Origin of the sequence: Vibrio sp. McD22-P3, from assembly GCF_021568915.1 — a bacterium.
Classification (GTDB): domain Bacteria; phylum Pseudomonadota; class Gammaproteobacteria; order Enterobacterales; family Vibrionaceae; genus Vibrio; species Vibrio mediterranei.
Window position 1 is genome coordinate 57,672 of record NZ_JAKGTN010000016.1, and the last position, 57,671, is coordinate 115,342.

Sequence of the window (57,671 nt, forward strand, 5' to 3'; positions counted from 1 at the left end):
TCCAAGTGGCCGGCCGCGCAGGCCGAGCGAGTAAACCCGGTGAAGTTCTGCTGCAAACGCACCACCCCGACCACCCTCTGCTGCAATCACTACTGCATAAAGACTATCGTCATTTTGCAGAAACCGTGATTGAAGAGCGTAAATTGGCTATGCTGCCACCGTTTAGCTTCCTAACTTTGATTCGTGCCGAAGCTAACAACAGCAATGACGTTGAGGCGTTTTTGCGTCAAGTGAGACATTCACTTGAGGCGCATCCGTTATTTGATCATCATTCGATGGTGTTAGGTCCTACACCAGCACCTATTGCTAAGCGAGCAGGGAAAGCAAGATGGCAGCTAATGCTTCAAGTACCCACGCGTCCATTGATGCAGAAAATCGTCACCAGCGCTAAACCCGTCATCGCGCAACTGCCACTCACAAAGAAAGTTCGCTGGTCGATGGATATCGAGCCACAAGATCTCAGTTAAACGGTAAGAATTGATTAATTTCAAAACTATAACTAGCTCTAGTTGTGATAAGCTTCACAATTGCAATGCAAAATATGTTAATCAGCCCGTAACTTTCCGTAGATAAATGAATAATATTTATTAATAGTTCATCATTAAAGCAAACGTTTCATTCGCGCTATTTATTAGATAAATGAAACATTTAACCAAGTTATAACCCGTTAGATTGCATAATAAAATACAATAAGTCGCAGTCTAATTAGTCACACTGAAAATAAGAGGACTCACGTTTATGGCGACAATGAAGGATGTTGCCCAGCTTGCAGGCGTCTCAACGGCTACAGTATCAAGAGCATTGATGAATCCCGAGAAGGTCTCATCATCTACTCGAAAGCGAGTCGAAGATGCCGTTCTCGAAGCTGGCTATTCTCCTAACTCTCTGGCGCGTAACCTACGTAGGAATGAATCCAAGACGATCGTTACCATAGTGCCAGACATCTGTGACCCGTACTTTTCGGAGATCATTCGTGGTATCGAAGATGCAGCAATGGAACATGGGTATTTGGTTCTACTAGGAGATAGCGGACAATCGAAAAAGCGTGAAACCTCGTTTGTAAACTTGGTCTTCACTAAGCAAGCAGATGGCATGCTTTTACTCGGCACCGACTTGCCTTTTGATATCAGTAAGCCAGAACAGAAAAACTTACCTCCCATCGTTATGGCCTGTGAGTTTGCCCCTGAACTTGAGCTCCCTACCGTTCATATCGACAACCTGACCTCAGCCTTTGAAGCAGTAAACTATTTGTCGCAATTGGGTCATAAGCGTATCGCCCAGATTTCAGGACCTGACACCGCATTTTTATGCCGCTTTAGACAGCAAGGTTACCAGCAAGCGTTGCGAAGAGCCGGACTGCAAATGAATCCTGCGTACACGGTGAAAGGTGACTTTACCTTTGAAGCAGGTGCGCGTTTAATTCGCAGCCTACTTGCCCTGCCGGAGCCTCCAACAGCCATTTTCTGTCATAACGACATCATGGCCATTGGCGCGATGCAAGAAGCGAAGAAACTGGGGCTGCGAGTTCCTCAAGATCTTTCCGTAGTTGGTTTCGATGACATTCAGTTCGCTCAGTATTGCGATCCTCCGCTTACCACAGTCTCACAACCTCGTTATGAGATTGGCCGCCAAGCCATGTACATGATGTTAGAAGTACTGAAAGGCGCCGATGTTCGAGCGGGATCGAGGTTACTTGATACTGAACTTGTGATCCGCGACAGTGCTGCTCCTCCAAGAATCCTATAGTTAGCACGATACTGACTTGCAACTTGACCTTGTGGTATTTACCATGAGGTCAGTTATTTAATTCAATTTAGAACCTATCTTCGTGGCAAACCGAGACTATGTAAGGCGTGGCAAAGGCACCAGTCGCCGACCAGCAAAAAAGAAACCTTCCGGCAAAAAACCATGGCGCAGTGGGCTATTGGCGATCGTGCTCGCGGGCGTTTTTGGCTATGGTCTTTACACATTAAGTAATGACCCAGAGCCACCAAAGCCGACACCAGCAACGACAAAGCCAGTCACCAAACCAAAGCCTAAACCAGCTAAGCCAATTCCACCTCCGCCAGAAGAGAAGTGGGACTATGTCGATACCCTGCCGCAACGCGAAGTTGAAGTAAAAGCGAAAGAGCAAGTGGTTTCGAAGATTCCGTACATCATGCAGTGTGGCGCCTATAAAACCATGGCTCAAGCCGAAGCACGTAAGCTTGATATTGCCTTCCAAGGGCTCTCAAGTACGATTCGCAAGAAAGAAGGCAGCAGTTGGTTCCGAGTGGTTTTAGGCCCTTACCCACTCAAACGTGACGCTGAGCGAGATAAACACAAACTGCAACGCGCCAAAATAGAGCCGTGTGCGATTTGGAAGGATTCGCAGTAGCTTACTCCTAAATGCGACATTTCCTGCCCCCTGTAAAAGCAGGGGGCTATTTCCGCAACGCAACAAGCCTCTAGAAGATTCCTGTATGCGCAGGTGAACAACCAGCGGAATAACAAAACCTATAAAAAAAATTCTCCCTCAGGATAACTCCACTTCCCCTTGAAATCCCTTTTCTTCGTCCACATATCCCTTTCATAACCGAATTGAAACCAATATGAGGCAAACGTCGTGACTACTATTGTATCTGTACGCCGAAATAACAAAGTCGTGATCGCTGGTGATGGACAAGTATCCCTAGGCAACACTGTAATGAAAGGGAACGCTCGCAAGGTTCGTAGACTTTATAATAACCAAGTATTGGCAGGCTTCGCTGGCGGTACGGCTGACGCGTTTACTCTTTTTGAGCGCTTTGAAAGCAAGCTGCAAATGCACCAAGGCCACCTAACTAAGGCCGCAGTCGAACTGGCGAAAGATTGGCGTAGTGATCGTGCGCTGCGTAAACTGGAAGCGTTATTGGCCGTGGCTGATGAAACTGCATCACTGATCATCACTGGTAACGGCGATGTTGTTCAGCCAGAAAACGACCTTATCGCTATTGGCTCAGGCGGCAACTTTGCTCAAGCAGCAGCAACAGCATTACTTGAAAATACCGATTTAGATGCACGTGAAATCGCAGAGAAATCCCTGAAAATCGCTGGCGATATCTGTGTCTTCACCAACCATTATCACACTGTTGAAGAACTAGAAAGCGACGCGAAATAACGTCCAAAAAACAAAATAGTGTCTGAATTTTTGTAAGGAATTAATTATGTCTGAGATGACTCCACGCGAGATTGTTCACGAACTAAACCGCCATATTATCGGTCAAGATAAAGCAAAACGTTCAGTGGCGATTGCACTACGTAACCGCTGGCGTCGTATGCAGCTTGAAGAGAGCTTGCGTGCGGAAGTATCACCGAAAAACATTCTAATGATCGGCCCAACGGGCGTCGGTAAAACCGAAATCGCTCGCCGTCTAGCTAAGCTTGCTAACGCACCGTTCATCAAAGTAGAAGCAACTAAGTTCACCGAAGTGGGCTATGTGGGCAAAGAAGTTGAAACCATTATTCGCGACCTTACTGACGTCGCGATTAAGATGACACATCAACAAGCGATGGAAAAAGTCACCTTCCGCGCTGAAGAGCAAGCCGAAGAGCGCATTCTTGATGCCCTACTTCCACCAGCTCGTGACGCTTGGGGCCAAAACGAACAGCAAGATGAGAGCTCTTCTAACACTCGTCAGGTTTTCCGCAAGAAACTGCGCGAAGGTAAACTAGACGACAAAGAGATCGACATCGAAACAGCAGCTCCACAAATGGGCGTTGAAATCATGGCGCCTCCTGGTATGGAAGAAATGACCAACCAGCTGCAAAGCATGTTCCAAAACCTGGGTGGCGATACGAAGAAAAAGCGCAAGCTGAAAATTAAAGATGCCTTCAAAGCACTCACTGAAGAAGAAGCCGCTAAACTGGTAAATCAAGAAGAACTTAAAGAGCAAGCTATCTATAACGTTGAGAACAACGGTATAGTGTTTATCGATGAGATCGACAAAATCTGTAAGCGTGGCGAAGCCTCAGGCCCTGATGTATCTCGTGAAGGCGTACAGCGTGATCTACTGCCTCTGATCGAAGGCAGTACAGTATCAACTAAACATGGCATGGTTAAAACTGATCATATCTTGTTTATCACATCCGGTGCATTCCAAGTGGCGAAGCCATCGGACTTGATCCCTGAGCTGCAAGGTCGTCTGCCAATTCGCGTAGAGCTGGAAGCACTGAGCAGCGATGACTTCAAACGAATCCTAACCGAGCCAAAAGCATCACTAACTGAACAATACATTGCTCTAATGAAGACTGAAGAAGTTGATGTCGAGTTCACTGAAGACGGTATTCAACAAATCGCCGATGCAGCATGGACAGTCAACGAAACTACTGAAAATATCGGTGCTCGTCGTCTACATACTGTTATGGAGCGTTTGATGGATGAGATCTCATTTGATGCAACAGATAAACCTGGTTCAAAGCTGACAATTGATTCAGGCTACGTAAAATCGAAGCTTGGTGAATTTGTAGAAGACGAAGATTTAAGTCGCTTTATTCTGTAGATTTAAGCAATCTTAAGTTTGATGAGGTGTCATCTCCAAAAAGGCGGTGACACCTTTTTTTGTGCTACATTTCCCGTATACTAAAACGAACTGAAATTAGAATGCTTGGCTATGAATCAATCTGTTCGTATTTGGCTCGATGCAGCCAGACCTAAAACACTACCACTCGCTTTAGTCTCCATTATCACAGGCAGTGCACTCGCTTTCTCTACTGGCAACATGTCTTGGAGTGTCGCTTTACTTGCTCTGCTTACCGCGACCCTGCTGCAGATTCTCTCTAACCTAGCCAATGATTACGGTGATGCCGTCAAAGGCACCGACAACGACAACCGTTTAGGTCCAATGCGTGCAATACAGTCAGGCGAAGTGTCACAGCAAGAGATGAAGAAAGCCATCGTGCTGAATATCATTCTGACTGTGATTGCAGGACTAGGTTTAGTCTTTCATGCGCTGGATTCAATGCAAAATATTTTGGCGTTTATCGGACTCGGTGTCTTAGCTATCGTTGCTGCCATTGCCTATACTGTCGGTAATAAGCCCTACGGCTACGTAGGATTAGGCGACATTTCAGTATTCATCTTCTTTGGCCTGCTTGGTGTCTCAGGTACCTACTTTTTACACACTGGCCATATCGACTCTCTACTCTTCTTACCGGCTGTCGGCTGTGGATTACTCGCGGTTGCCGTACTTAACGTCAACAACATGCGTGACATTGAAAATGATAGCGCCTGCGGTAAGCGTACTGTCGCGGTGAGACTGGGTGAGCACAACGCTAAGGTTTACCACTTCACACTGTTATTATGCGCAGTCATCGCCTTTGCGGCTTATCTCGTTCTGCAACAATCACCTTTGTGGATCAGCCTGCCATTTGTCATCAGTCTTATTGTTGTCATCAAACACGGTAGAGCGGTTTGGCACGCAACACAGCCTGCGCAAATTGCCCCTATGATGCCGATTGTGGTGAAGTGTTCATTAGTCACTAATATCCTGTTTTCAGGAGTGGTTATAGCTCAAACTCTGATGACTTAATTGAGCCTTGTCATTGCATTGACCTATTCACCCGATATACTCGATTTATACCTTTTGTAAACTGCAAAGAAGAGTCGCCATGGAATACAGTACTTCAGCCCTATGTGATATCTACCTAGACCAGGTAGACGTTGTTGAGCCAATGTTTAGTAACTTTGGTGGCCGAGCCTCATTTGCAGGTCAAATCACTTCGGTAAAATGTTTTGAAGACAACGGCGTTATCCGCGAAATTTTAGAGCAAGATGGTGTAGGTCGAATTCTACTTATCGATGGTGGTGGTTCACTGCGTAAAGCTCTTATCGATGCAGAGATCGCTCAGCTGGCAGAAGATAACGAATGGGAAGGCATCATCGTTTACGGCTGCGTGCGCGAAGTTGATGAACTGGAAGACATGAACCTTGGTATCCAAGCCCTTGCTTCTATTCCTGTGGGTGCAGCTCAATCCAATGTTGGTGAAGTAGATGTGCCAGTTAACTTTGGCGGAGTGACCTTCTTACCGGAAGATTATGTGTATGCCGATAATACTGGGGTGATTCTTTCTCAAGAGCCGCTTGATGTGAATTTTGAGGATGAAGAAGTGGCAGAATAGCCGTCATTGCAATTTTCATAATTTCACTCGCTAAAGTAGGATCTCTGCCTGAGCAGGGATGACGACAAGGTTTCTTTACGCCCAACAGTGGTAAATAACGGACATAAAAAAACGAGAACTCTAGGTTCTCGTTTTTTTATTCAAAGCAGTAACAATTAGTCATTACCAAATAAGTCGCGCGTATACACTTTGTCTGCGACATCAGCTAACTCAGGCAACATGCGATTCGAGATAATCAAATCGGCTTCTTGCTTAAACGCATCGACATCTTGAATCACGCGAGAGTGGAAGAAGTGCTCTTCTTTCAGCACTGGCTCATAAACAATGACTTCAATACCTTTCGCTTTCAGACGCTTCATAATGCCCTGAATACTTGACGCTCGAAAATTATCTGAACCTGACTTCATGATAAGACGATACACGCCAACAACCTTAGGCTCACGCTTCAAGATAGATTCCGCAATAAAGTCTTTACGAGTACGGTTAGCATCAACGATTGCACCAATGATGTTATTTGGCACTTCTTGGTAATTAGCAAGCAGCTGCTTAGTATCTTTTGGTAAACAGTAACCACCATAGCCAAAAGATGGGTTGCAGTAGTGGCCACCTATACGTGGATCCAGCGCAACTCCTTCGATGATTTGGCGAGTATCCAATCCAAGCGCTTCAGCATAAGAATCTAACTCATTGAAGTATGCAACGCGCATTGCAAGGTAGGTGTTTGAGAACAGTTTCACCGCTTCAGCTTCAGTTGAATCAGTGAATAGCACATCAATATTCTCTTTTTGAGCCCCTTCCACCAATAGATCAGCGAACACTTTTGCCCGTTCACTGCGCTCACCGATAATAATGCGAGACGGATTCAGGTTGTCATAAAGGGCACTACCTTCACGTAAAAACTCTGGAGAGAAGAACACGTTCTCAGTACCCAACTCTTCACGAACACGCGCACTGTAACCAACAGGTACGGTAGACTTGATAACAATGACCGCATCAGGGTTAATCGCCATCACATCTTTAATCACCGCTTCAACAGAGCTGGTATTAAAGTAGTTGGTTTGTGGGTCATAATCTGTCGGAGTAGAAACAATCACATAGTCCGCACCAGAATACGCTAACTCTTTGTCCAGAGTAGCCGTAAAGTTTAAATCATCACGCTTCAAAAACGCTTCAATTTCACTATCAACAATCGGCGATTGCCCATTGCACAGCATGTCCACTTTTTCTGCGTTAATATCAACCGCTACTACCTCATGATTCTGAGCTAGCAACATCGCATTTGATAGGCCGACATAGCCTGTTCCTGCAACCGCTATTTTCATAGTTTCATCTTACAAATTGATTATCATTTTAGCTGGTTATCTAAGGCGTCATAATTTATGTGGACACACTTAGTCAAATCACCAGTTTCTCTAGCCTTGTATTATTGACAGCGAGCGCTAAGCAATCAAGTAACACTTTGTCTCACTTGTTATTTAGGTGCGCTTGGCTAACGTATACGATCTCCAGCGCCCTTACCAATGGCTGTCGCGATAATTAGCCTAAAGTACTGAGATAGTGAGTGGTTGCTTATCATTCTCGCATCTACTTGCGCTAACTTTTTCGGCTCAGACATATCGATGCCATTTACCTGAGCCAACCCAGTAATGCCTGGCAGTACTTTATCCACACCTAACTCGCGTCTCTCTTCAATGAGTTCTTCTTGATTAAACAAACAAGGCCTAGGGCCTACAAAACTCATTTCACCTCTAAGAACATTAACCAGTTGAGGCAACTCATCAAGCTTAGTTTTTCGAAGAACAGACCCCAACTTAGTGACCGATTGAGCATCTACCATATGCGTCGCTACCGATTGTGTTGATACCACCATCGTTCGGAATTTGTACAAGGTAAAAGCTTTTCCTTCTTTACCAACTCGCGTCTGGCTGAATATCGGAGAATCACTATCCATTCGGCCAACAAGATAGACAACAAGCATCACTGGCCATAAGAGACATAGCCCTGTTATTGCAAATACAAAATCTAAAAGTCGTGTTAAAGGGGTGTTCATTGCGCTTCGCTATCCTTTACTAATTTTAATATACCTTGCTTAAAAGAGTATGGAGGGGTCCAGTTCAAAGTCTGCTTTGCATGGCTGATGTCAAACTGAAGGTTACCAAACATTCGTTCAGCAATATTCTTCTTCCCTAGTACTTTAAGCAAACCACCTAGAATAGAGGTGGGAATAGGGAGCAGCTTGATACGATTTTCATAGGCATTCGCTAACTCTTTTATCAGCTCAGTGGTAGAGACATCATCATCATCCGAGACCAAAAATGTCTGATTGGCTGCTGAAGGGTGCTCAAGACAACAACAAATAATATCAATCAAATTTTCAAGGGAGATAAGGCTCCGCTGATTATCGATGGCTCCGAATGGCAAAGGTAGAGCAGTTTGACTCAATTTCATTAAAGCAGCAAAGTTCGCTTTGACTCCGGATCCATAGACCAAAGGTGGGCGTATGATAACAATTTCCATACCGGTATCTTCCGCAAGTCCTGCTAGCGCAACCTCTGCTTCATACTTACTAATCGCGTATGGGTCAATAGGAGACTTGACAACAAACTCCGTCATCGGGTGTCCTAGCTCACTGCGTTCGCCATTCACTTTAGCAGTGCTGATGAATATGAATCGCTTTACACCTGCGGCTGCGGCTTGTTGAGCCAGTCTAATTGTCGCATGTGTGTTCACTTCCCTATATTCGTTTATCGGACTCTGAGCCGTATCATTCAGAATATGTGCACGAGCAGCGCAATGAACAAGCACTTCTACTTGTTGTTCACGTAAAGCTTTCGCTACTTCAAACGAGGTTGATAGATCAATTTCGATTGTATCGTTAGCACAACCCTTTCGTATCATTGGTACTGGAGTATACTTAGGAGATTGCTTTAACGTCCCCACCAGAGCTTTACCCAGAAAGCCAGAAGCTCCAGTAACCGCGATGTTATTCACACTAATTACGCTCATTGTCTACTTTGCTGTGTATTATGCCTCAAAACCACAAAATTGCTTAGCTAAGTCCTCATTCTCGTGAACTTAACTGCCTTTGTGAACCACTTCGTACTTCTATCTAGCGCCCTAGCCGCTATCATCTAGCTAGTTTAACCAACAGCAGGTAGAATATAGGAAAACATCATAAAAAATTCGTCAACAGCTAGGTTTATCATGCTATTTCACACGCCTTTCGATTTTCTTCTCTCTGCGGACAGAAAATTAAAGCGAACAATAACAATAACATACGATATTATTGCCATTGCACTATCTTTGTATTTGGCGATCGCATTACGCCTCAACGTGTATATTTTTGAGTTACATGTTCCCGAAGTTCTGAGCCTTGTAAGTACTATCGTTGTTACCATCGTCTGCTTTATAAACTTAGGCATGTACCGTGCGGTATTACGCTATATGATGTTACCGGCTCTAAGTACCATTTTCTTTGCTGTTTTTCTCTCAGCAATGACTCTCGCCCTCTCTGGTTTCTTTTTTCACACCTTTATTCCAAGAAGTGTTCCTTTTATCTATGCTGGCTTAGCTATTTTGATTCTTGGCGGACCAAGGGTACTCATTCGTTCTGTCTACTATCAAGTCTACAAACGTAAAAAGCCCAACGTCTTCATCTATGGCGCAGGGGCCGCTGGCCGAGATCTTGCGAGCGCACTAATCCAAGGTACTGAATTTCACCCAGTAGCTCTTCTTGATGATGACCCAGAAAAAGTTGGGCAGATATTTTACGGTGTACGTGTTTACCACAGCTCTGAATTTGATGATTTAAAGGGTTTATATAGTCCAGTAAAAGTATTATTAGCTGTAAATAATATAGGGAAAGGCGAGCGCTTAAGATTACTCGAAAAGGTATCGCACTGGCCGGTAGAGATATTATCCGTTCCATCGGTGGAAGATATAGCAATGGGGAAAGCAGACTCGACGGAGGTCAAGGATTTGGATATCGCAGACCTGCTTGGTCGTGAAGCGGTTGAACCTGACATGACACTTATGGCAAAGAACATTGAAGAAGCCAATGTCATGGTAACAGGAGCTGGAGGCTCAATTGGCTCGGAGCTTTGCCGCCAAATTCTTCGCCTGAAACCTCGTTCATTGGTTTTATTTGAGCTTAACGAATATAACTTGTATAAGATTGATCAAGAGCTAAATAATATCAAGGAACGTTTAAACCTCGATGTAGCTATTATTTCAGTATTAGGGTCAGTCCAACGCCAGAATCGTTTAGAAAAGACCATGTTAGCCAACAAGGTAAATACCGTTTTTCATGCAGCTGCCTATAAACATGTACCACTTGTCGAGAGCAATATTGTTGAGGGGGTGCGTAACAACGTATTTGGTACCCTATACTGCGCGCAAGCGGCAATTAACTGTCAGGTACAAAATTTTACGCTGATCTCAACTGATAAAGCGGTCAGACCAACAAATGTCATGGGGGCAACTAAACGCATGGCGGAATTGGTCCTTCAAGCGCTGGCAGACAAACAGCATAACACCACTTTTACCATGGTCCGCTTTGGAAATGTACTGGGCTCATCAGGGTCGGTTGTACCATTGTTTAAACAGCAAATCCGTCAAGGGGGCCCTGTAACAGTAACCCACCCTGATATTATTCGTTACTTTATGTTGATACCAGAGGCCGCTCAGTTGGTCATTCAAGCAGGAGCTATGGGTCACAATGGGCAAGTTTTTGTCTTAGATATGGGAGAGCCTGTGAGAATCCTGGATCTTGCCAAAAGAATGATTCACTTGATGGGGATGAGAGAGCACATTGATGAATGTGGTCAGGAGGGTGACATCACGATTAAGTTTACAGGTTTGCGTCCCGGAGAGAAGCTCTATGAGGAGCTGTTGATTGGTGACAATGTGGAAGGGAGTGGGCACAACAAAATTATGACAGCCAAAGAAGAAAAGTTAACCTGGGCACTGATGGAACCTCTCTTATCCGAACTTGATAGCTGCTGTCATAATTTTGATGAAGAGTGTATTACCCGACTGTTGCTGGATGCTCCAACTGGGTATCAACCCCAAAAGCTACTATAGACTGAGTAACTCTTTGTAGACTTTATGAGTTCTTTCAAACACCATCTCCTGAGAGAACTCATTTTCAACCTTTGCTCTACCACAAATACCAAACTCAATCAGCTTGTTTCTATCCAAAAGTAATGTTTGTAGATTGTCTGCAAGAGAGACCTCATCTCGTGGTTCAGCGAGTAAGCCATTACTCTCATGCGTTACAATTTCCCTGCAACCTTGAACATCCGTTGTGATAATGGCTCTCTGACAAGAAGCTGCTTCAATCAAGATTCTTGGTACTCCCTCACCATACGTTGTCGGCAGGCAAACAATATCATTTTCTCCAATTAATCTTGGCATATCTTGCACATTACCGAGCCAATTGATCACTCCTTCACTAGCCCACTGCTCAATCTGGTACAGCGGTATCGCGGAAGATACATCGTTATCTACTATCCCCGCAACATTGAGGGTAAAGTCAACACCTCGCTTTGCTAAAATGTTTTTAGCATCGATCAAACAGTGAAGTCCTTTGTCCTTAAGAAGACGAGCCGCAAAAAGCACGCTCTTATTCATTGGTGGAGAGGAAGGCGCAAAGCGAGTTAAGTCGATACCCGCTCCCTTAATTACTGTGCCATTAGAATGCTTGAGAATACCAACTTCCGTAAAGTGTTGATAGTCGTCGCCATTCTCAAAAATAAAGCGTGATTTTTGGCTTGAAATCAGTTTTAGTAGAACTGTTACAAATCTTCTCAAGAGAACAAACTTTAATGAGGTTGAACTGAAAACAGCACCTAAACCTGTGACGCTGTAAATGATAGGTTTATCAAAAAAGAGTCGATTAAGCAAACCACCATATACATTTGGCTTGATCGTCACGCAATGGATTAAGTCTGGATTGATTGATTCGATTAATCCCTTGAGTTTAAGAATACTTCTCAGCTCTCTGAGTAAGTTGATACTCTTACGCCTAACTGAGAGCTCATGACACACAAAGCCCCGAGATAACAACTCATCCATTGTAGTCTTGTCAGTAAAGTTACTGACTATGTGAATACTGTAACCTAGAGATTGAAAATACTCTGCTCTTTCTAGCCAATGTAATCGGAAATACCAATCAACGTTGATGACGTATACCAGTGTCTTACTCATATTTACCACTTTTACCAGTTAGACCATGCAGTATACCTTTCAAAATGTATTTGAATTGTTCCAATCTAGGAGAAAGGAACAGTGAAAAAATCACAGCCTGAATGCTGGATTTAACCAGTGTGTGCCATTTCCAACAGCTAGGTATATAAGCCCGTTTTAGTAACTGATAGAAGTTCCTGTAAAAATAGTAGTGCCGCAATGGTGAGTGTGTCGTTATACTCCGTCCAAATATTTTCAACGGAGCATCACCAATCTTGTGGTGCATCTTGGCTTCAAAAGAAGCAACGCAATGCCACCCCTTCGACTTAGCACGGAAGCCCCACTCTATATCAACACAATCGATAAACAATTCATCTTCCATATAGCCAATAGTTTCGAGTGCCTTAACAGAAAACAAACAACCAGAAGCTATAAGAAAATCACAGACAGCAAAGCTCTTGCCTTCTTTTCGATAAACTTCTGGTTCGATTTTTTCTACCTTATCCTGTTGTGTGCTAATAAAAATACTATCTGAACAACTGTCCTGATCGATATGCACCGGTCCAACAGCTGCTACGTTGAAACTCTGCTTACTAGCGAGTGTGCGAGTGCATAATAAATGGTGTACCATATCATGCGCAGGGATACTGTCCTGATCGAAGAAAATAAAATCTTCGTGTCCACGAAGCTTAGCTTCGGACAGACCGATATTTTGTGCCTTCGCAATCCCCATGTTCTCTGATAATCGTACTAAGACTACACTTTCGCATGGAGGAGAATATAAGAGATTAGTTGAATTATTGTCTATTATAAAAATAGAGGGAACTTGATTACGAAGGTTGTTTACCAAACACGACAATTGAGCTATTGACGGGTTATAGGTAACGATTATTGCTGCTACGCCATTTCTCAAATCTTCTTTCATCGCATTAAGCCTGCTGGTCATTTTTACTTTTCGTTGTCTAATAAGTTAAGAAATTATATATTCTCAAGGTGAAGATTCCGAAATATGAACTTACCCCCAGACTCTGGTAGATCGAATCTTATCTGCTCTCTATGCACATTCGGTGAAAAAACAATCTCAAAAGTATTGTAGCCTTCCTTTAGTTCTAATCGAATACTATTAGATTCTTTAAACTGTCGAAAATCATTGGTTTGGTAAAAGATTTGTAATTGGCCAGAAGTAGATGACTCTAAAGCAACATGAAGTTTAAACCCTTCGTGCTCTAAAAAACTAGGTTCAAAAATAAAGAAACCATCACCTTTAGAGGATTCGACCTGTAACGAACCATCAAATAGAGAAAATAAGTCGATAAATGAGCTTAGAGTGCTTTTTGTTAGGTTCTCATCGACGAGGTCATAACTCGGGTTTACCGTTGAAACGTGAAAATCCGTATTCCAAGGTATTGTATACCCTCCAGAGTAAAAACCGCGCTCTACGACCTGATAAATCAACACATCGGGCTTCTCTGAATGGATCAAACCTAGAAGTTCGTTTCCTACTAAGTTGTTGTAATGGACCTGAATCGTCTTATTGAAAGTGTTTTGAAAGTAGATGGAGTTAGCGTCACCGAAGGAGTCGCGTAGATAAAGCAACTTTTTGTTGTTTAGAGCTAGAGGGTTCTCTGTATAAAATGCCTGTTGGTTGACATGAGTTTCACCGTTAGTAACTAAACCACATTCATATTTCGTTTGCGTACTTGTGTCATACTTACATCGTTTCAGCTCGCTTACAATGTCCAAAGGATTAGGCTCTATGTCTTGAACAAGATTGCCAATCTTTAGAAACTGAGCCAAGTCGCCGCCAGCCTTTTCAGTCTCCAAAAATTCCATTTCAGTAATATGCTGTAATTCGACATCAAATAACTTATTCAGAGTCCCTATCGTTTCTTGATAGCCAATATAGGCGCCATATCTATTCCAATGAGTATCGGTTTTATAGAATGTTAAGTGTTCCGAGCCTTCTCTTAGAACGTCTTTCAAATAGACGACATCAAGCATTCTTTTGGAAGCAGTGCGCATAAATTTATCCACTGGTTTATCGTCTGAGATCTTCAACCAATCAGGGAGGTAATTAGGGTAAACACTATACTTATCAGGGGCAATTATAAATATATTTGCGATACCAATTTCATTTAGATAGGCTTGCTTCACAGATAGTTCGTCTATCAAAGTCGATATCTCATTGTCCTTTACAATATAACCTTGATGCAACTCTGTAACTCTATCATAGTTGTTCCCTAGGAAAATAAAACCTTCCTTGCCGACTAAAGCTACATTATTATCCAAACTTAACTCTTGATTAAACAAGTAGTGATTAATTTCACCTTCTAAAGAATCTAGGCTATACAGCCTTTTGATATTATACTCCCTCCAACTGCTTTCTGATAGAGAATAAAATATATTAATCGATGGAACAACCAAAGCCGTGAGCAAAGCAGAGACTAAGAATATAGTGATTTTATTTTTCATAGAATCAGAAATTAAAATAAAGGAATACTGAGGATGAAGATGCTAACATGCTAGAAACTGACAACCCAAAGATAAAACCGAAAAACACGACATATCTTATCTTTTGAACATTAGATTCTAAAACAAGGTTGTGACTATTTTTCAAAATTAACGTAAGTAGCATAGTCAAGAGCACTGCTGGAATTGCCATATAGCTAACTGAAGATTGAACAAATGGGAACGAGTAGCTCGTATTTAAGAGCATCCCCAAAACATTTACGAGTTCACTATCGATTTGTAAATACCCCTTAGATCCAAGCATAATACAAATAAATTCGTATGCAATGTTTAGATCTGGAGCTCTAAATACTACCCATGCGATGTTGACAAAATTAAAAGTAACGAACCAAGCTACTAGATTTGGCAAGCGTAACCCACAGGACGACCATCCTCGATGAATCACCATAGCTATACCGTGTAGAGCACCCCAAATAATAAATGTCGTTCCTGCACCATGCCAAACACCACTAACTAGCGCTGTGAGGAACAAGTTTCGATAAACCTTATACTTAGAGCATCGACTACCACCTAGTGGTATATAGACGTAGTGTCTTAGCCAACGGGACAATGTAATGTGCCATCGACGCCAAAAATCTTGGATAGATAATGCTTTGTATGGTGAATTAAAGTTAATAGGCAAGCGGATATTGAATAGTAATGCGCTGCCAATTGCCATATCCGCATACCCTGAAAAATCATAATATAACTGAAATGTATAACTTAAACTTGCAACCTAGGCGTCTATAAAATGTAAGTTCGCTACACTAGAAAAACCTTGATCCGCCCAAATTGCGAATTGATCTGCTACGACAACTTTTTTGAACAGCCCAATAGAAAAGAAACCTCCCCCTAATAAAATGTTCTTAGGCTGAATCTTCTTTGAACCTTTGACTTTAAATTGGGGGATGACTTCCTTGTGGTGTACAATTGGTCCAGCTATAAGTTGCGGAAAGAAAACCACAAATAAGCTATAAGATATAAAATCATAGTCCTTTCCTTCACCTTTGTAACAATCAATCAGATAGGAAACCTGTTGGAATGTAAAAAAGCTAATAGCAAGAGGAAGGATTAGTTTCTCGAAATCAATATTTGTGCCTACCAGTTGGTTTGCTGACTCGACGAGGAAATACGAATATTTAAAATAACCCAGCACAAGTAAATTGACAAAAACCCCTATTTGCATCAATCTCTTCGCTGTAGAAAACGACAAAGGTGACGTGCGGAGTCTATTAATATAAATCCCAGAGAAAAAATTAAACACCAAGGATAGCACTATTAATGGCAAATAACTCAACTCCCAGTAACTATAAAAATATAGAGAGGCAGAAACCAGCCATAATTTAGCGAACCTAGAGAGATACAAATAGTTCAGGGAATAATAAACCAACAAAACAATTGGCAAAAAGAAAAATATGAACTGAATAGAATTAAATAACATATTCTGCTACCGTTATTATTCCCTGGAACTGGATATGTGAATTTTATACGTATTTGGATACCCCTCTGGGAGGTCAAACCGAAGTCCTTTCTCTGGTACACTGTTGTCTACGCTTAAATAAATATCGTTTACTCCTTTTGTGATCTCAAACAATAGACTGTTAGCCTCTGAGAACTCTTTATTTGAATTGCCTCGATAGTAAAGTTGCGCGACGCCATCAACGGCTGAATCTAGTCTTATTGAAATCAAGTTTCTTTCGTAACGATTATTTCTGACACTCCAATCTCGTATAATTAAAGTTGAGGGGTCGTTGCCGGTAGTTCTCAATTGATAGGTGCCGGAACGCTCGGCATCTACTTCGATACTATTCAAACTTAATATTTCTAGAGTTTGCTTTTTTATACCTTCAGGAACGTTCGACACTTTAGTTACCGGCGGACTAAGACTCTTTAAAGGCCAAAAGTCATAGCGTACTGGTTCCTTGCAATCACCGGATAATATCTCCTTGTCGAGTGCTTTAGTTAAATCTATAGTCCAACCCTTGGGCGGAATATCTATGATACTAGTACCTTCTTTAGAAAAATCATTACAAATCACTTCATTCCATGGAGCCACACTATTGAAACTCATTCTTGGCTTGTTTAATTCAATGCGACTATAGCTAGTTAGAACAACTGGGGAAATCATTACAACTAACGCTACGACTTTACTCACATGCTTTAAATCGCTCTTCTCTATGGTGTAACACAAAGTCAGAAAGAATAGCATGTTTAATCCAGTGAAATATCGGTCAGGGAACGTTGAACCATAATCATTGAATAGGCTTGACAGGCCGATTCTCATAAAAACTGTAGCAATCCAGTAAATAAAAAAACCAAGCCATAGATTAAGCAATATATAAAAACTTGCCTTATCACCATTAGATGAATAAGTACTATTAATCGACCTTACAAGCAATGTGATAACTGCCAGAAAAATACCGACAACTATAAAATCATTTAGATGCTTATAGAAAGAAAATACTATGGGATAGAGCAATGTTCTTGCAATAGAGAACTCGATGAGCGATTCAACTCGCAAAGGTAGGTCGGCTCCCCCCTCACTTGTAAAAGTTGAGGCGGACAGTTTGAGCACGCAGAATACAACACTTAACAAAAGCAACAATGAACAAGTAATATAGTATTTTTTTGCGTTGCTACGAAAGCTATAGAAAAACAATAGTACCGCTGTTGCTACACTAATACCCATCCCGACTGGGAATGTTAAGCTGGATAAAGTAGCAAATAGCACTACAAATATAACGTAGAGATTGTTTTTCCTCCCATCGAACAACGAAGTCAGAAGCACTATTTGAAAGAATGGAAATACAAACCCTAAGTTTAATACCCTTCCGTATATTTCATTGCTATTCCAACCCACGGGTAGAAACAAGATAAATAAAATTACGCCTACTACTGCTAGTACTGAGAGTTTTTTGTGAAAAACCTTATAAGTACACACAACGAGCAATGAAAGAAAGGCATTAGATAGAATGAAGTACATTAAGGGTAGATACCCTAAGTCTCCACCAAACAAGATACTTACTAGAAAATGACCTATCTTATAAAATACAACAAATCCAAGAATAGGGAAAACCCGGGTTTCGAATGCAGTGTCATAAAAACCGGCAGTAAGCATCTTTATTGTCCAGACACCATCCTCTGCATATAGAGTAGGGTATGTGACCGGATCCATATTCCGGAAACATAGGACCATAAAACTCAATCCAAATAAAATAAGACTTAAGTATCTCGAAGCGAGAAGCATATGAAATTTAGTTTTTATATTCATTATTTAAATTTGCTAATTTAGAAGAAACTAAGTAATTTAGTGCAAGATTGAATGGCGTGTAAAACACTTTAACGGCCAGAGCAGTTGAAACCAAGCTTATTTCATACTGACTACCAACAAGTAATTCATTAAGATAGACAGAGGTGAGCTGAATTAATAGAGAAAAAAGTGCGACAATGCCAATTGTATACATTATATATATTAGGTAACCGTAGAATGAAGCTCTATTTACATTGACTCTATAGACAAACGCTCTGGCACTCCAATATACAAATGTGGCAGCTATATTAGCGCTTATAAAATTTGCGATACCGGGCTCAACAAGTAGGTAAACTAGAAAGGTCATAAACACTAAGTCTATGACCCAACCTATTGCTGCTAACGATACAAAACCAAAGATCCTGCTACTCACTATCAACCACTATTACAGTCGCTCCAGTAGATCTGGCAGACTGAATACCTATTTCAGAGTCTTCGAGTATAAGGCACTCTTGTAGCTCAACACCTAGTTTTTCTGCTGCAATCAGATAAGGGATTGGTGAAGGTTTTGGCTGGTCGACATCATCACCAGAGATAACTACATCAAAAAGGTCCCCTATTCGGTGATAACTAATCAGTGATTCCGTCGCACTCCTAGATGCGGTTGTAACGAGAGCTATAGAGTTATCTCTCTTTAGAGCTCGTACCATTTCAACAATGTTTTGCTTCAACCTAGTTTCATGTAGTAATTCTCGATAAATTACTTTTTTTCTCTCTGCAACAGCTAACATTTGTTGTTCTGTGATTGAAGGTAATATCTTCGGAAGGAATGCCTTCCATGACATACCGTTGTACTTTCTTCTAAACTCATCCGAATCTATGTAAAGACCGAATTCAGACAAAGATCTACTGTACGCTGTCGCATTCGCGTATTCAGTATCTATGAGAGTCCCGTCCATATCACAGAGTATTGCTTTTAACATCAGTTGAAATCCTTCATGAATTTGTCGACTAAAAGTAGCATACATGCAGTGAAAGCTATACCTACTTGCTCGTCCTTTCTAAACTTATAAGGAATCAAGCGCATATAGTGAATAATTTCGTGCAATCTAACTTCTTTCAAGAATTGTCTACTGTAATTGGTTTCCAACCACGCATCATACTTCTCGCTGAGAGCAGCATATTGTGATGAACGGTAAAAACTAACGGATAAAGAATCACCCTGATATTGACAGTCTATGGAACGATTCAAAGATTCATACCCTAGATGCAGAGACTGCATTAGCTTTGCATAATCAATTAGTGGAGACTCAAATAAGTTCCCGACGTTAGGATCTATAATAAACCATCCTTTCTCTGCTTCTGGATCGATAATCACGTTCTCAATTGTCAAATCACCATGTATAGTCGTTGTAATTTTGTGTTCAAACTCACTCACAACCTCACTACTGTTAATCCAGTTTTCAATTATATCTAAGTCAATTTTTTGCGAATTAACGATAACATATTGATTTTCGAAGATCTCGCTAGCAAGAGACTTAATGTTATTGAAGTTATCGACCAATTTTTCCTCGATATACTTATTTATCTCTTCACTTGTTGCGTGACCATTTTGTTTTAGATCATGGAAGTAGCCAATGTTTTCAACAACTTGCTGAAGAACGTTCCAGGACTGTTCAGTGTCAACAGTATGAATATACTCATAAAAATCGACTGAAGTAGTACTATAAGGCATATCGTACACGTAACAATCAGTGCTGCTCTTTTCATCAGAAACAGAAGCGAGTGGGAGATCACCCTGATGGGTTGTTAGCCAGCTTTTTTGGGCCAGGAGTTTTTCTTTACCTCTCGAGGAAGCGAACTTACGAACGTATAGGTTTCCCGAATTTTCGATTAAGGTAGTCAAAGCATCAGATCCGCCGTGAAATATTCGATGTAGAACAACTTTATCGCCCATCCCAAATTTATCAAACTCGGAGATAATCCCTACTTCGTTTCTAAAGCTACGAAGTAGGAACAGTTTGAACTGTTCTTTACTTGCAAAATAGTCTTTTTTATTTGGCATTTGCATGCTTGGGTTAGCAAACCAACTAATGACTCTTTTAGGCTGATAACTAAACTTATTTTTTATTAGGACGTAGCCTGATATAAAAATAACAGGACATAAAAAGTAAATGGAGATAACGACAGCATCCGCTACACTAACGTTATTAACAATGACCTCCAAAGTAGAGCTCAAAGGTGAATTAAACAAAGAGGATACTAGCACCGCAATTGGTGCGTCTAGTGAAAGAGACAAAAAGAGGTAGCTACAGGCATATAGAAGCCACATCATGAGTGTGTTTACTGTAAAGCTTAGTAAATTTCCTCGCACTCGCAAGTAGCTTTCTCCCAATGCCCAAAAGAAATGCCTTAAATTATAAGATATTTCATCATTAAAGATTGATGAGATGTAGTTTGATATATACTTGACTCTTCCTTTTGTTGCAATCAACACACAGAATGTAATTCCAAGTAGAGACACAACAATACCGAGGAGATTATTGCTTTCAAGGTTGATACTATTACCAACAATTAATACTAGGAACGGGCTAGCTAAAACGGACCACAATAAAATATCGATAAGTCTCTCAAAAACCACAGAAGCGAGACTAACCGACAGATCTCTCTTACCCAAAAAAGAATAGGAACAAGCCCTAACTAGTTCCCCTAACTTAAATGGGACGAAAAAATTAATAACATAACCTAGTGAAAGTGATGCAAATTGTACAGATCTCAATGAGTCACTTTCGCTTGGGAGAATATTATTCCATCTACGAACCCGAACGGAGTGACCTACAATCAATAGGAGAACCGCTAAAGAAAAATAAAAGAAATTCATTTAGACCTCTTTATTCCCAATTGATGTATGGTAAGTTTCTTTTGGCTAAAGTAAGTTCTTCTGGTGTCCCAAAAGACAGATGGCTTTCGAGTTGTTTGCCCTTGATTAACATACCATCTTGAGCCATAAAGTTGTATAGCCCACTAATAAAAGTCTCGTTGTATGTACACTTTTCTTTATACTCTTCAAAGTATGATTCGATGATTTGCTTATTTCTGAACATATACAGCCCGGCGATTGCTAATTCACTGATCACTTCTTTCTCGGCAGTGAACTCAAGTAGACCACTGTCTTTGTTATATTTTGCGTACGAATACGCCGGCGAATCAGCTTTGAAGTGACAAAGATAACCATCGACTTTACCTGACGATAGTCTGCTCACAATCTCAGGTAAACCTTTAATTTCAAAAGCATGGTCGCAGTCGTTTATTAAGATAGGCTCTTGATTATCACATGACTTCAGTCCTGCCATTGCAGAATCCAATGCTCCATCACTTAGCTCGTCTAAGATTACAAATTTTGCATCGGGAAAATAGCCAAGTACTTTCTTGTCAATATCAAAGGTCTCTACGTGTTCTCTCAATACCACACAAGTTAGCGACGAAATTTTAATCTCTCTGGCTACAGATTGAATCGACCACCAAAAGAATGGCTTACCGTGAAGATCTTCAAGTGGTTTAGGAAACTTGTAACCAGCCTTGGAAAAGCGGCTACCAAGGCCAGCCATTGGTACTACCAAGTTAATCATATTTTTCTCCGGAATACTTTTCGATGAAGTAAATAGAATCGAAGTCGATTACATTATTTTTACACACCAAGCCTTTTTCCTTTCTAAAAAAGTACTCTTTCGCAATCTTTAGAGTTTTCTTTGCCTGGCTAAACAATTTCACATTAGATATTTGATCATCTTCTCTCCATGTTATTGGAAAGAATTTCATACTATGATTTTTATTGATTGAGTACAAAACCATGTAGCAATTAAATGTAAGATCGTTTGAAAACATTTCTATTTTCTTGTCATTAATCGCTGACACTTTATATATGTTTAATCCAGAGCCCAAATCAGTTATTTTTTTCCCTGCTGCTACAGAGAAAATGACATTAAACACGTAATTGCCGAAGATTCTAAATTTTGAATACCCTGCAAGTTTTGACTGAGGGTCGAATCGACTTCCTAAACAGCAGTCATATTCGTTATGCTCTTGATTTTCCAGGATATTTACAAGGTCATTAATTTGACCTTGATCGTCACCGTGTAGAACTGCAATGTGTGACGCATTTATCTTTATTGCATGTCTAAATGCAAGCTTATGGGTCCCTCCCAGGCCGACATTTTGACTGTTTTTCACTACTCGAATATTGTTAATCTTAGAAGCTCTAACCATATTGATAGCGGAGTCTATTGTTCCATCGCTACTGCCATTATCAATAATCATTATCTCGTAAAAATACTCGAAGTGATTATTTGTTTCGAGTTGTTTAATAACCCTTGTGATTTGTTTCTCGCAATTATAGCAAGGAACAAAAAGTACTATTTTATCCAATGTCTTTCCCCTTAGTATCACTTATTAATATATTAGCGACTTGCTTGACAAAAGGAAATTCGCTACTTTCGTTAGTAAAGACGTCATTTCGAATTTCACACCTACTTTTTTCATCATGAGCATCGCATGCATTTGCTATTGATAATGATATATCTTGGGGGTCAAGAGTCACTGGAGTGTCTAAATTCGAAACCAATTTGGTCAAATCCTTGTTCTCATAGTTATTTGTGACGACTCTGACTCCAAATGCTGCCATTTCAAGAGGTGGATAACTTGGATGTGGGGATAACATCAATGATACACCGACAGAGGTTTCTTCAAGCACTTTTGAATACTCTTCAAGCGATAATTTACCCAACGGCTTTGCCATTACTCCCCTGCCAAGATCAATAGGCTCATGATCTTCACCCGCAGATAGCACTTCCCAGTCAGAAGCATTTGGATTATTTTCAACCCACAGTCTTAGTGATTGAATAATCAGTGGGAATAAATTTCTTTCGACGGAAGGACGCCCATAGAATAGAATCCGCTTAAGTTTCTTAGGATTATGAGATTTCTCGGCTTTCGCTTTAAGAACAGGATTCAATACTGGATCGAAATGGTATGCAACTTCATGATTATAGCCTTTTTGACTAAAGTATTCACTTAATAGCTTTGTATTAAAAATTGCAATAGTTTTTGATTGTTTTCTATAGGTTGCGTCAGCTAGCGCGTATCTTGCCGACCATGCATAAAATCCTGGTTCATAATCTTGAATGAAGTACACTTGTTTGCGCTGTAAATTCAGTGAAAATTGTTTTTCCTGCCAGTCCAACATTCGGAATGCGTTTATTGCGGTCCACCAAGCTGTAGATACAAAATAGTCATTTTCTCTAATGAAAAGTTGTTTGCCGATTCTATTTCCAGCAACAACAATTACATTATCACTTATATCTTTTTCTCCAATATCTTTAACCTTCCAACTTGAGTAGTATTGCTTGTCTTTAAGCTGAGTTGAAGTCTCATCAGTAACAATGATCCTAGCGGAAGGGAAGTATTCAATTAACTCTTCATAAAACCTTAAAGCAGTTGATATGCCACCAAAAACATGTTGTTCAGATAACGCTGGAACCAGCAGGTTGATTCGAGCTTCCTTTATTTCGCTAGCTTCCATTCGAAATGGTGTAGCCTCTGGAATATCGGTAAGATCTTGTCGACCCTGCTCTTTGGTTGCACGATTATATGCGTTTTTTGCTTTATCGTAGACGTATCTATTTTTTAATAGATGGTTTATCAGCCAATTAATCATGTTTTTACCACTGGATTTGTCGACATTAGATTTAGGTTTGCATTATAGAACGGATCAATTGTCTTAGTTCGATATGGTTCATATTTGATTCTTGATAACTCAAAATCTACATCAGGTACAGTACTGCTTCGACTTTTAGACTCTAAATGATATAACTGTACTGTAGATAGATATACATTAAAGTAACCATGGTTATGGGCACGAAGGCATAATTCTACGTCGCTCCCACAAATTACAAAATTTACGTCAAACCCACCGAGTTCTTCATACTTGGCCCTAGTAATAGCCTGACATGCCCCTGTTACCGCCAATACATTTCTGGTCAATATTGGTGAAACAAACGGTCCAACTTTATGGACCGGATCTTCGCCTTTAAACACATGATCGGCCCATTGGTTCATCCCAACAACTATACCTGCATGTTGAATCGTTCCATCTTCATAGAGAAGTTGTGGTCCCACAATACCGACATCAGGTAATTGTGCCCAAGAAATTAACGATTCAAGCCAGTTTTCTGAGATAACAACAGTATCGTTGTTTAAAAAGACAAAGGCATCGCCAGTAGCGACCGACACACCTACTTGATTCACCCTAGACCAGTTAAAATCACTATTGTCTTCAACAATTTTGCAGTGTTCCATTTTACCTATTTTGGCCAGATATTCTTTCGTCTCGCTCTCGACTGAACCATTATCCACAATGATTATTTCGTAATTTTTCCAAGTCGTTTTACTTTCGATGCTTTCCACTAACTCTATCAGCAATTCCACTTTGTCTTTAATAGGTATTATTATTGAGACTTTAGTAGCCCTTTCTAGAGTAAACTTTGGCTGATAAGTAAACAAATTATCTCCATCTTCGACTTCCGAATACAGATTTCCATACTTTTCCGCTAGATGTTTTGCTAAAGCTTTCTTACCAGCTTCATGTGCATAAGGTTTACTGTTTGCATTACTTGCAGTCGATTGTTCGTGCTCTCTCCAGTGGTAAAGAACTCTGGGTATATGCGAAACAGACTTGGTTAGACCGCTAGCTTTTAGCAATAAGTCATAATCCTGAGCACCTTCTGCGCCGACAGAAAAGCCGCCTACTCGCTCAAACAGTGATTTCGAAATACAAACAAGATGTCCAATATAGTTCTGGCTATACAGCAGGGCGGGAGACCAATCTGGTTTGAAAAAAGGTTCGATTCGATCACCACTAGAGCTCAAATGATCTTCGTCTGAGTATATTAATTCGCTTTCTGGATTCGTTATAATTTCATTTGCCATAAAAAGCAGTGCATCATGATGAAGCAAATCATCATGATCTAATAGCACTAAGTGACTACCCGATGCTAAATTGGCTGCATCATTACTCGTGTTTGAGATATGACCGTTCGTTTTTCTGTACGCTACTTTAATATTAGCGTATTTTTCACTATAGTAATCAAGTGTAGTCTTAATATGAGTTTTGTTGGATGCATCGTCGCAAATACACAACTCCCAGTTAGAATAACTTTGGGCTATTACTGACTCGATACACTCTACTAGGTGCTTTTCCCCGACATTATAGACGGGAAGTATAACCGAGATTAAAGGTTGGTTTACGTTCTTGAGATTATCAACAGCCTCTCTTTGGGACCTAAGAGATACTTCCGGTTCGCGAACTAAGTACTCTTTGTATAACTCAACGGGAGAGCTTCCTTTGCAATAATAAAGATCTTTTATCTTTCTTGAACAATATTTAACTAGCCCTTCTTTCTTTATCCCTGCATAAAGCGCTTTAGTAATATCACCTAATGTTCTTTTCCGTAATAATTTTATTATCGGAATAACTTTATTAATCAACACTAAATGAAAACATCGAAGTGGGTAAGTTAACCTCCAACTACTAGACGTTATTAGATTTTGATTTTCTTCTGCTAGAGACTTTGCTAGATGATAAAAACGAGACTCAGAGTTTAGCAAGTCGATTTCTATCTCTAATTTTAAACTTTTGTTTGCCAACTTATCGCCATTATTACATATATCAATAATCGCACTAGGATCGCCTCCTTCGCTCGCGGATATTAGTAGGCCTTTCGTTGTCAAAAGTGTTTCTGTTTTTTCATTTCCAGGTAATACGTCGGCAAGGTTTACGATATTAAGTATTTCGTCGCTTTCACTTTTTAGTACTATTGATTTTATTATACTATATGAATCCTCATCCAATGGATCAAATCTAAGTTCTTCAAATATAACTTCACTTGGAATATAGTATGTCAATTTTGATGGTACAAGACTATAAGGTGTAAGTAGGAATGAGCTATTACTTTCCTCGTAGCCTTTATCAATCGTTTTAAAGTACAGGGTCGACTTAAATGATGGAGAACTTTGACTTTTATTTGAATTATTACTTACTGGATTTTCAATATCCTTCAACCCACAACACATGACAAATTGGTAGACATCGACATCGGGAAAATTAGCTAGTAGCTTTTCCTGGTGCTGTGCGTTATGAATATTGAATAGATCTTTAAACTCTGAAAAAGAACTAGGTACAATTACGTCTTGGGTTTGATAAATATAGTAGCCAGATGACTCGACCAAGTCTTTTATTGTCTTCCTTGTGAAAAACTTCACATGAGTCTTATCAAGAATCCCTGTATCCTGGTAATTAAATTCCCCTTGCGCGAGGCTAGCGATTACACCTTGATATCCAACGTTAGGGACTGAGATGATTATTTTACCATCATCTTTCAAGAGTTTTTTAAATACGGACAGCACTTTCTCGGGGGTTAGTAAGTGCTCTAGAACATCGGCGAATATTACGTAGTCATATGTAGGACCTTGATCGAATTGTTTTTCCAACAAGTTAAGATCGAGAACTGTAACGTTCCTGTAGTACTTTTTAGCAACTTCTGCGGCATCCTTATCATATTCGATACCATCAACTACGCAATGTTTGGTTTCGATCAGGTGTTTTCCTAGTGCACCTTCATAACAACCCACATCAAGCACTCTAGAGTGTTCATTTACCATGGAAGACACTAAGTGAAGTGAGTCATTTTGGTTGGCAATACCTTCTCGACTATATTTGTTTACTGCTTGCATCAACTTGAGCCCTTGTCATTTTGTGACCAATGGTGTTCAATATAAAATATACCTTCACCCTTATAGTCGTTGTATACTTGGAGCTTTACTGCCTCTGTTTTATAGTCGAACCCAATCAAACTTTTTTGCCCCATTAATCCAATATCAAAACCATAACTTCCAGGAAGGAGAGGAAGTTTTTCGATTACATAGTCTATTCTGTGTATTCCTTTATTATTGGCAATTTCCATATTATCTAGATCTGTATTAATCCCAAAAAGATATTTTCTATCCGAGGAATATAAAGCCACACCGGCAAGCAACCCGTCGACAACTTCGTCATTAACTTCGTACTCGATTGTAACTATAAGCTTCGAACCTGTTTTCAGAGAATAAGAGTTTAATGTCGTGTTCAATATTTTGGCTGGTGATGATGCGATACTTTTCTCGTCGTTTACATCTGCATCAACAGAGTCTACCTGACACATATAATCATTATACTTATCACAAACTTCGTTAGAGCTTCCTTGTTCTCTAATAACTCCGCCATCAATCCAAATCGCTTTATTGCAAAACCTTTTTACTTGTTCTGGTGAATGAGACACGAATAATATTGTAGTGCCTTTAGACTTCAACTCATTCATTCTCTCCAAGCATTTCAATTGAAACCTAATGTCTCCAACAGCCAACGCTTCATCAATTATTAATACATCAGGCTCAACGTTCGCTGCTATCGCAAATGCTAGTCGGACATACATTCCAGACGAGTATGTTTTTATTGGTTGATGGAGGAAGTCGCCTATATCGGCAAACTCTACAATAGACCGATAGCTCTCATTAATCTCATCTTTCGAAAGCCCCAAGATGCTTGCATTCATATAAATGTTGTCATGACCACTAAACTCCGGATTAAACCCGGCACCTAATTCGAGTAATGCGGCCACACGCCCATGTATAGATATATCTCCATTGGTAGGTATAAGAGTACCTGCCAAAATCTGTAGTAATGTTGATTTGCCAGCACCGTTGCGACCGATCACTCCTACAGAATCACCTTTATCAATGCTGTAGTTAATGTCTTTGAGAGCCCAATGCTCAGTGTAATAACTTTTTTGTTCTAAACCTATGATAGAACGAATCTTATTGCTTAGTGGACCAACAAGGCGATTTCTAGGGCTATCGTAAATTTGATAACACTTACTTAATTTAGTAAGTGTAATTGCTTTATTATATGACATCTGCGAAACCTGCTCTCAGTGTTTTAAAACACTTGTCACCAATCAATAGCGCAATTAGAGATAATACATAGGCAATCGATAAATGTGACCAATTTGGAAGTTCACCGAAGATGGTGAGATTTCTTGTCTCTTCAATAAAATATGCTAATGGATTTAGCATTAAGAGTGGCTGCAGAGACTCAGGTAATGCACTAAGTGGGAAAAACAAAGGCGAAGTAAACATCAAGACAGTTGTCAAAACTCCGGTTACTTGACTTAGGTCTCTAAAATACACACCTACCGAAGATAGCACTAACATTAATCCAACTAAGGATATGCAGAAAGGGATCCACACTAAAGGAAGGAGAAGGATCGTCATATGTAACTCATCCATCAATACTAATGATGAGGCCATTAAAATAAGAAGACTCACTCCGCTATGAAATAGAGCACTAAAAAGAATCGTCCACGGAAGAATCTCTAATGGAAAGACGATCTTTGTTACGTAATTAGCATTAGCGGTAATCAAAGTTGTTGCTCGATTAAAACATTCAGAAAACACGTTGAACACGATCATGCCTGAAAATAGCACGACCGCGAAATTAACTTGATTATTGCTAGCGCCTTTCACTCCCCATTTAGCCTCAAATACAACTGAAAATACAAAAGTATACACCACGAGCATCATCAGGGGGTTGAACAACGACCACCCTAAGCCAAAGGCTGAACCCTTGTAGCGACTTAGAATATCACGTTTTGACATCTGTATAAGTAACGTGCTGTTGCTAACTAGGGTTTTAAATATTTGATTCATACAAATAGTAACTCCGACTATTTCATTGTTACAGAAGAATAGCTTCTTGTAGTTGCTTCCCAAGCTTATCTTTTTCCGACAACAATGGAGCCTCTTGTACTAATGGCCACGCTATATTAATGGTATTGTCATTCCAAACAATCGACTCTTCCTTTTCTGGATTATAATAATCAGTACACTTGTAAACAAACTCTGCTTCATCACTCGTCACATAGAAGCCATGAGCAAAACCTTCAGGTACCCACAACATTCGCTTGTTTTCGGCCGAAAGTGTAACTCCGACCCATTGACCAAATGTTGCAGAGCCCTTTCTAACATCAACAGCCACATCAAAAACTTCGCCCGATACAACTCGAACTAGCTTACCTTGAGTGTTTTCCGTCTGGTAATGTAGACCTCTTAGAATACCTTTCTTCGATTTAGAGTGGTTGTCTTGAACAAAAGTAGTTGGCTTACCACCAGTAACAAACTCTTCAAATTTCTTTTGCTGCCATGTTTCCATAAAGAAACCACGCTCATCACCAAACACTTGAGGTTCAATGATTTTTACTTCTGGGATTTTGGTATCAATTACTTTCATTACTTATATTCCGCAATATTGTTCAGAGCATGCTTCCAATCACTTGGAGTAATTCCAAATACAGACTTTACTTTACTACAATCTAGTCGTGAGTTTGCTGGGCGAGGTGCTGGCAGTGGATACTGATCCGCAGTAATTTCGTTTACAGCAGGTACATTTTCGAGTACGCCATGTTTTTTAGCTTCTGAAAAGATTTCACTGGCAAACTCAAACCAACTGACATGAGGAGAACCAGAGAAGTGATAGATACCTGATGGGTCATTCTCACGCGTTTCAAATTTGTCCATCATCTCAATAAGGGCATCCGCTATGTCACCTGCGTAGGTAGGACCACCAAACTGATCACCAATAATTCCAAGCTCTGGTCTATCAGCACCCAGTCTCAACATTGTCTTAACGAAGTTGTTCCCATGTTCGCCAAATACCCAAGCAGTGCGTAAGATAGCGTACTTAGAACAATGCTCCTGAACAGCCTGCTCACCCGCTAGTTTACTCTTACCGTAGATCCCTTGAGGATCTGTCTGATCATCTTCTAAATAAGGCTCAGATTTAATGCCATCAAAAACATAGTCCGTTGATATGTGCAGTAACAGTGCATTGATACTCTCTGCAGCCATCGCTAGGTACTTAGGACCATCGCGATTAATGGCGTAACTGAGGTCGATGTCACTCTCCGCTTTATCAACCGCGGTATGAGCAGCAGCATTAATGATTACCTCCGGAGCTATGTCAGCAATCAATGCATTGACTTGCTCTAAGTCAGTGATGTCGAGCACATCCCGATCGTGGGCAACAACTTCAATGTCAGAACGTTTACTCAAACGCTCAACTAGGCAGTAGCCAACTTGTCCTTGGCAACCTGTAATCAGTACTTTCATTGCTTATTCACTCTCTTGCGTTTATCCGCCACCAATCTCGTCAAATACTGACCATATTCGTTCTTGAGCATTGGTTTCGCTATTGCACTAAGTTCATCATCAGAAAGCCAATCGTTTTGCCATGCGATTTCCTCAAGACAAGCAACTTTCAGGCCCTGAACGTGCTCAACAGTTTGAACAAAAGAAGAAGCTTCATGTAGGCTTTCATGCGTTCCGGTATCAAGCCAAGCAAATCCGCGGCCTAGCAGTTCAACATTCAAAGAGCCATCGTTTAAGTACATCTCATTCAGCGTAGTGATCTCGAGTTCCCCACGCTCAGATGGTTTGACTTGCTTCGCCATCTCAACGACACGGTTGTCATAGAAATATAGCCCTGTGACTGCATAATCAGATTTAGGTTCGACCGGTTTTTCCTCGATCGATACCGCTTTCATTTCTGAATCGAACTCGACTACACCGAAACGCTCTGGATCTTTGACTTTGTAGCCAAATACCGTAGCAAGCCCCTGTTCTGTTAAGCTTCGAGCATTGTGCAACTGTTTACTGAAGGCCTGTCCGTAAAATATGTTGTCACCCAATACAAGACAAACTGAATCATCGCCGATGAACTCTTCACCGATAATAAATGCTTGAGCAAGACCATCTGGACTTGGTTGAATGGCGTACTCCAAATTAATACCGTAATCACTGCCATCACCAAGAAGTCGCTGGAAGCCAGCCTGGTCTTCGGGTGTTGTGATGATCAAGATATCTCGAATACCTGCAAGCATCAGTGTAGAGATCGGGTAATAAACCATTGGCTTATCATAGATTGGAAGTAGCTGTTTCGACGTACCACGAGTCAAAGGATATAGGCGGGTACCTGACCCACCAGCTAAGACAATACCTTTCATATTACTTCTCTGCTCCCAAGCGCTCTAGACTGTATGAGCCATCCAGTACACGGCTCCACCAAGGTTTGTTACTCAAGTACCACTCGACCGTTTTGCGAATACCTGATTCGAAAGTTTCTTCAGGCTTCCAGCCTAATTCACGTTCAATCTTCGACGCATCAATGGCATAACGCACATCGTGTCCTGGGCGGTCTGTCACGTAAGTGATAAGCTCTTGATAAGCGTTAACACCCGCAGGTTTATTTGGAACCAACTCTTCTAGCAGAGAGCAAATAGTCTTAACAACTTCGATATTCGCCTTCTCGTTGTGACCACCAATATTGTAGGTCTCACCTACCTCACCCTCTGTAACCACTTTGTACAGTGCTCTAGCGTGATCTTCTACAAACAACCAGTCACGGATCTGCATACCGTCGCCGTATACAGGAAGTGGTTTTCCGTCCAAGGCATTTAAAATCATCAAAGGAATAAGCTTTTCTGGGAAGTGATACGGACCGTAGTTATTTGAACAGTTCGTGACGATTGTAGGAAGGCCATAAGTTCGCAACCATGCTCGAACTAAATGATCGCTCGACGCTTTTGAAGCCGAGTAAGGAGAAGAAGGTTCATATGATGTCTCTTCTGTAAACAGGTCATCGGTACCTTCTAGATCGCCGTAGACTTCATCAGTCGAGATGTGATGAAAGCGAAACGCCTTCTTTAGGTCTTGATCCAAGGTGTTCCAGTAAGCACGAGACGCTTCTAACAACGTGTAGGTGCCTACAATGTTGGTTTCAATAAATGCCGCTGGGCCATCGATAGAACGGTCCACGTGGGACTCCGCTGCCAAATGCATTACTGCGTCAGGCTTATGCTCAGAGAATACGCGATCCAGCGCGGCACGATCGCAAATATCAACCTTCTCAAAGGCATAGCGCTCATTGGATTGGATTTTTTCTAGCGACTCTAGATTACCAGCGTAAGTTAAAGAGTCGACGTTCACAACTTCATCCGAAGTGTCATTGATAATATGACGAACGACCGCAGAGCCGATAAATCCAGCGCCACCAGTAACGAGTAGTTTCATCAAATATTCCTTAAAATTGAATACGCTACCGCCCTTGAGTCAAGCCCTCAAAAGCTAAGCCTTTATGTTATGAGATGAGTCCTTATGACGTAGCACCATAAAGATAATTTGCGAAGATTATATAGGAAACCAATTTGATTCGCGACCGCTCAAACATTACAACAAAGATAAGAAAACCAAATTCAGATAAACACCATTGGCCGCTAGTTAATAAGTATCAAATGAAGGGAGGTAAGAATTAGACAACTAGCTACAACTGACTGACATCATTTCAAGCTCAAACGTAATCATCCTTCTAAGTTCGCTCTATCGCTTGATTTTTCCTTCTGGGCAATTGGCACTTGTATGCTCTTTTCGCCCTCAAATTTCCATTTCTGCGAGTATTGTTCATTAAAAAAGGCGCAAGATAAAGATAAATCCCTCTCTCTATATAGGCTGGCTTTATGAAAGTATGAGGTAGTTCAAATTTACACAATTATGACATTAAAGTACAAAATCAACATGCCGCTCGTCATTGATGAAATACAGAGCGAGAGTCTGTTTATATATGATGTTCATTTCACTACTTCCACATCCACTAGTTCTTCTTTGAGCAAACGTGCAAAATCCGCTTTAACTTCACTATCTCCATGAATCAGATGCAATTGTTTTAAGTACTCCCTACAACCTGTTACAAACATTATGAGATCATCTCTATCGGCGTGCGCTGAGTAACCTGATACTGTATGAACCATTGCATTCATTTCGATACTAGTACCGTCTATCCAAACTTGTTCCTTACCTATTTGAATATCACGACCTAACGTTTCATTCGCTTGATAACCACAGAACACTATGTCTGCTCGTCTGTCTGGAAGTAAAGCTTTTAGATAATCAACTACTCTGCCTCCTTGGCACATACCAGATGCCGAGATGACAATCGCAGCCTCTCCTGTCGATGCTAGTCTATTCACCACTCGACAATGTTCCTGATGACTTTCAATAACTACACACTGCAGGAAATTCAAAGGTTGGCGACCTTGCTGGATCTTCTGCTTCGCTTCTTTAGACCACAACTTACGATAACGACGATAAGCCTTAGTGACTTTGGCTGCCATGGGAGAGTCAACAATGATAGGAATCGTCGATTGCAGTTGGTGATGATGCAGTAGTGACTCAATGTCAAACAACAACTCCTGTGTTCGGCCAACACTAAAGGCAGGCACAATGATCGCGCCTCCATCTTTTAAACTTCGTTTAATAATGGCCAATAACCTTTCAGTGCGTTTATCGATCGATTCATGGCATTTGTTACCGTAGGTAGATTCTAGAAATAGGTAGTCAGCACGTTTGGGGGGAATGGGGTCTGGTAGTAATGGCGTATGATTAGGTCCTAAATCTCCAGAGAATACTGCTATTTCATCTTTTGGCAGTTTTAACTCAATATAGGCACTATCTAAAATGTGTCCGGCGAGATTGAATCTTACATAAGTGAAATAACCTCCATAATTCGACTTGATAGGTGTCCATTCTGAGTAGTTTATAGGTTTCAGATGCTTAAAAATTAAATCAATGAATTGCGTTCTTTTGCTTTTAGATAGATCCAGCGTTAGTTTAAGACCATCGGATAACATTAATGGAACCAAATAAGCCGTTGCCTGGGTGCAATAAATAGGCCCACGAAACCCTGCGGCAAACAACCACGGTAACCTACCAATATGATCGATGTGGGCATGCGTCAGAATCAAAGCACGCACATGCTTTAAGCTGAAATCGATCTTCAGAGTCTGATTGTAAGAATCCGCTCCTTGAAAAAGCCCACAATCAATTAGCACAGATTCACCATTTATTGCCAATTCATGACAGGAACCTGTCACTGTGTCTTTGCCTCCATGATGTGTCACTTCTACATTTGGTGCTAACTGCATACCTATCTCCAGTTGTCATGCCTATCAACATAGACCTACTGTAGGCCGGTAGCGAACGTCAATGCTCTAGTTCATAACATTCTAACTTCTGTCGCATAGAATCAAACAATTGTCAGTCTCAGAGTAGAACCTGCGTCAACATGCTTTGGAAAAGCATTAATTTCTACTCTGGTACTTCCTGAGAACTTAGTTCCCTTGCTTTGAAGCTACGTGGAAATCTTATATACTCAACTGAATTATCCTATTCAAATGGAACCGTTTTATGATCATTGTAACTGGCGGTGCTGGCATGATTGGCAGCAACATTATCAAAGCGCTTAACGAAGCAGGCTTAAATGATATTCTGGTAGTCGACAACCTTAAAAATGGACGTAAGTTCAAAAACTTGGTTGACCTTGATATTACTGACTATATGGATCGCGATGACTTTTTAACGCAAGTTATGGCTGGCGATGATTTTGGATCTATCGAAGCGGTATTCCACGAAGGAGCATGTTCAGCTACGACAGAGTGGGATGGTAAGTATGTGATGTTGAATAACTATGAGTATTCAAAAGAGTTACTTCACTACTGTCTAGAGCGTGAAATTCCGTTCCTTTATGCCTCTTCTGCGGCAACTTATGGTGAGACGACTGTATTTAAGGAAGAGCGCCAGTATGAAGGTGCACTAAACGTTTACGGTTACTCTAAACAACAGTTCGATAACTATGTCCGTCGTCTAACTGCTGACGCGGAAGCACACGGCGAAAAACTGTCACAAATTACTGGATTCCGTTACTTCAACGTTTATGGCCCACGTGAGCAGCACAAAGGCAGCATGGCTTCTGTGGCATTCCATTTGAATAACCAAATGAATGCTGGAGAGAATCCAAAACTATTTGAAGGTAGCGCCCAGTTTAAGCGCGACTTCGTTTATGTTGGTGACGTAGCTAAAGTAAATCTATGGTTTATGGAAAATGGCGTTTCGGGCATTTTTAACTGCGGTACCGGCAATGCAGAGACATTTGAGGCTATTGCAGAAGCGGCGATCAAGCACCACGGTAAAGGGGAAATTGAAAACATCCCATTCCCTGACCATTTGAAAGGTGCTTATCAAGAGTTTACTCAAGCTGATTTAACCAACTTACGTGCTGCTGGTTGTGATATCGAGTTTAAGACTGTTGCTGAAGGTGTTGCTGAGTATTTGGCGATCGTGAATAAGTAACAAGGTGCTTCTACGTTTAAGAATTTTGGTTGAAGTTTAGTCATCCTGGAGAGTAAATCCCTGCCTATGCAGGGATTTACTCAAAAAATACCCCTGACGGCATGAAAACTGAATAATCTAGAAAGAGTTTATTGATGAATATTCTTATGGCCCTGTCCCAGCTTGAAGTCACTGGGGCTGAGGTTTACGCTACTACGGTAGGTAACGAAATCACCGCTCGGGGTCATAATGTGTTTTATGTCTCTGATACGCTGACAAAACCTCATGACGGCCCATTTTTCTCATTGCGCTTTAACAAACGCAGTGTGCCACGCCGTTTTTGGCATGTTGGTTATCTTATTTACCTAATTAAGAAGCATAATATCCAGTTAGTGCATGCTCACTCTCGTGCGTCAAGCTGGAGCTGCCATGTAGCTTGTAAGCTAACTGGTACCCCTATGGTAACAACCGTACATGGTCGTCAACCCGTGCATGCTTCGCGTAAAAAGTTTCATGCTATGGGTGATAGAGCGCTACCTGTTTGTGAGGCGATTCGCGATCAACTACACAACGATTTAGCAGTCCCTTTAGAGCAGATGGAGGTGAGTCGCAATGGTATTGAGACTGACAACTTCAAATGGGTTGAAGCACCTGACAACGCAAAACCCGTGATTACTATTGTGGGTCGTTTGACGGGCCCGAAAGGTGACTTATGTTATCGTCTGCTTGATGAGTGTTTAAACGCTGACAAATACGACATTCGTGTGGTCACTGGCTCTAAGTTTGAAACAAGATTCGAAAAGTTTAAATCAACCGTCAACTTTGTTGGTTATACCAATGATGTACCGACAATGCTAAGTGAAGCAGATTTAGTGATTGGAGCCGGACGCGTTGCGATGGAATCCTTGCTTTGTGGCCGCCCTACTCTGGCTATAGGTGAAGCGAAGTGCATTGGTATGGTCGACGAAGCAAATGTTTCAGAGGCGATGGCCACAAACTTTGGCGATATAGGGCCAAAAGATCTCGATATCGACTTTAGCTCGATTCCTTCCTTTGTAGAGCAAGGACTCACGACTGCACATTGCTCAATGGCCACCAGCGATACTATACGCGAACACTATACTCTCTCTTCGATTGTTGACCAAATAGAGAAAATTTATCAAGACGTCTATGTCACTACACTAAAGCGTGAAATGCCTGTAATCATGTATCACCGCTTTATTAAAGATGACAGTGGCAAAGGCGTTCACGGTACCTACCTGCATATCGATATGTTTGATAAGCATATGGCTCTATTGAAAAAGATGGGATTTGAAACACTGACGTTTGAGGATCTGCAGGATGGGCGTTTAATTCGCAGGCTCGAAGCAGGTAAGCGTTACATTATGTTGACGGTCGATGATGGCTATGTCGATAACTTAGAGCTGATGCTCCCCGTTTTACAAAAATACAACTTCAAAGCCGTGGTTTATGTGGTTACTGGTGAAACTTTTAACCGTTGGGATGTTGAAAATCCAAGTAATCCTGAGAAGTCTGTGCCATTAATGGATAACGAGCAAGTTTTACAACTCGCAGAATCTGGCCATATTGAAATTGGCGGACACACACTTTCACACCCAAAACTTGATACGCTGAGCGATGAACAGCAGCGCCACGAGATTGTTGAGAATAAGCAAACGCTAGAGGCTATCTTAGGTAAAAACCTAACTTCTTTTGCGTATCCGTTTGGTGAGCACAATCAAGCCTCCAAGAACATAGCAAAAGAAGCTGGATACCAATATGCGGTTGCGACTAACTCCGGGCCTCTTCAATTTCATAAAGACCCGTACCAGATCCGCCGTATTGCGATTTTCCCGAAAACCGATGTGTTTGGGTTATGGCGTAAGGTGCGCGGTAATTATTTGTTTAGGAAAGCAAAGTAATGACGACTACCAAGAGTACTAAAAGCGTCGAGAGCATCTTCATCGCGCTCTCTCCCCTCCAGCTCCTATTTTGCTACGAAGCAAAACTTCATTATGGACTCAAGAATGATGTTATTCTGCTTCCAGTTGACAGAGAAAGTCGAGGTGGCAAAGCCATAAAGAAACTTCTTGAACGTCAGAGCTGGACGAACGTTTATTTCATCTCTCATAAACACAAACTGAGCACCCTACGTCCAGCACTCAATCGGTTAAAGTCAATACTCACAGCGACCTCTGTTACTTTAGTTCACTCCGAACCAACGCACATATACGCACGCGCGATTTTAGGGCAGTTTACTGTTACTAGGGAGATTCTGGTCGACGATGGTACTGCATCTTTTGTTGAAATCCCCAAAATCTACCAGGAACAGTACGTCCAAAAATACTCCTTTAATTGGAAAGCAGCTTTATTCCTTCTGCAGGGCATCCAATTACCTCGAGAACTGAAGTACGATCACGTAGAGTTTTTTAGTATTTTCCAAAAAGAATTTAGTCAATATCCTAAAGTTGTATTCAATGACATGTCTGCTTTGATGGCTAGCTTAATAGACTCAGAACAAGGCAAAAAAGGGGAACCGGAGATTGCTTTCATCGGCCAACCTTTTGTCTCTTCGAATGGCATTAAAGAAGCTAACTACTTGGCTTACATCCAACATGCAAAGAGAGATAACCCTGGGCACAAGCTTCGTTATTTCCCCCATAGGTGTGAGGACCCAAATTTTCTAGACCGACTATCAAAAATGGAAGGTATCGAAGTGAATCAGTCACCACTCCCTTTAGAGGTCGAACTGTCACAGCATCCCACAATAGTTCACATGTACTCCATTGCATCCACAACCATGTTTACGCTTCCCAAGATTTACCCTAATTTGGTAATTCACAGAGTAGTAACACAAGCGGATGATTATATTCAACCTCATTGGTTCGAGGGAATCACCAACGTAGAGCATCGCCTTGAAGCATTTAATACTTTAAAGCGTTAAACAGTTTCTCCTTTCCAACTCAAGAAAGGGCATTTAAACTATAATTTCGGTGAAGAATTCACTCTGGCTAGCTTTTGTGTTGGTCATATAAACGATTAAGTATAAAATTATGTTAAACAATAAGACTGTTTTGATTACCGGAGGCACTGGCTCTTTTGGTAAACAATTTATCAAAACCATCCTCGAGCGCTATCAAGGTGTAAAGAAGATCATTATCTTCTCAAGAGATGAACTGAAACAATTCGAGCTGAAGCAACAATATCCTCATAAAGATTTTCCTCAGTTGCGCTTTTTCATCGGTGACGTTCGTGATCAAAACCGCATGATTCAGGCCTGTGAAGGCGTGGATGTGATTATTCATGCTGCAGCAATCAAACAGGTTGATACCGCCGAATACAACCCTACGGAATGTATTCGGACCAACGTTGACGGTGCGGAAAACGTGATTCATGCAGCCCTACAGTGCGGCGTTCATGATGTTGTGGCACTCTCCACTGACAAGGCATGTGCTCCGATTAACCTATATGGTGCGACGAAGCTTGCTTCAGACAAATTGTTCACTGCAGCCAATAACATTAAGGGCTCTAAAGACATCCGTTTTAGCGTAGTACGTTACGGTAACGTTATGGGCTCAAGAGGCTCTGTTATCCCATTCTTCCTGAAGAAGAAAGAAGAAGGCCTGTTACCTATCACTCATGAAGAGATGACTCGATTCAACATTTCTTTGCAAGACGGCGTTAACATGGTGATGTACGCGTTAGAACACCACCTTGGCGGCGAGATTTTTGTACCGAAGATCCCGTCGTATAAAATCATGGATATTGCAAAAGCGGTCGCACCTGAATGTAAAACGAAGGTTGTGGGTATTCGACCTGGGGAAAAACTCCATGAAGAAATGATCACCGATACTGACTCTCTCAATACTATTGACCTGGGTAAGTACTACGCCATTCTACCTTCTGTATCATTTACATATACAGAGGAAGACTACTTGAATCACCATAAAGCAGAGAAAGTACCATTTGGTTTCAAATACAACTCAGGGACAAATACCGAGTGGGAAACTATTGAAGGGCTACGTGAACTTATCAAAGAGCATGTTGATCCAAACTTTACAGTGTGAGCAATAACGTGATTCCATACGGCAAACAAGAGATTACGCAGCAAGATATCGACGCGGTTGTTGATGTTCTTAACTCTGACTTTTTGACTCAAGGACCAAAGGTACCTGAGTTTGAGTCAATGCTTACTGCTCATACCGGAGCGGCACACGCATTAGCAGTCAATAGCGCAACATCCGCTCTGCACATCGCCTGTCTGGCTTTAGGCTTGGGTGAGGGTGACTGGTTGTGGACCTCTCCTGTCACCTTTGTCGCATCAGCCAACTGTGGGCTGTACTGCGGTGCTAAGGTTGACTTCGTCGATATCGATCCTAAAACCTACAACATGTGTCCCGAGAAGCTTGAGCAGAAGTTGATTCATGCAAAAGCTGAAGGCAAACTACCAAAAGTGGTGGTTCCGGTGCATCTTTGTGGTCAGCCTTGTGACATGAAAGCTATCAGTAAACTGGCAAAAGAATATGGCTTTAAGACCATTGAAGATGCCTCACACGCAATTGGTGGTCGATATTACGGTCAGCCGATTGGCAACTGTGAATATTCTGATATCACGATATTTAGCTTTCATCCAGTTAAAATCGTCACTACCGCTGAAGGTGGTGCTGCACTAACTAATAGCAAAGCGCTTGCGAATAAAATGACATTGCTACGCAGCCATGGAATTACTCGTGACTCAGAGCAAATGATTGGCGCGAGCCATGGTGGTTGGTACTACCAACAAATAGACCTAGGGTTTAATTATCGAATGACAGAGCTACAAGCGGCGCTTGGTGTAAGCCAAATGCAACGTTTGGATGGCTTCGTGGAGGCTCGTCATCGCTTAGCAACTCGTTATTACGAACTTTTATCTGATTTGCCGCTAGTACTACCTCATCAGTTAAAGAATACCTATTCAGGTTTACATCTGTTTGTGATTCGTTTGAAGCTAGATGAAATTGGTTTAACGCACAAAGAAGTGTTTGACGCATTGCGTGAACAAGGTATTGGTGTGAACCTACATTATATTCCTGTCCATACGCAGCCTTATTATAAAACGATGGGGTTTAGTTTAGGTGACTTCCCTGAAGCTGAACGTTATTACTCAGAAGCTATATCTTTGCCAATGTTCCATTTGATGACAAATGAACAGCAGAACACGGTTGTGTCTATGTTGAGTAAAATCCTTAGGGAGCAATAGATGAACATCGCTATCATCCCTGCCCGAGGCGGCAGTAAGCGCATCCCACGCAAGAATATTAAGGAATTTAATGGTAAGCCGATTATTGCCTACTCAATTGAAGCTGCCTTAAATTCTGGTTGTTTTGATAGAGTTATCGTATCAACTGATGACCAGGAAATTGCAGATGTTGCACAACAATATGGTGCTGAAGTTCCTTTCATGCGTTCAAGTAAGTCATCGGACGATTATGCTCCTATCATTGATGTTATCACCGAGATTCTCGATACAATAAAGCAACAAGATGGCATAGAACCAACACATCTGTGTTGCATATTTGCCACAGCTCCTTTTGTCACCGATGATCGCATTCGAACTGCTTATGATTCGATGAAATTAAACAATAAAGACGGCATTTTCCCCGTAATAGAGTTCTCTTATCCGATCCAGCGTAGCCTGGAAGTTAAGCCTGATAACACCATTGGTATGGTTTGGCCTGAGCACCTTCTTAGTCGTTCACAAGATTTACCAGCCCGTTATCATGACTCAGGTCAGTATTATTGGGCAAAAACAGAAAGTGTCATCAAAGAAAATACACTCTTCATCAAGAACTGTATGGCAGAGCATATCTCACCGCTGCAGGCACAAGATATTGATGTTGAAGATGATTGGATTATCGCAGAGCTAAAATATAAGGCATTACAATGCTGTTAATATTAACAATGGCTGGAGGCTCATATGGATATGGGCACCTTGGTCGGTGTTTACCTATTTTTCATGCCGCTCAAGGACACTTCGAACATGTTGAAATGGTGGTTGATAATGGTGGAACCTCTCCAATCGTTGCAGATATTGATTTAACTGACGTTGCTTGGATGAGTGATATCAATAGCCTAGATATTTCTCAGGATGATACTGTGATTGTTGATGTACTAGATATCGAAGTGACTAACTTAGAGGCAATTCAATCACGCAGCAAAAAGCTCTATATTGTTGATGATATCAATAAAGAGAAGTACCAATCTTACAACCGAATAGATTGGTCTATTAAATCTCACCTACTCAGTGAGCAGAGACTAGCATTATCATCGCCACGTTATGTACCTTTGAAACAAGCCTTTCAATCGCCACCGAGCAGAACAGTTAATGAGAAGATAAATAAGCTATTGATCACTATGGGGGGAAGCGATATCCGCAATCTATCTCCGGTACTTATTTCCTTCTTTAGGGCAAATTACCCTGAATACCAGTTGATAGTCTTTGTTGGACCTGGTTTTCAGAACCAACAGGAAATAGAGTTAGTCTCTGACAACCAAGTGACTTTGCTTAACTCTCCCTCAGAGCTTGATATGTTACAAGCAATGGAACAGGCCGACCTTGCGATTGCAACTGGTGGGCACACGATGTACGAGCTTGCTGCTGTTGGACTACCAACAGTTCAACTCCAAATTATCGATAATCAAGAAGTGTCTAAGTATTGGGCACAGTTTGGCTTTAGTCGTTTTGCTGGATGGTATGACAACGCCAACTTTCTCACTAATCTGGGCAAATGCATTGACGAACTCGAACCTAAACTAGTTCGAGAAAAAGCTTCACGGCTTGGACAAAGCTTAATTGATGGAAATGGCGCAGATAAGCTAATCGCGGAGATAAAATAACATGTGGGTTACAGCGAACCGAGCTTCTCGGGTGTTATATAACTTTCTTATTTCATTGGAAAAACCAATGTGCTTTCTTGTTCCGGCAAATGTGTGCCCGATTGTTTTAGCTACATTTATTAAAGCTAAAGTACCTTATCGGTTGCTTGATATTGATCGTAAAACGCTTTGTATAGACCTCAAACTCGTGGAACGGTCTTTAAGACAGAGTGAAGATGACTTAGGTCTGCTCTTCGTTCGAACTTTTGGTTATACAAAGCACCAGGAGAGCTATCTCGACTCTCTTAAAGCCACCCATAGAAACTTAGCAGTTATTATAGATGATCGGTGCCTCGATATTCCACAAATCGATGCTACTGCTTTTTCTGAGTCGATTGATATGACACTCTTTAGTACCGGCTACTCTAAATATGTTGAGCTAGGCTACGGTGGTTATGGTTGGTTGTCAAAAACACAAGCAGCTAGATACTCCAGCCCAGATGTTACTTACGATAACGTAGAACATGACAAATTAGTCTCCGACTTCAATTATTCGATACAGTCGAAGGAAAAGTTTATATATCGTTATGATAATTGGCTTGATAATCGTGTATTACCCCACTCTCTCGAGGAATATTTTCAGTTAATCAGCAAAAAAATTGTCGAAACTAAGGATAGAAAAGCACAAAATAATGCGATTTATCGTCAGATAATAGAACCTGAACTTTGGCTTGGTGAAGAGTTCGATAATTGGCGCTTCTCTATTTTAGTCAGTAATAAAACTCAGTTGTTAGACTCTATCTTCTCAAATGGAGATTTTGCTAGCTCTCATTATGCGTCTTTAGCTAATATCTTTGACACAACGCAAGCCCCTGTAGCAGAGATGATCCATTGCCAGATAGTCAATCTATTCAACGATTATCGCTGTGATGAAGCGATGGCAAAACGAGTCGCAAAAATAGTTAGAGCAGAGGCAATCACGTGAAAAATTACATTATTATCGGCGGCAGCGAGTTACAAAAAGATTTTATCGAGAAAGTAAAAGAGAATGAGTTCATTGCTCATGTTATTGACTATGACGCCTCTTGTATTGGGGCCAAAATAGCAGATCACTTCCACTGTATTAGTATCGACGATTTAGCTGCTGTTCTAGAGCTAGCAAAGTCACTTAATATTGCTGGTATTAGTACAGTCGCGACGGAGCAGGGCAACATTACTGCTAATTATGTAGCAGAAGAGCTTGGACTAGCAACAAACGGCTTAGAAGCAGCGCTCAATACCACAGACAAAGCACGCATGAAAAAAGTGCTTCAATCACATGATATTGCGACTCCACTTTCTACCGAGGTTCGCTCAGAGCAAGAGCTCTCGTCTTTGAATATTCAATATCCTGTGATAGTAAAAGCTTCAGACCGCTCCGCAGGTCGTGGTGTCGCGTTAGCTAAAAATGCCCAAGAGTTAGTACGTTATTATCGAGAGGCTATGGAGGTTTCGTTTAATAAGATTGTGCTAGTTGAAGAGTATGTCGATGCGCCTCAGTACAGTATTGAAACGATCAGCTCACAAGGTCAGCACCAGATCGTAGCCATTACACAAATGGGTTTTTCTGGACCACCACACTTTGTTGAAACAACTCATCGGCTACCAGCATTAATATCAAAGCAAGAGCTGCAATTAATTTCTCAGTTTACTTTTAATTCACTTAAAGCGTTTGATATTAAATATGGCGCGTGTCATATCGAAATTCGTATGCCTGGAAAACCAACCATGATCGAAATAGCATCGCGTATGGGAGGGTGGAGGCACTGGATGGTTGAAAGCGCGCTTTCCGTTGACTACTTGCAGCTAATACTAGATGCTTCTTTGGGTAAGCCTATTACATTCCAAGCGAATACCAAGCCAAAATCCGCTATTGTAAGAACTATTTTTGGCCTCAAGGACTACCACGAGTATCTTGAGAGAAAAGAGAAAAATACCAACTTTGTCATCGACCTAGTTAAGCAAGGTCAACCTAGCAATGATGCAACCAACTTAATTGAAGCCCATGGCTTTTATATAACACTAGAAGATAGTGAGAAATAAACATGTCTATAAAAATCGATAACTTCGAAATTTCAAGCAAGAGTAAAACATTCATTATTGCAGAGTTATCCGCTAACCATAATCATGATTTACAAGTTGCACTCGATACGATTAAAGCAGCAAAAGACGTGGGCGCAGATGCAATTAAATTACAAACCTATACAGCTGATACCTTAACGCTAGATTGCGATAGCGATCTTTTTAAGGTAAAGCATGGTACGGTATGGGATGGTGAAACCTTACACTCTCTTTATCAACAAGCTCACACGCCTTGGGAATGGCATCAACAGCTCATTGAATATGCCAACTCACTTGGCTTAATTTGTTTTTCATCGCCTTTTGATTTTAGTTCGGCTGATTTTCTAGAAAAGCTCGATGTTCCTGCTTATAAGATTGCTTCTCCAGAGCTTATGGATATTCCTCTTATTGATTACGTTGCTCGTAAAGGTAAGCCTGTTATCATGTCTACAGGTCTCGCAACCCTGGCAGACATTGAGCTAGCGGTAGACACGTGCCGTGCAGCAGGAAACAACGAGATTATTCTACTAAAATGTACATCAGCTTACCCAACACCTTTGGATGAGGTGGACCTGCTCACTATTCCAAATCTAAAAAGCACGTTTGATGTGGAAGTTGGCCTATCTGACCATACTCTTGGGGATGTAGTCGCGGGGGCAGCGGTCGCGCTTGGCGCACGTGTGGTAGAAAAACACTTTATTCTCGATAAATCCCTCGGAGGTCCAGATTCAAGCTTCTCACTTGATCCTACCGAGTTCACAGCACTTGTCGACACTATCCGCAATACTGAGAAAGCTCTCGGGAAAGTGAACTATACACTTACCGATAAGATGAAGAAAATTCGTCAGTTTAGCCGCTCCCTGTTCGTTTGCCAGGATGTTAAAGCAGGAGATGTTATCTCTGCTGAGAATGTGCGTTCAGTGCGCCCTGCTCATGGTTTAGCAACCAAGTATTACCCTGCCGTGCTAGGCAAAACTTTCACTAAAGACGTTAAGTATGGTGAACCACTTATGCGTGAGATGATCGAAGGAGATATTGGTGAATTGTAATAAAGTCATTATTCTCAGTGGTTATGACTACTCAGAAAGCTTTAAGCATCTGAGCGGCTTTGATTATAGCGTGATCATACCTAAAAATGAGCCGCTACTCGACGAGGGAGCAAGAGAGCACTTAAGCTCTGTGCTGGGTGGAAAGCTCACAGAGTTGAATTATCAAGATGTTGAACAACATATTTTGGCAGAAAGACCCGATATATTGATCACTTTTGGTTGGCGAAGAATCGTATCAAGCAATATTATTAATTCTGCGAAATACGCCATTAATGTACATCCTGCAATACTACCCGAGTACAAAGGCTACCACCCTGTACCTCATGTACTCATTAACAACGAAAGTCATCATGGAGTAACGGCTCATATAATCACCGATGAGCTTGATGCTGGAGATATTGTTCATATAGAGAAATTTGAAATTTCAAAATTTTCTACTTTGAATGAGATTCAAAGTAAAGCGAATGATATCATGCCTAAGTTTTTGACTAATCTATTTGATAAAATATTTCAGGGGAATTTAACCCTGCTACCCAATGATAATAGCAAAACAAAGATAGTTGCAGGCAAACGCACACCCGAAGATTCAGAAATCCCGCTAGATATGCCAATAGGTCAAGCCTATGATTACATTAGGGCCTGTGATGAAATCCGTTTTCCTGCCTTTATTATGATTGAAGGAAAAAAGGTAATACTGAAGGCTGAGCCTACATCGAAATAGTTGAAGTAAATTAGGAGCATGGACCGATGGCAGGTTAAGAATTAAAGACGTTATTGAAAGAAACCGTATAACGCACAAGATAAGATCGCTCTACGCAACGCTTGCAGCGTTGTTGGCATTAGTGACCAAGTGTATCAATAACCTCATCATGACGATGAGGTTATTGATACACTTCGAAAAGCGGTTGTACGTTATCCTGCTACGGCATATGCTGTAGCGCACCCGCAGATATGGAATCACATTGGTCTATAAGACTTTAAAAGTGAGCACAAACTATAACATCCTTAAAAAGGACTTAATACCAAGGTAACTCCATGAAAACACTAATTATTGGCCCCTCATGGATCGGCGACATGGTGATGTCGCAAAGCCTGTATATTCGCCTCAAAGAACTCTATCCCAATGCCAGCATTGATGTACTGGCTCCTGCTTGGTGTAGACCTATCTTGGAGAGGATGCCGCAGGTCAATCGAGCGATAGAGATGCCTATCGGCCATGGCTCCTTTGACCTCAAAGGGCGTTGGAAATTGGGTCGCAAGTTGAAGGGTGAACGCTATACCCATGCATTTGTTTTACCCAACTCTGCCAAATCTGCACTGATTCCCGTTTTCGCTGGCATCCCGAAGCGCATTGGCTGGAAAGGAGAAATGCGCTATGGCCTGCTCAATGACTTACGCCCAGATAAGCGAGTGTTTCAATACTATGTAGAACGTTTTGTTGCGCTCGCGTCGACGAAGGAGACCATGCTACAGGAGGTGAAGCTGCCATCTTGCCCCCGTCCAGCATTTACTATCGACGCGTCCATTCAACAGCAGACACTCGATAAATTCAGCCTGTCGACGTCTCGAAAGGTCTACGGCATGTGTCCCGGTGCAGAATTTGGGCCGGCTAAACGCTGGCCAGATGCACACTATGCTGAGATTGCACAATCTCTGATTGAAGAGGGTCATCAGGTCTGGTTGTTCGGCTCGCAAAAAGACAAACAGGTGACCGAGAGCATACGAAAAGCACTGACCCCTGAAGCGATGCAATATTGTCATAACTTGGCTGGAAGCACCTCGTTAACCGAAGCAGTTGATCTTTTGGCGGCATGCGATACGGTTATCAGCAACGACTCCGGGCTAATGCATGTCTCAGCGGCAGTGGGCTGCAACATTGTGGCTATTTATGGCTCAAGTTCACCGGACTATACGCCACCACTCGGCAACAACGTGAAAATAATCCATACTGACATTGAATGTCGTCCTTGCTTTAAGCGTGAATGCCCTCTTGGGCACTTGAAATGTTTGGTGGACTTGCCGCCAAAGTGGATTCTGGACGCAATCCATCAACTAAACTCAAAAGAGAATTTGCAATGAAATACCACTGGTGTGAGCGCGGCGGCTATATCTCAAAGAAAGCCCAGCAATATCTACACAACGATTTTTCACCAGAGAAAGTCAAAAATATAACCGTCATTCGTCAAGCAGCACTAGGTGACTTAGTGATTGTGCGTCCCTTTCTGACTGAAGCCAGACGATTTTTCCCGAACGCGAAAATTACCTTAGTCGGTGTATCTAACTATCAGTATGGGATGCCGTCTGATCTGACCGACGAAACCATTTTTGTATCTAGCCGAGAGAAAAAGGCTGAGATGACAATCAAGAAAAAATATCAGGAGTTCTCCCAACTTCCCGAACAAGATATTATTTTTGACTTGGCGGGCACTGCACGTTCCTATTGGATGGTGGCTCTAAGTAAAGCAAAGTTGAAATTTGGCTTTCCCTACAAACCATACTTGAATGGCACTCTCTACAACATCTCCGTATTTCGGTCAGACTATCAGCCTGAAGTGGAGTGCATGTTAGATATGTTGAAAATGCTAGGTCACGCTCCACAGAGGCCTCTGGATTTTGCCTACCCAAGCAATTTAGATGTCGTGCAGTCAACAGAGGATAAACTGCAAATACTTTACTTCAACGGTGCTTCTACTAAGTCGAAAATACTGTCTGAACAACAAATGAAACAACTACTTGAGAGCGCGGTGAAGGAACTTCCTGACTATGACCATGTCTATCTGGAAGGCAAAAACGATTTTGAAAAAGGTGATTTTGTCCGTCACCTAGAAGCACATGACAACTTCAAAATCCAGCCTTGTTTGCCTTTGGACGAACTCATCAGTTACGTTTCAAAAGCAAAATTGGTGGTGGCACCGGATACAGGAGTGAGGAACGTAGCGGTCTCAACGCATACTCCAACCGTTGGTATTTTTTACTCGACCGTACCATTTCGCTACACTCCTCTCGACGGACGCCATCATATTGTTATGAACGCTAATGGTGATATCCCGTCGAATCAACAGATTATTGACGCAGTTAAACACGCTCTATAGGTTACTTATGTCAAACTCCGCGCCCATTATCTCTATAGTATGCCCTTGTTATAACGAACAGGCCGTACTAACTATTTTCATGGAACGAATTTCATCGGTCCTACAAGAAACCGGGTACAACTACGAAGTCATTTTAATTAATGATGGCAGTAAAGACGACACTCTAAGTGTGATGGAATCTTTAAGAGAACAAGATCATCACGTTCGGACCGTCAACCTGTCTCGTAATTTTGGTAAAGAGGCAGCGCTGACTGCAGGACTGGATCTGGCTCGCGGAGAAGTCATCATCCCAATCGACGCCGACTTGCAAGACCCCCCTGAATTGATTCATGATTTTCTACGCGAATGGAATAAGGGGTTTGATGTTGTAGTGGCAAAACGAGTCGATCGTAGTACCGATTCATGGGCAAAAAAACTCTCTGCCGAGCTGTTTTATAAGTTTCATAACGCCGTAGCACACGTAGAGATCCCAGAAAATGTTGGAGATTTTCGCTTAATCAACAGACGAGTACTCAAGGCAATTCAGTTGTTACCTGAAAACCAGCGCTTTATGAAAGGGATTTTTTCTTGGGTAGGTTTCAAAACAACGGTTGTCGAATATAAACGTGAGTCACGCGAAGCCGGAGAGACCAGTTTCAATGGGTGGAAGCTGTGGAACTTTGCACTAGATGGCATCACCAGTTTCAGTACTGCGCCGCTGCGTATTTGGCTCTATATTGGCAGCGTCATTTCAGCCTTTGCCTTTCTGTACCTGAGCATCACTGTCATTAAGACGCTGATCTTTGGTATCGACTCTCCTGGTTATGCCTCTTTGATTACCGTCATTCTATTTTTGGGTGGTGTGCAATTAATAGGCATTGGCGTGTTGGGTGAATATGTAGGCAGACTCTACATGGAATCTAAACGTCGCCCTAGCTATATTGTTGAGAGTGACAAGTACCAAGACGCCCCTGAAGAGAAGCAAAATGACTGACATCCTTAACCGATTACTCCAGTATCGGATAGTAAGATTCATTTTTACAGGTGGTATGGCAACGGCAATTCACATTGCTGTTGCCTTTCTGTTTCTGCATTTTATTCAAGACAATGTGTTCTACGCCAATGTTTGTGGTTTTACTATTGCGTTCTTTTTTTCTTACTTTGCTCAGACGCTCATTGTATTCAAGAACAAAGTCAACTGGGGGAATGCCGTTAGGTTTTTCGCTGTTCAATTTGCCTCGCTGATGGCAGCACAAGGCATTAGTGAGCTATTCAGTGATGTTAACAGCTATATTCGAGTATTGATTGTGGTGGTGATATTGCCCGTCATTACCTATGTCGTTCATAAAGTTTGGACCTTTTCGGAGCCAAACGATGCTGCCATTAACAAATAATCTCTAGAGTGAACTCATGTTATCAAAAGCATTCCTAGAAAAGCATTTTTCAGCCCTTTATTTTATGGGCTTTTTGGTTGGTTTGGTCTTTGCGTTCGTTTACGCCAGCAATCAAGTCATTGCGGGCGATCAAACACAAATGCTGCACAAAGGTTACTTGGCGGCTTACTCCGGCATCTGGACTAACTTTGGTAATGCCGCCAGTGCTGTCGGCAGCGTACCAGGCTCACTAACAACCTGGTTGGTAGCCGGACCTCTATTGTTCTGGGACTCACCCTGGGCCCCAGTAGTTTTGTTATTTGTGCTGCGCATTTTGTCACTGTTTTTTTTAGACTCGGTAATTAAGCAAGTTTTCGACAATCCAATGCGTTTGGCACTGTTAGCACTGTACTGGTTAAATCCGTGGCTGCTATATGACAGTCTGCTCTACAATCCATCTTATTTGTGCTTTTTTGCTGCTTTGCATCTTTGGAGTGCATTTAAAATGCGCGAAGGTGGCAATACGTTCCTGTATACCTTCTTGCATATTCTGTCTATCGGCTTAGCAATGCAGCTTCATTATTCCTGGCCTGTGCTGGCTGTACTTTCTCTTTATCTGCTTTATCGAGGCATGGGGAAAGTCTCATGGCTTGGAGTCATGGTTGCTTTGCTGGCGCTTGGACTATCCTTGATTCCATATCTGCTCGAGTACATGGTTAATGAGCAGCTCAGCCGAGAAAGCGATCGCTACATTGGCTACGGGCTAGTTCACGTCTATCCGATGCTCAAAGCACTAATATATTGGTTCCGTTACGCCTCTCTGCTTTTTTCAAATAAGGTGATTGCATATAGTGAGTTTGATTGGCTTACCAGTATCGAGTGGTTGAGAATGACTTCTTTATACGCTTGGAAAGGTCTCATTTTTATTGTTGGCGGACTCAGTGTGCTGGTTTCAATAAAAGCGAACTGGGACTGGTGGCAACAAATCAAAAGCAAAATTAAACGTTCAACATCTACAGAAGCCCTTTCTGACAAGTCGTTATGGCTTAAACTGTATGCTTTTGGTGCCGTAATTGGGGTGCTAGTTAGTGCAGCCTTATCGCCAATTACATTTTCTTATTGGCATTTGATTCTGGTCTACCCAATTGCGATTATTCCAATGTTGTTCGCGGTGCAGAAGTGGAGCAACGAGAAGCCCCAGTTAATGAACAAGATCGCACCATTGTTCTGCGTTTATATTATTATGATCAACTTACTTGCCTCTCACGACAGCATTAAGTATTCATACAAGGTGAACTACGCCGATCAAGTGGAAACTTTCCTGCAATCAACGCCTGAAAGATACAACTTGCAAGAACATAGGTAGAGCAATGCTACGTCAAATCTATACGTTATTGCTCATCATTGTCAGTCCTTTTTTTCTATACGGTTTGTTTAAAAAGAAAAAGGGCAAGCCGAGTGTTGGTGAGCGATGGAAAGAACATTTTGGGTTTACGCCTGTTCTCTCAAACACTAGCTCTCAGCCTATATGGATTCATGCTGTCTCTGTCGGTGAAGTCATTGCAATATCTCCACTGATTAAAAGGCTCAAGAAAGCTCACCCGGAAACGGTTATTGTATTGACCACAACAACACCAACAGGAGCAGAGCAAGCCTGTAAGTTAGGAGATATAATCGAGCATCGTTATATGCCGCTCGATTTTGGTTTTGCTGTGAAAGGATTCTTAAAAGCAATCCATCCAAGTCAACTTCTTATTGTAGAAACTGAGCTTTGGCCAAACACTCTACACTGGGTAGCAAAAAACGGCATCCCGATTACCATACTTAACGCCCGGCTTTCCGAGCGTTCTTGTCAACGCTATGCCAAGGTTCAGCCTATTTTCAACCTGCTATCTAGCCGTATTTCAACCTTTCTCTGCCAACACCAAGATGACGCTGAGCGATTTATTCGTCTCGGCGTCCAACCAGAAAAAGTTAATGTCACGGGCTCGCTTAAGTTTGATATTTCCGTTAATGAACAAGATATTGAAGTGGGTAAAAAACTGCGACAACAGATGGCAGATCGCCCGGTCTGGATCGCTTCTAGCACTCATGAAGGAGAAGATGAGCTATTACTAGCTGTCCATAGAGAAATTCTAAGGCAGTTGCCTGAGACTCTGATGATTCTGGTACCAAGACACCCAGAACGTTTTCAAAGCGTGCTTGATGCTACTAAAAAACACAGCTTCACGGTTACTAGACGAACTGAGAAGCAGCCTATCACTCCAAATACAGAGGTCTTTTTGGGCGATACCATGGGGGAAATGATGACTCTTCTGTCCGCATCTGATGTTTGCTTTATGGGGGGTAGTCTACTGGGTGACAAAGTAGGAGGGCACAATCTTTTGGAACCTGCTGCACTTGGTATCCCAATGGTAACAGGGCCTAGTTATTTTAATTTCAAAGACATCACTGAACAATTACACCAGCTTGGAGCATGCTATATCATAGACGACACAGCAACCGCTTCGACCACCATTCTAGCGCTAATGAAAGATCCATCACATAGGGCCCAAATTGGGGAAGTAGCAAAGAGCTTTGTTCAGTCTAACAAAGGAGCGATCAAACGGACATTAAGTGCTTTGAACCTATAAGCCTACCCGCAGCAATCGCGGTGACCCTTACTAATTGATATATTATGAAATGAGAGACAACAAAGTGACAAAGTCTTATGACATCTTAGTGCGAAGTAATATTTTCTTTCTAATCGGATTGGCTTTATCTATCCCATCCTCTAAAGCTGGGATGAATGTATTTCTATACCCTTACTTGCTAACTGCTTTCGCACTTTACTTCAAAAACGAGATTCAACTAAACAGTTCACAGTCTCTTGTACTAAGATCTTCTGCTTTAGTCTTTGTCTCAGGCCTAATCTTCTCCTTTTTTTCAAAAGGAACAACGCCTGACTCACTAGTGTATATACAGAAGTATCTATATTTGCTTCTCCCCGCAGCCTTTTTAGTGACAGCCCATACAAAACCAAAAGCAATGCAGTGGTCCCTGATTGCCTTTCTATTAAGTACGCTAGTTTGCATTTTTATCGACCTATACCTATTTGCCTATGTTTACGATTTCTTTAGCGAACAGACTGTTAGGCTGTGGGGACGTATAGGTTACAGCCGTTGGCCGGTAGTTCTAGCAACCGGAATAACTATTTCATTAGTCTATATTCTGAACAGTAAGCAGTTACCAAAAACTGCTGTCGCTGTAGCATTCGTAGCACTTTCAGTCTTTGCCGCGGTACTTGCTGGAAGTAAAGGTGGCATTGTATCTATTGCTATTATTTTATTTGGTTTTTCGATAATCATGATTAAAAGTAGTTGGAAATGTATCTTCGCCATTTTATTGCTTACATTTTCAGTGTTTCAAATGGATACATTCCAAAGAGAAGTTGTTGAACGAGGCTTTTCAGCAGAATCGATTCAAGGCGAGTCGATTCAAGCTCGAGTTGTCATGATTAAAACAGCGTGGGAGTTGTCCAAAGTGAACGCATCTGAAGATAAGCAATACCTACTATTTGGTGGGGGACTGAATAAGCCTGAAATTGCATTTGAGAACGTACTCAGCTCTCTCCCTAAAGAACTACTTGAAGATCTCAAATTTGACGGACGTAATTGGGGCTTTACTGACCTTCACAATAGCTACTTGGATCAGATTTTTAAGAATGGACTTGCTTTTTCATTGTGTTACGCCACTTTACTGATGATATTAATCATACAAGGCTATCAAGCAGCTAAAGCATCCAATGAGAGATTCCAGTACTCTAGTTTTATGTTTCTGGTGACAGTTTTTTCCTACGTAGTGTTTAACAGCTTTTACAGTAATTTTGCGGATTATGCGGTTTATTCGCAATTTTACTTCCTATCTTTTGTCCTAACTCTTCCTATTCTGTTAGCTTCATCCAATAAGTCATCAGTTCAATAGAGAAATAACTGCAGCTTAGTCTTTGTCTGAGGCTAAGCTGCTGCAGACAAGAGTAAACCAATATCTTTTTCGGTTACTTGTATATTAGCTTTGAGTATTTCTTTATGGAACGATCTCTTCAATCGATCTAAATTAGATTGCTTCCAGTTGTCACCAGCCTGCTTACTACACTTATCAAAATCAATAATCCAAACCTTCTCCTGATTATCAATCAGAATATTGTGGATATTGAGATCAGTGTGGTTCACCTGAACTTGATGCATCTTACGAATTTCTTTACCAATCTTTCGATACATTGACTCTGGTAACACCTTCTCCTGCAAAATAGAAACAAGATCTTGAGCATTGGGGATTTTTTCACTCAGCAAGTCAGCTTTGTAATAAATGCCCATTTTAGTTGCCTGTGCAGCGATCGGTCTTGGCACATTGACCCCAGCTTTAATCAAGGTTTGAAGCAATTGAAACTCTTGATAGCTGCGAGTTTTGTCCCAGCTCGAAAACCAATACTGGTCTTTCACCAATTTACCGAACAAGCCTCCACGGCGATAATGACGTAGTGCCCCCTCGATAGTTTGTGTTTCTACAAACCACGTTGTTCCGCGCCCTTGAGCGCTGCCAATGACTCGGTTATTGTCTTGCCAATATTGGGGGTCAAACACCTTTTCGATCGGTTCCTTCAGCAAGCTTTCATCAAACCAGTAAGTTGTGTTGTTGTTTTTAACTGTTTTCAATTTCTTGCTCCAATATAAGGGGGCTACATGAAGGTGGAGAGTCATTTTCCATCCATCTGATTTTACATTCATTCCGCCCCCCTGCATAATCTTTACATCTGACTCTAGCTTTGCGATTTTATGGCACTTTTTGATACCCCACCTCAATCCATATGTATTTTACGCCTGTCTGCCATTGGTGATGTCTGTAATACCATTGCAGCCGTGCAAGCCATTCAGGCCTATTGGCCTGAGACTAAAATCACTTGGATTACTGGTAAGCTTGAGGCTCGGTTGTTAGAGAGCATTACCGGTATCAAGGTTGTTGTATTTGATAAAAAAACTGGTTGGCAAGGCTACAAGCAGCTTTGGCAGCAATTGAAAGGACAGCAATTTGACGCTCTGTTACACATGCAATACGCATTTCGCGCTAGCATTGCGACATTAGGCATCAAGGCAAAATATAAGCTTGGTTTTGATGGAGAGCGTGCGCAAGACTTTCAAGGGCTATTTACTAATGTAAAAGTTCCTTCCCCGAGAAAAATGCACGTTCTTGATGGGCTAATGGCTTTTACCGAAACGCTGGGAATACTAGCCACAGAACCTACATGGCAACTTCAATACTCTGAGGAAGATCATGCCTGGGCTAAGCAATATGTTGCTGATAAGCGCAATTTGGTCATCGTGCCCGCGGCAAGTAAAGGCTATAAGAACTGGCCCGCCGACGGCTATGTTGATGTGATTGAACATGCGATACAGCTAGGCTGGAATATACTACTCGCGGGAAGCCCTGCTCAGATCGAAATTGAGCTTAGTGAAAAGATTGAGAAAAGTCTCTCATCGCCTATTACTAATCTGGTTGGTAAAAGTAGCTTGCTCCAAATGCTTGCCCTTCTTGATCTAGCCGATTTAGTTATTGCACCAGACACTGGTCCTACTCATATGGCTAACGCCATGGGAACTCCAGTTATAGGCCTGTATGCTCACCATAACCCAAAGCGTACTGGGCCATATAATTATCAGGATTATGTAGTGTCTGTATATGAAGAGGCAATTTTAGCTGAGACGGGGAAACCAAGTGCAGAGCTTAGTTGGCGCGCTCGAGTTAAGGATAAAAAAGCAATGCAGCGAATTTCGTCAGATAACGTGATAGAAATGTTCGATCGGGTTATCGAGGCGGAAAGACTAGGTTAATCCAAGGGGTAAATCCACCGTCATCCCCTTGAAAAATGGGATCTCCTGAAGCGCGCTGTGGAGTTGAGTACGCTTTAATTACTAGGCCGTTATTCACGTATAGTCACTCGCTTTGGGAGATCCTCACTTTCGTGAGGATGACGAGATAATTGGGGACGGCGAAAATTTACGAATTACATTACCCCTCTATAATAACCGGGGGTACAAACCAAGGACCATTACCGTGACCAAACCAACACTTGCTGTCGCAATGATTGTAAAAAACGAATCCAAGCACCTACGTGCCTGTCTCGAGTCTGTGCGAGGCTGGGTGGATGAAATCGTCATTATGGATTCTGGTAGTACTGATGATACCGCGGAAATAGCAGCGGAGTTCGGTGCGAAGTTTCATGCAAACCCTGAGTGGCCGGGGTTTGGACCACAACGACGCTTGGCACAAAGTCATGTAGAGTCAGACTTTGTATTCTGGCTTGATGCCGATGAGCGAGTTACTCCTGAACTTAAGCACAGTATTGTAGAGGCTGTAGAAAAGAACCTACCTTCCACTATCTACCAATTTGCCCGCCTTAGTTGGGTATTTGGGCGCTTTATTAAGCATTGCGGTTGGTATCCTGACAAAGTATTGCGTCTTTATCCAACCAAACTAACTCAATACGATGATTCTTTGGTTCACGAAAAAGTTGAAACGAATGGCGACATGCAAGTTGAGACGTTGAAAGGTGACTTAATCCACTACACCTACGATGATATCCATCATTATTTAGTCAAATCTGCTGGCTACGCAAAAGCTTGGGCAGAACAACGAGAGAAACGTGGAAAACGCTCAAGTATCTCTCAAGGGATCATTCATGCTATTGCTTGCTTTGTAAAAATGTACATTATTAAAGCTGGATTCTTGGATGGTAAGCAGGGCTTTTTGTTATCAATTTTGTCAGCGCACTCCACCTTTGTGAAATACGCTGACTTGTGGGTTAGGACAAGTACTCAGCCGCCCAAGGATTAAGCTCCGCTGCTACCTGAACTAAATCAATGCGAGTCATATTCTCTTGGCTCGCTTTGTCCTCAGCTTTTGGTGGACAGAAAGCAATGTGCCTGCCATCTGAATTCAAAGGCTTCCAACGCAGCGGTGTTGCTGAACGCTTAGCGGGGAAAAAACCAACAGTTGGAACATCTAAAGCCGCCGCGATATGTAATGGACCTGTCGAACCAGCAACAAACAAGCTTGCACATGCGAGTGAGCATGAAAAATCCACCAGCCCGTCATTCTTATCATAAACCACACTGCGAATATCGTTGCTCGCAAGCAGTTGTTGCAGCACTCTTGCCTTGTCTTGTTCTCCGGGCCCAGCAGTCAGCACGATTTCAGCACTATGTTTGATACCTGCAATCAACTCGCAATATTGTTCTAAAGATAGATTATTGGCTGAGCCACCACTTCCAGCATGTACGTAGATCCATGGTTTAGCTTTATTTAGTTCTAGTTGAGAAGAGAGCTTTTCTTTTTGCTTAGCTAACGCATCGAGGGAAAAAGAGAAATACGGCGCGCGTGGCTCAACAATTTTGATACCTTGGTCTGTCAAAAACGCTCGGATAAGGTCTAGGTTGTATTCATATTCTGGCTTAGCGCTTTGTGAGCGCTTTTGTTTGATACGTTTGTTATAGAAGATTTGCGCTAGCTTAGTCGCCGGAGCGAGTCGATATGGGATTTTTGCTTTCCAAACCAATAAAGCGTTATATGTCGTTGAGAATAGATTAATCGATGCATCGAATTTCGCACCTTTTAAAGTATTTATGAGTGTTGCCTGAGTGTGTTTATCCGCCTTTTCTCCACAATCAATAATCACTTCATCAATCCACGGACATGCTTTTGCTAAAGCGACAGTATAACTAGGTACAAGCGCAGTAATACGGCATTCCGGCATAGACGCTTTGAGCATCGCAAAGCTCGGCCAGGCCAACATAAAATCACC

Annotated in this window: 51 protein-coding genes and 1 pseudogene (2 of these 52 cut by a window edge); 28 read left to right on the forward strand and 24 right to left on the reverse strand. The window is 41.6% G+C overall.

From position 1 onward, the window contains the following. The 7 genes from priA to rraA all read left to right on the forward strand — a co-directional run. A protein-coding gene (gene priA, locus L2W36_RS18550; protein WP_236111187.1) for a primosomal protein N' crosses the window boundary here: on the forward strand, positions 1–467 show its end. Its footprint begins 1,735 nt before the window's first position; the window shows 467 of its 2,202 coding nt (coding positions 1,736–2,202); its start codon lies off the left edge, out of view; it ends in the stop codon at positions 465–467. A 271-nt stretch (positions 468–738) separates the two neighbouring features. Continuing rightward, the gene (gene cytR / locus L2W36_RS18555) at positions 739–1,746 is read left to right on the forward strand and encodes a DNA-binding transcriptional regulator CytR (RefSeq protein WP_006071173.1); all 1,008 of its coding nucleotides are present in this window, start codon (positions 739–741) and stop codon (positions 1,744–1,746) included. A gap of 82 nt (positions 1,747–1,828) precedes the next feature. Then, positions 1,829–2,377, forward strand: coding sequence for an SPOR domain-containing protein (locus L2W36_RS18560; protein ID WP_236111005.1), 549 nt, complete (start codon positions 1,829–1,831; stop codon positions 2,375–2,377). A gap of 228 nt (positions 2,378–2,605) precedes the next feature. Then, a complete protein-coding gene (gene hslV, locus L2W36_RS18565) occupies positions 2,606–3,139 on the forward strand; it encodes an ATP-dependent protease subunit HslV (RefSeq protein WP_006071177.1) in 534 nt (177 codons plus the stop codon). Positions 3,140–3,185: 46 nt separating this feature from the next. Beyond that, positions 3,186–4,520 carry an HslU--HslV peptidase ATPase subunit gene (gene hslU / locus L2W36_RS18570; protein ID WP_006071179.1) on the forward strand — a complete coding sequence of 445 codons (1,335 nt, stop codon included), beginning with the start codon at positions 3,186–3,188 and terminating at the stop codon, positions 4,518–4,520. A gap of 111 nt (positions 4,521–4,631) precedes the next feature. Next, positions 4,632–5,549, forward strand: coding sequence for a 1,4-dihydroxy-2-naphthoate polyprenyltransferase (locus tag L2W36_RS18575; RefSeq protein WP_236111007.1), 918 nt, complete (start codon positions 4,632–4,634; stop codon positions 5,547–5,549). Positions 5,550–5,628: 79 nt separating this feature from the next. Then, entirely contained in the window at positions 5,629–6,138 is a 510-nt protein-coding gene (gene rraA / locus L2W36_RS18580; RefSeq protein WP_236111015.1) for a ribonuclease E activity regulator RraA, read from the forward strand. 155 nt (positions 6,139–6,293) lie between these two features. Here the strand turns inward: rraA and L2W36_RS18585 are convergent, their stop codons facing one another. From L2W36_RS18585 to L2W36_RS18595, 3 genes are all read right to left on the reverse strand, one after another. Further along, on the reverse strand, positions 6,294–7,460 hold the full coding sequence (locus L2W36_RS18585) for a nucleotide sugar dehydrogenase (RefSeq protein ID WP_063603926.1): 1,167 nt from the start codon (positions 7,458–7,460) through the stop codon (positions 6,294–6,296). Between the two features lie 167 nt (positions 7,461–7,627). Further along, on the reverse strand, positions 7,628–8,188 hold the full coding sequence (locus L2W36_RS18590; protein WP_198558390.1) for a sugar transferase: 561 nt from the start codon (positions 8,186–8,188) through the stop codon (positions 7,628–7,630). Continuing rightward, the gene (locus L2W36_RS18595; RefSeq protein WP_236111019.1) at positions 8,185–9,144 is read right to left on the reverse strand and encodes an NAD-dependent epimerase/dehydratase family protein; all 960 of its coding nucleotides are present in this window, start codon (positions 9,142–9,144) and stop codon (positions 8,185–8,187) included. Before L2W36_RS18595 ends, L2W36_RS18590 begins: the two co-directional genes overlap by 4 nt. A 198-nt stretch (positions 9,145–9,342) precedes the next feature. Between L2W36_RS18595 and L2W36_RS18600 the strand changes: the two genes are divergently transcribed. Continuing rightward, entirely contained in the window at positions 9,343–11,220 is a 1,878-nt protein-coding gene (locus L2W36_RS18600; RefSeq protein WP_236111022.1) for a nucleoside-diphosphate sugar epimerase/dehydratase, read from the forward strand. Here the strand turns inward: L2W36_RS18600 and L2W36_RS18605 are convergent. The 19 genes and pseudogenes from L2W36_RS18605 to L2W36_RS18695 all read right to left on the reverse strand — a co-directional run bounded on the left by L2W36_RS18605 (position 11,215) and on the right by L2W36_RS18695 (position 34,203). Continuing rightward, positions 11,215–12,345, reverse strand: a complete 1,131-nt coding sequence (locus tag L2W36_RS18605; protein WP_236111025.1) for a glycosyltransferase family 4 protein — start codon at positions 12,343–12,345, stop codon at positions 11,215–11,217. The genes L2W36_RS18600 and L2W36_RS18605 overlap by 6 nt on opposite strands. After that, the gene (locus L2W36_RS18610; protein ID WP_236111028.1) at positions 12,338–13,270 is read right to left on the reverse strand and encodes a glycosyltransferase family 2 protein; all 933 of its coding nucleotides are present in this window, start codon (positions 13,268–13,270) and stop codon (positions 12,338–12,340) included. The genes L2W36_RS18605 and L2W36_RS18610 overlap by 8 nt, the downstream gene beginning before the upstream one ends. Positions 13,271–13,302: 32 nt before the next feature. Then, positions 13,303–14,796 carry an alginate O-acetyltransferase AlgX-related protein gene (locus tag L2W36_RS18615; RefSeq protein WP_236111030.1) on the reverse strand — a complete coding sequence of 498 codons (1,494 nt, stop codon included), beginning with the start codon at positions 14,794–14,796 and terminating at the stop codon, positions 13,303–13,305. 4 nt (positions 14,797–14,800) lie between these two features. Next, positions 14,801–16,273 (reverse strand): annotated as a pseudogene (locus tag L2W36_RS18620) (MBOAT family O-acyltransferase). A gap of 15 nt (positions 16,274–16,288) precedes the next feature. Then, positions 16,289–17,950: a hypothetical protein gene (locus L2W36_RS18625; protein ID WP_236111031.1), complete on the reverse strand. Its 1,662-nt coding sequence runs from the start codon at positions 17,948–17,950 to the stop codon at positions 16,289–16,291. A 136-nt stretch (positions 17,951–18,086) separates the two neighbouring features. Beyond that, the gene (locus L2W36_RS18630) at positions 18,087–18,515 is read right to left on the reverse strand and encodes a hypothetical protein (RefSeq protein WP_236111033.1); all 429 of its coding nucleotides are present in this window, start codon (positions 18,513–18,515) and stop codon (positions 18,087–18,089) included. Continuing rightward, complete coding sequence (locus L2W36_RS18635; RefSeq protein ID WP_329605680.1) at positions 18,508–19,110, reverse strand: HAD family hydrolase; 603 nt, start codon at positions 19,108–19,110, stop codon at positions 18,508–18,510. Before L2W36_RS18635 ends, L2W36_RS18630 begins: the two co-directional genes overlap by 8 nt. Next, a complete protein-coding gene (locus L2W36_RS18640) occupies positions 19,065–20,963 on the reverse strand; it encodes a lysylphosphatidylglycerol synthase transmembrane domain-containing protein (protein ID WP_236111038.1) in 1,899 nt (632 codons plus the stop codon). The genes L2W36_RS18635 and L2W36_RS18640 overlap by 46 nt, the downstream gene beginning before the upstream one ends. Before the next feature lie 10 nt (positions 20,964–20,973). Continuing rightward, positions 20,974–21,711: an NTP transferase domain-containing protein gene (locus tag L2W36_RS18645; RefSeq protein ID WP_236111040.1), complete on the reverse strand. Its 738-nt coding sequence runs from the start codon at positions 21,709–21,711 to the stop codon at positions 20,974–20,976. Next, a complete protein-coding gene (locus L2W36_RS18650; RefSeq protein ID WP_236111042.1) occupies positions 21,704–22,507 on the reverse strand; it encodes a glycosyltransferase family 2 protein in 804 nt (267 codons plus the stop codon). The genes L2W36_RS18645 and L2W36_RS18650 overlap by 8 nt, the downstream gene beginning before the upstream one ends. Continuing rightward, positions 22,500–23,795 (reverse strand): rhamnosyltransferase WsaF family glycosyltransferase, encoded by a 1,296-nt coding sequence (locus L2W36_RS18655; protein WP_236111045.1) that lies wholly within the window; start codon positions 23,793–23,795, stop codon positions 22,500–22,502. Before L2W36_RS18655 ends, L2W36_RS18650 begins: the two co-directional genes overlap by 8 nt. Beyond that, the gene (locus tag L2W36_RS18660) at positions 23,792–26,869 is read right to left on the reverse strand and encodes a glycosyltransferase (RefSeq protein ID WP_236111048.1); all 3,078 of its coding nucleotides are present in this window, start codon (positions 26,867–26,869) and stop codon (positions 23,792–23,794) included. The genes L2W36_RS18655 and L2W36_RS18660 overlap by 4 nt, the downstream gene beginning before the upstream one ends. Then, positions 26,869–28,086: an ABC transporter ATP-binding protein gene (locus L2W36_RS18665; protein WP_236111050.1), complete on the reverse strand. Its 1,218-nt coding sequence runs from the start codon at positions 28,084–28,086 to the stop codon at positions 26,869–26,871. The genes L2W36_RS18660 and L2W36_RS18665 overlap by 1 nt, the downstream gene beginning before the upstream one ends. After that, positions 28,076–28,879, reverse strand: a complete 804-nt coding sequence (locus tag L2W36_RS18670; protein WP_236111052.1) for an ABC transporter permease — start codon at positions 28,877–28,879, stop codon at positions 28,076–28,078. The genes L2W36_RS18665 and L2W36_RS18670 overlap by 11 nt, the downstream gene beginning before the upstream one ends. A 28-nt stretch (positions 28,880–28,907) precedes the next feature. After that, positions 28,908–29,459, reverse strand: coding sequence for a dTDP-4-dehydrorhamnose 3,5-epimerase (gene rfbC / locus L2W36_RS18675; protein ID WP_236111054.1), 552 nt, complete (start codon positions 29,457–29,459; stop codon positions 28,908–28,910). Further along, positions 29,459–30,337, reverse strand: coding sequence for a dTDP-4-dehydrorhamnose reductase (gene rfbD, locus L2W36_RS18680; protein ID WP_236111057.1), 879 nt, complete (start codon positions 30,335–30,337; stop codon positions 29,459–29,461). The genes rfbC and rfbD overlap by 1 nt, the downstream gene beginning before the upstream one ends. Beyond that, positions 30,334–31,230, reverse strand: coding sequence for a glucose-1-phosphate thymidylyltransferase RfbA (gene rfbA / locus L2W36_RS18685; RefSeq protein ID WP_236111059.1), 897 nt, complete (start codon positions 31,228–31,230; stop codon positions 30,334–30,336). Before rfbA ends, rfbD begins: the two co-directional genes overlap by 4 nt. A 1-nt stretch (position 31,231) precedes the next feature. After that, positions 31,232–32,296: a dTDP-glucose 4,6-dehydratase gene (gene rfbB, locus L2W36_RS18690; RefSeq protein WP_236111065.1), complete on the reverse strand. Its 1,065-nt coding sequence runs from the start codon at positions 32,294–32,296 to the stop codon at positions 31,232–31,234. 554 nt (positions 32,297–32,850) lie between these two features. Further along, the gene (locus L2W36_RS18695) at positions 32,851–34,203 is read right to left on the reverse strand and encodes an MBL fold metallo-hydrolase RNA specificity domain-containing protein (RefSeq protein ID WP_236111067.1); all 1,353 of its coding nucleotides are present in this window, start codon (positions 34,201–34,203) and stop codon (positions 32,851–32,853) included. 262 nt (positions 34,204–34,465) lie between these two features. Between L2W36_RS18695 and rfaD the strand changes: the two genes are divergently transcribed. The 18 genes from rfaD to L2W36_RS18785 all read left to right on the forward strand — a co-directional run bounded on the left by rfaD (position 34,466) and on the right by L2W36_RS18785 (position 53,797). After that, positions 34,466–35,407: an ADP-glyceromanno-heptose 6-epimerase gene (gene rfaD / locus L2W36_RS18700; protein WP_236111076.1), complete on the forward strand. Its 942-nt coding sequence runs from the start codon at positions 34,466–34,468 to the stop codon at positions 35,405–35,407. A 134-nt stretch (positions 35,408–35,541) separates the two neighbouring features. Continuing rightward, positions 35,542–37,308 (forward strand): polysaccharide deacetylase family protein, encoded by a 1,767-nt coding sequence (locus L2W36_RS18705; RefSeq protein WP_236111081.1) that lies wholly within the window; start codon positions 35,542–35,544, stop codon positions 37,306–37,308. Then, the gene (locus L2W36_RS18710) at positions 37,308–38,330 is read left to right on the forward strand and encodes a polysialyltransferase family glycosyltransferase (RefSeq protein ID WP_236111082.1); all 1,023 of its coding nucleotides are present in this window, start codon (positions 37,308–37,310) and stop codon (positions 38,328–38,330) included. Before L2W36_RS18705 ends, L2W36_RS18710 begins: the two co-directional genes overlap by 1 nt. Positions 38,331–38,439: 109 nt before the next feature. Then, the gene (pseB, locus tag L2W36_RS18715) at positions 38,440–39,453 is read left to right on the forward strand and encodes a UDP-N-acetylglucosamine 4,6-dehydratase (inverting) (protein WP_236111088.1); all 1,014 of its coding nucleotides are present in this window, start codon (positions 38,440–38,442) and stop codon (positions 39,451–39,453) included. Continuing rightward, a complete protein-coding gene (gene pseC / locus L2W36_RS18720; RefSeq protein WP_236111090.1) occupies positions 39,450–40,625 on the forward strand; it encodes a UDP-4-amino-4,6-dideoxy-N-acetyl-beta-L-altrosamine transaminase in 1,176 nt (391 codons plus the stop codon). Before pseB ends, pseC begins: the two co-directional genes overlap by 4 nt. Beyond that, positions 40,626–41,318: a pseudaminic acid cytidylyltransferase gene (pseF, locus tag L2W36_RS18725; protein WP_236111091.1), complete on the forward strand. Its 693-nt coding sequence runs from the start codon at positions 40,626–40,628 to the stop codon at positions 41,316–41,318. Next, positions 41,309–42,262, forward strand: coding sequence for a hypothetical protein (locus L2W36_RS18730; RefSeq protein ID WP_236111093.1), 954 nt, complete (start codon positions 41,309–41,311; stop codon positions 42,260–42,262). Before pseF ends, L2W36_RS18730 begins: the two co-directional genes overlap by 10 nt. Position 42,263: 1 nt before the next feature. Further along, positions 42,264–43,226 carry a hypothetical protein gene (locus L2W36_RS18735; protein ID WP_236111096.1) on the forward strand — a complete coding sequence of 321 codons (963 nt, stop codon included), beginning with the start codon at positions 42,264–42,266 and terminating at the stop codon, positions 43,224–43,226. Continuing rightward, positions 43,223–44,323, forward strand: coding sequence for an ATP-grasp domain-containing protein (locus L2W36_RS18740; protein ID WP_236111099.1), 1,101 nt, complete (start codon positions 43,223–43,225; stop codon positions 44,321–44,323). Before L2W36_RS18735 ends, L2W36_RS18740 begins: the two co-directional genes overlap by 4 nt. Positions 44,324–44,325: 2 nt before the next feature. After that, positions 44,326–45,390: a pseudaminic acid synthase gene (gene pseI / locus L2W36_RS18745; protein ID WP_236111102.1), complete on the forward strand. Its 1,065-nt coding sequence runs from the start codon at positions 44,326–44,328 to the stop codon at positions 45,388–45,390. Then, entirely contained in the window at positions 45,380–46,111 is a 732-nt protein-coding gene (locus L2W36_RS18750) for a formyltransferase family protein (RefSeq protein WP_236111103.1), read from the forward strand. Before pseI ends, L2W36_RS18750 begins: the two co-directional genes overlap by 11 nt. Before the next feature lie 314 nt (positions 46,112–46,425). After that, positions 46,426–47,469: a lipopolysaccharide heptosyltransferase II gene (gene waaF, locus L2W36_RS18755; protein ID WP_236111106.1), complete on the forward strand. Its 1,044-nt coding sequence runs from the start codon at positions 46,426–46,428 to the stop codon at positions 47,467–47,469. Then, a complete protein-coding gene (locus tag L2W36_RS18760; RefSeq protein WP_236111108.1) occupies positions 47,466–48,482 on the forward strand; it encodes a glycosyltransferase family 9 protein in 1,017 nt (338 codons plus the stop codon). Before waaF ends, L2W36_RS18760 begins: the two co-directional genes overlap by 4 nt. 7 nt (positions 48,483–48,489) lie before the next feature. After that, on the forward strand, positions 48,490–49,455 hold the full coding sequence (locus L2W36_RS18765; protein ID WP_236111110.1) for a glycosyltransferase family 2 protein: 966 nt from the start codon (positions 48,490–48,492) through the stop codon (positions 49,453–49,455). Next, positions 49,448–49,855, forward strand: coding sequence for a GtrA family protein (locus L2W36_RS18770; protein WP_236111112.1), 408 nt, complete (start codon positions 49,448–49,450; stop codon positions 49,853–49,855). The genes L2W36_RS18765 and L2W36_RS18770 overlap by 8 nt, the downstream gene beginning before the upstream one ends. Before the next feature lie 16 nt (positions 49,856–49,871). Next, positions 49,872–51,200, forward strand: coding sequence for a 3-deoxy-D-manno-octulosonic acid transferase (locus L2W36_RS18775; protein ID WP_236111115.1), 1,329 nt, complete (start codon positions 49,872–49,874; stop codon positions 51,198–51,200). A gap of 4 nt (positions 51,201–51,204) precedes the next feature. Beyond that, positions 51,205–52,467: a lipid IV(A) 3-deoxy-D-manno-octulosonic acid transferase gene (gene waaA, locus L2W36_RS18780; protein ID WP_236111118.1), complete on the forward strand. Its 1,263-nt coding sequence runs from the start codon at positions 51,205–51,207 to the stop codon at positions 52,465–52,467. A gap of 394 nt (positions 52,468–52,861) precedes the next feature. Next, positions 52,862–53,797: an O-antigen ligase family protein gene (locus L2W36_RS18785; protein ID WP_236111121.1), complete on the forward strand. Its 936-nt coding sequence runs from the start codon at positions 52,862–52,864 to the stop codon at positions 53,795–53,797. A 32-nt stretch (positions 53,798–53,829) separates the two neighbouring features. Here the strand turns inward: L2W36_RS18785 and L2W36_RS18790 are convergent, their stop codons facing one another. Continuing rightward, on the reverse strand, positions 53,830–54,573 hold the full coding sequence (locus tag L2W36_RS18790; protein WP_443088404.1) for a 3-deoxy-D-manno-octulosonic acid kinase: 744 nt from the start codon (positions 54,571–54,573) through the stop codon (positions 53,830–53,832). A gap of 75 nt (positions 54,574–54,648) precedes the next feature. Between L2W36_RS18790 and L2W36_RS18795 the strand changes: the two genes are divergently transcribed. Next, positions 54,649–55,701, forward strand: a complete 1,053-nt coding sequence (locus L2W36_RS18795) for a glycosyltransferase family 9 protein (RefSeq protein WP_236111125.1) — start codon at positions 54,649–54,651, stop codon at positions 55,699–55,701. A 217-nt stretch (positions 55,702–55,918) separates the two neighbouring features. Beyond that, positions 55,919–56,704, forward strand: a complete 786-nt coding sequence (locus L2W36_RS18800; protein WP_236111188.1) for a glycosyltransferase family 2 protein — start codon at positions 55,919–55,921, stop codon at positions 56,702–56,704. Here the strand turns inward: L2W36_RS18800 and L2W36_RS18805 are convergent. Next, positions 56,673–57,671, reverse strand: partial view of a glycosyltransferase family 9 protein gene (locus tag L2W36_RS18805; protein ID WP_236111126.1) — the 3' portion only. The gene runs 36 nt beyond the window's last position; 999 of the gene's 1,035 nt are visible here — the last part of the coding sequence; the start codon falls outside the window, past its right edge; its stop codon occupies positions 56,673–56,675. The genes L2W36_RS18800 and L2W36_RS18805 overlap by 32 nt on opposite strands.

What these genes read in the sequence shown, in the direction of transcription:
- cytR (WP_006071173.1), top strand. Translation starts at nt 739, where the DNA reads ATGGCGACAATGAAGGATGTTGCCCAGCTTGCAGGCGTCTCAACGGCT.
- hslU (WP_006071179.1), top strand. Translation starts at nt 3,186, where the DNA reads ATGTCTGAGATGACTCCACGCGAGATTGTTCACGAACTAAACCGCCAT.
- L2W36_RS18575 (WP_236111007.1), top strand. Translation starts at nt 4,632, where the DNA reads ATGAATCAATCTGTTCGTATTTGGCTCGATGCAGCCAGACCTAAAACA.
- rraA (WP_236111015.1), top strand. Translation starts at nt 5,629, where the DNA reads ATGGAATACAGTACTTCAGCCCTATGTGATATCTACCTAGACCAGGTA.
- L2W36_RS18585 (WP_063603926.1), bottom strand. Translation starts at nt 7,460, where the DNA reads ATGAAAATAGCGGTTGCAGGAACAGGCTATGTCGGCCTATCAAATGCG.
- L2W36_RS18590 (WP_198558390.1), bottom strand. Translation starts at nt 8,188, where the DNA reads ATGAACACCCCTTTAACACGACTTTTAGATTTTGTATTTGCAATAACA.
- L2W36_RS18595 (WP_236111019.1), bottom strand. Translation starts at nt 9,144, where the DNA reads ATGAGCGTAATTAGTGTGAATAACATCGCGGTTACTGGAGCTTCTGGC.
- L2W36_RS18600 (WP_236111022.1), top strand. Translation starts at nt 9,343, where the DNA reads ATGCTATTTCACACGCCTTTCGATTTTCTTCTCTCTGCGGACAGAAAA.
- L2W36_RS18605 (WP_236111025.1), bottom strand. Translation starts at nt 12,345, where the DNA reads ATGAGTAAGACACTGGTATACGTCATCAACGTTGATTGGTATTTCCGA.
- L2W36_RS18610 (WP_236111028.1), bottom strand. Translation starts at nt 13,270, where the DNA reads ATGACCAGCAGGCTTAATGCGATGAAAGAAGATTTGAGAAATGGCGTA.
- L2W36_RS18615 (WP_236111030.1), bottom strand. Translation starts at nt 14,796, where the DNA reads ATGAAAAATAAAATCACTATATTCTTAGTCTCTGCTTTGCTCACGGCT.
- L2W36_RS18625 (WP_236111031.1), bottom strand. Translation starts at nt 17,950, where the DNA reads ATGCTTACTGCCGGTTTTTATGACACTGCATTCGAAACCCGGGTTTTC.
- L2W36_RS18635 (WP_329605680.1), bottom strand. Translation starts at nt 19,110, where the DNA reads ATGTATGCTACTTTTAGTCGACAAATTCATGAAGGATTTCAACTGATG.
- L2W36_RS18640 (WP_236111038.1), bottom strand. Translation starts at nt 20,963, where the DNA reads ATGAATTTCTTTTATTTTTCTTTAGCGGTTCTCCTATTGATTGTAGGT.
- L2W36_RS18645 (WP_236111040.1), bottom strand. Translation starts at nt 21,711, where the DNA reads ATGATTAACTTGGTAGTACCAATGGCTGGCCTTGGTAGCCGCTTTTCC.
- L2W36_RS18655 (WP_236111045.1), bottom strand. Translation starts at nt 23,795, where the DNA reads ATGATTAATTGGCTGATAAACCATCTATTAAAAAATAGATACGTCTAC.
- L2W36_RS18660 (WP_236111048.1), bottom strand. Translation starts at nt 26,869, where the DNA reads ATGCAAGCAGTAAACAAATATAGTCGAGAAGGTATTGCCAACCAAAAT.
- L2W36_RS18665 (WP_236111050.1), bottom strand. Translation starts at nt 28,086, where the DNA reads ATGTCATATAATAAAGCAATTACACTTACTAAATTAAGTAAGTGTTAT.
- L2W36_RS18670 (WP_236111052.1), bottom strand. Translation starts at nt 28,879, where the DNA reads ATGAATCAAATATTTAAAACCCTAGTTAGCAACAGCACGTTACTTATA.
- rfbC (WP_236111054.1), bottom strand. Translation starts at nt 29,459, where the DNA reads ATGAAAGTAATTGATACCAAAATCCCAGAAGTAAAAATCATTGAACCT.
- rfbD (WP_236111057.1), bottom strand. Translation starts at nt 30,337, where the DNA reads ATGAAAGTACTGATTACAGGTTGCCAAGGACAAGTTGGCTACTGCCTA.
- rfbA (WP_236111059.1), bottom strand. Translation starts at nt 31,230, where the DNA reads ATGAAAGGTATTGTCTTAGCTGGTGGGTCAGGTACCCGCCTATATCCT.
- rfbB (WP_236111065.1), bottom strand. Translation starts at nt 32,296, where the DNA reads ATGAAACTACTCGTTACTGGTGGCGCTGGATTTATCGGCTCTGCGGTC.
- L2W36_RS18695 (WP_236111067.1), bottom strand. Translation starts at nt 34,203, where the DNA reads ATGCAGTTAGCACCAAATGTAGAAGTGACACATCATGGAGGCAAAGAC.
- rfaD (WP_236111076.1), top strand. Translation starts at nt 34,466, where the DNA reads ATGATCATTGTAACTGGCGGTGCTGGCATGATTGGCAGCAACATTATC.
- L2W36_RS18705 (WP_236111081.1), top strand. Translation starts at nt 35,542, where the DNA reads ATGAATATTCTTATGGCCCTGTCCCAGCTTGAAGTCACTGGGGCTGAG.
- L2W36_RS18710 (WP_236111082.1), top strand. Translation starts at nt 37,308, where the DNA reads ATGACGACTACCAAGAGTACTAAAAGCGTCGAGAGCATCTTCATCGCG.
- pseB (WP_236111088.1), top strand. Translation starts at nt 38,440, where the DNA reads ATGTTAAACAATAAGACTGTTTTGATTACCGGAGGCACTGGCTCTTTT.
- pseF (WP_236111091.1), top strand. Translation starts at nt 40,626, where the DNA reads ATGAACATCGCTATCATCCCTGCCCGAGGCGGCAGTAAGCGCATCCCA.
- L2W36_RS18730 (WP_236111093.1), top strand. Translation starts at nt 41,309, where the DNA reads ATGCTGTTAATATTAACAATGGCTGGAGGCTCATATGGATATGGGCAC.
- L2W36_RS18735 (WP_236111096.1), top strand. Translation starts at nt 42,264, where the DNA reads ATGTGGGTTACAGCGAACCGAGCTTCTCGGGTGTTATATAACTTTCTT.
- pseI (WP_236111102.1), top strand. Translation starts at nt 44,326, where the DNA reads ATGTCTATAAAAATCGATAACTTCGAAATTTCAAGCAAGAGTAAAACA.
- waaF (WP_236111106.1), top strand. Translation starts at nt 46,426, where the DNA reads ATGAAAACACTAATTATTGGCCCCTCATGGATCGGCGACATGGTGATG.
- L2W36_RS18760 (WP_236111108.1), top strand. Translation starts at nt 47,466, where the DNA reads ATGAAATACCACTGGTGTGAGCGCGGCGGCTATATCTCAAAGAAAGCC.
- L2W36_RS18765 (WP_236111110.1), top strand. Translation starts at nt 48,490, where the DNA reads ATGTCAAACTCCGCGCCCATTATCTCTATAGTATGCCCTTGTTATAAC.
- L2W36_RS18770 (WP_236111112.1), top strand. Translation starts at nt 49,448, where the DNA reads ATGACTGACATCCTTAACCGATTACTCCAGTATCGGATAGTAAGATTC.
- L2W36_RS18775 (WP_236111115.1), top strand. Translation starts at nt 49,872, where the DNA reads ATGTTATCAAAAGCATTCCTAGAAAAGCATTTTTCAGCCCTTTATTTT.
- waaA (WP_236111118.1), top strand. Translation starts at nt 51,205, where the DNA reads ATGCTACGTCAAATCTATACGTTATTGCTCATCATTGTCAGTCCTTTT.
- L2W36_RS18785 (WP_236111121.1), top strand. Translation starts at nt 52,862, where the DNA reads ATGCAGTGGTCCCTGATTGCCTTTCTATTAAGTACGCTAGTTTGCATT.
- L2W36_RS18790 (WP_443088404.1), bottom strand. Translation starts at nt 54,573, where the DNA reads ATGACTCTCCACCTTCATGTAGCCCCCTTATATTGGAGCAAGAAATTG.
- L2W36_RS18795 (WP_236111125.1), top strand. Translation starts at nt 54,649, where the DNA reads ATGGCACTTTTTGATACCCCACCTCAATCCATATGTATTTTACGCCTG.